This window comes from Kitasatospora sp. NPDC058190, from assembly GCF_042883685.1.
Classification (GTDB): Bacteria; Actinomycetota; Actinomycetes; order Streptomycetales; family Streptomycetaceae; genus Kitasatospora.
Genome location: NZ_JBHVVI010000070.1, coordinates 1 through 49739 on the forward strand (window position 1 = coordinate 1; position 49739 = coordinate 49739).

Annotated in this window: 48 protein-coding genes and 2 pseudogenes; 21 read left to right on the forward strand and 29 right to left on the reverse strand. The window is 74.0% G+C overall.

Annotation, left to right across the window (positions count from 1 at the left end; all coding sequences use genetic code 11):
* Positions 1-90 precede the first annotated feature (90 nt).
* Positions 91-780, reverse strand: coding sequence for a sensor histidine kinase (locus ACFVWU_RS27930; RefSeq protein WP_387626028.1), 690 nt, complete (start codon positions 778-780; stop codon positions 91-93).
* Positions 781-1038: 258 nt separating this feature from the next.
* Between ACFVWU_RS27930 and ACFVWU_RS27935 the strand changes: the two genes are divergently transcribed.
* Positions 1039-1656 (forward strand): ArsR/SmtB family transcription factor, encoded by a 618-nt coding sequence (locus tag ACFVWU_RS27935; RefSeq protein ID WP_387626030.1) that lies wholly within the window; start codon positions 1039-1041, stop codon positions 1654-1656.
* The gene (locus ACFVWU_RS27940) at positions 1653-2981 is read left to right on the forward strand and encodes an MFS transporter (RefSeq protein ID WP_387626032.1); all 1329 of its coding nucleotides are present in this window, start codon (positions 1653-1655) and stop codon (positions 2979-2981) included. The genes ACFVWU_RS27935 and ACFVWU_RS27940 overlap by 4 nt, the downstream gene beginning before the upstream one ends.
* A 186-nt stretch (positions 2982-3167) precedes the next feature.
* On the opposite strand, the gene ACFVWU_RS27945 is transcribed toward ACFVWU_RS27940, so the two are convergent.
* Positions 3168-4193 (reverse strand): DMT family transporter, encoded by a 1026-nt coding sequence (locus ACFVWU_RS27945; RefSeq protein WP_387626034.1) that lies wholly within the window; start codon positions 4191-4193, stop codon positions 3168-3170.
* 356 nt (positions 4194-4549) lie between these two features.
* On the opposite strand from ACFVWU_RS27945, the gene ACFVWU_RS27950 reads away from it, so the two are divergent.
* On the forward strand, positions 4550-4813 hold the full coding sequence (locus ACFVWU_RS27950; RefSeq protein ID WP_387626036.1) for a dsRBD fold-containing protein: 264 nt from the start codon (positions 4550-4552) through the stop codon (positions 4811-4813).
* Between the two features lie 91 nt (positions 4814-4904).
* On the opposite strand, the gene ACFVWU_RS27955 is transcribed toward ACFVWU_RS27950, so the two are convergent.
* Positions 4905-5261 (reverse strand): hypothetical protein, encoded by a 357-nt coding sequence (locus ACFVWU_RS27955; protein ID WP_387626038.1) that lies wholly within the window; start codon positions 5259-5261, stop codon positions 4905-4907.
* Between the two features lie 623 nt (positions 5262-5884).
* Here ACFVWU_RS27955 and ACFVWU_RS27960 point away from each other — a divergent pair.
* Positions 5885-6181 carry a barstar family protein gene (locus ACFVWU_RS27960; protein WP_387626040.1) on the forward strand — a complete coding sequence of 99 codons (297 nt, stop codon included), beginning with the start codon at positions 5885-5887 and terminating at the stop codon, positions 6179-6181.
* A gap of 428 nt (positions 6182-6609) precedes the next feature.
* Here ACFVWU_RS27960 and ACFVWU_RS27965 read toward each other — a convergent pair whose 3' ends face one another.
* The gene (locus ACFVWU_RS27965; RefSeq protein WP_387626042.1) at positions 6610-7488 is read right to left on the reverse strand and encodes an alpha/beta fold hydrolase; all 879 of its coding nucleotides are present in this window, start codon (positions 7486-7488) and stop codon (positions 6610-6612) included.
* A 141-nt stretch (positions 7489-7629) separates the two neighbouring features.
* On the opposite strand from ACFVWU_RS27965, the gene ACFVWU_RS27970 reads away from it, so the two are divergent.
* Positions 7630-8067 (forward strand): MarR family winged helix-turn-helix transcriptional regulator, encoded by a 438-nt coding sequence (locus ACFVWU_RS27970; RefSeq protein WP_387626114.1) that lies wholly within the window; start codon positions 7630-7632, stop codon positions 8065-8067.
* A gap of 10 nt (positions 8068-8077) precedes the next feature.
* Here ACFVWU_RS27970 and ACFVWU_RS27975 read toward each other — a convergent pair whose 3' ends face one another.
* On the reverse strand, positions 8078-9004 hold the full coding sequence (locus tag ACFVWU_RS27975; protein ID WP_387626044.1) for an AEC family transporter: 927 nt from the start codon (positions 9002-9004) through the stop codon (positions 8078-8080).
* Positions 9005-9165: 161 nt separating this feature from the next.
* Here ACFVWU_RS27975 and ACFVWU_RS27980 point away from each other — a divergent pair, with 161 nt between their 5' ends.
* Entirely contained in the window at positions 9166-9624 is a 459-nt protein-coding gene (locus ACFVWU_RS27980) for an HD domain-containing protein (protein WP_387626046.1), read from the forward strand.
* A 198-nt stretch (positions 9625-9822) separates the two neighbouring features.
* On the opposite strand, the gene ACFVWU_RS27985 is transcribed toward ACFVWU_RS27980, so the two are convergent.
* Positions 9823-10194 (reverse strand): transglycosylase SLT domain-containing protein, encoded by a 372-nt coding sequence (locus tag ACFVWU_RS27985; protein ID WP_387626048.1) that lies wholly within the window; start codon positions 10192-10194, stop codon positions 9823-9825.
* Between the two features lie 559 nt (positions 10195-10753).
* Entirely contained in the window at positions 10754-12274 is a 1521-nt protein-coding gene (locus ACFVWU_RS27990) for a carboxyl transferase domain-containing protein (protein WP_387626050.1), read from the reverse strand.
* Positions 12275-12564: 290 nt separating this feature from the next.
* Between ACFVWU_RS27990 and ACFVWU_RS27995 the strand changes: the two genes are divergently transcribed.
* Entirely contained in the window at positions 12565-12957 is a 393-nt protein-coding gene (locus ACFVWU_RS27995; RefSeq protein ID WP_387626052.1) for a ribonuclease, read from the forward strand.
* Positions 12958-13025: 68 nt separating this feature from the next.
* Here ACFVWU_RS27995 and ACFVWU_RS28000 read toward each other — a convergent pair whose 3' ends face one another.
* Entirely contained in the window at positions 13026-13841 is an 816-nt protein-coding gene (locus ACFVWU_RS28000) for an MOSC domain-containing protein (RefSeq protein ID WP_387626054.1), read from the reverse strand.
* A 122-nt stretch (positions 13842-13963) separates the two neighbouring features.
* On the opposite strand from ACFVWU_RS28000, the gene ACFVWU_RS28005 reads away from it, so the two are divergent.
* A complete protein-coding gene (locus tag ACFVWU_RS28005) occupies positions 13964-14644 on the forward strand; it encodes a TetR/AcrR family transcriptional regulator (protein WP_387626056.1) in 681 nt (226 codons plus the stop codon).
* A gap of 226 nt (positions 14645-14870) precedes the next feature.
* Positions 14871-15395: a universal stress protein gene (locus ACFVWU_RS28010; protein WP_387626058.1), complete on the forward strand. Its 525-nt coding sequence runs from the start codon at positions 14871-14873 to the stop codon at positions 15393-15395.
* Between the two features lie 56 nt (positions 15396-15451).
* Here ACFVWU_RS28010 and ACFVWU_RS28015 read toward each other — a convergent pair whose 3' ends face one another.
* The 3 genes from ACFVWU_RS28015 to ACFVWU_RS28025 form a co-directional block, all read right to left on the reverse strand.
* On the reverse strand, positions 15452-16162 hold the full coding sequence (locus tag ACFVWU_RS28015) for an alpha/beta hydrolase family protein (protein WP_387626060.1): 711 nt from the start codon (positions 16160-16162) through the stop codon (positions 15452-15454).
* A gap of 236 nt (positions 16163-16398) precedes the next feature.
* Positions 16399-17157, reverse strand: coding sequence for a VOC family protein (locus ACFVWU_RS28020; protein WP_387626062.1), 759 nt, complete (start codon positions 17155-17157; stop codon positions 16399-16401).
* Positions 17158-17238: 81 nt separating this feature from the next.
* A complete protein-coding gene (locus ACFVWU_RS28025; protein WP_387626064.1) occupies positions 17239-17880 on the reverse strand; it encodes an alpha-ketoglutarate-dependent dioxygenase AlkB in 642 nt (213 codons plus the stop codon).
* A 262-nt stretch (positions 17881-18142) separates the two neighbouring features.
* Here ACFVWU_RS28025 and ACFVWU_RS28030 point away from each other — a divergent pair, with 262 nt between their 5' ends.
* From ACFVWU_RS28030 to ACFVWU_RS28040, 3 genes are all read left to right on the forward strand, one after another.
* Positions 18143-19186, forward strand: a complete 1044-nt coding sequence (locus tag ACFVWU_RS28030; RefSeq protein ID WP_387626066.1) for an NAD(P)-dependent alcohol dehydrogenase — start codon at positions 18143-18145, stop codon at positions 19184-19186.
* A 107-nt stretch (positions 19187-19293) separates the two neighbouring features.
* Positions 19294-19902: a hypothetical protein gene (locus tag ACFVWU_RS28035; protein WP_387626068.1), complete on the forward strand. Its 609-nt coding sequence runs from the start codon at positions 19294-19296 to the stop codon at positions 19900-19902.
* A gap of 105 nt (positions 19903-20007) precedes the next feature.
* Entirely contained in the window at positions 20008-20526 is a 519-nt protein-coding gene (locus ACFVWU_RS28040; protein ID WP_387626070.1) for a universal stress protein, read from the forward strand.
* Between the two features lie 32 nt (positions 20527-20558).
* Here ACFVWU_RS28040 and ACFVWU_RS28045 read toward each other — a convergent pair whose 3' ends face one another.
* The 10 genes and pseudogenes from ACFVWU_RS28045 to ACFVWU_RS28090 form a co-directional block, all read right to left on the reverse strand.
* The gene (locus tag ACFVWU_RS28045; RefSeq protein ID WP_387626072.1) at positions 20559-22202 is read right to left on the reverse strand and encodes an amidohydrolase; all 1644 of its coding nucleotides are present in this window, start codon (positions 22200-22202) and stop codon (positions 20559-20561) included.
* Positions 22160-23041: a PaaX family transcriptional regulator C-terminal domain-containing protein gene (locus ACFVWU_RS28050; RefSeq protein ID WP_387626074.1), complete on the reverse strand. Its 882-nt coding sequence runs from the start codon at positions 23039-23041 to the stop codon at positions 22160-22162. Before ACFVWU_RS28050 ends, ACFVWU_RS28045 begins: the two co-directional genes overlap by 43 nt.
* 110 nt (positions 23042-23151) lie before the next feature.
* Positions 23152-23904 carry an Asp/Glu racemase gene (locus tag ACFVWU_RS28055; RefSeq protein ID WP_387626076.1) on the reverse strand — a complete coding sequence of 251 codons (753 nt, stop codon included), beginning with the start codon at positions 23902-23904 and terminating at the stop codon, positions 23152-23154.
* A gap of 37 nt (positions 23905-23941) precedes the next feature.
* Positions 23942-24835, reverse strand: coding sequence for a fumarylacetoacetate hydrolase family protein (locus ACFVWU_RS28060; protein WP_387626078.1), 894 nt, complete (start codon positions 24833-24835; stop codon positions 23942-23944).
* A 25-nt stretch (positions 24836-24860) separates the two neighbouring features.
* On the reverse strand, positions 24861-25985 hold the full coding sequence (locus ACFVWU_RS28065) for a cupin domain-containing protein (RefSeq protein WP_387626080.1): 1125 nt from the start codon (positions 25983-25985) through the stop codon (positions 24861-24863).
* Positions 25982-26953, reverse strand: a complete 972-nt coding sequence (locus ACFVWU_RS28070; protein ID WP_387626082.1) for a carbon-nitrogen hydrolase family protein — start codon at positions 26951-26953, stop codon at positions 25982-25984. The genes ACFVWU_RS28065 and ACFVWU_RS28070 overlap by 4 nt, the downstream gene beginning before the upstream one ends.
* Before the next feature lie 2 nt (positions 26954-26955).
* The gene (locus tag ACFVWU_RS28075) at positions 26956-29331 is read right to left on the reverse strand and encodes an FAD-dependent monooxygenase (protein WP_387626116.1); all 2376 of its coding nucleotides are present in this window, start codon (positions 29329-29331) and stop codon (positions 26956-26958) included.
* 32 nt (positions 29332-29363) lie between these two features.
* A complete protein-coding gene (locus ACFVWU_RS28080) occupies positions 29364-29780 on the reverse strand; it encodes an acyl-CoA thioesterase (protein WP_387626118.1) in 417 nt (138 codons plus the stop codon).
* Positions 29781-31391: pseudogene (locus ACFVWU_RS28085) on the reverse strand (AMP-binding protein); the annotation flags it as partial.
* A 208-nt stretch (positions 31392-31599) separates the two neighbouring features.
* A complete protein-coding gene (locus ACFVWU_RS28090; RefSeq protein ID WP_387626083.1) occupies positions 31600-32688 on the reverse strand; it encodes a hypothetical protein in 1089 nt (362 codons plus the stop codon).
* Between the two features lie 337 nt (positions 32689-33025).
* On the opposite strand from ACFVWU_RS28090, the gene ACFVWU_RS28095 reads away from it, so the two are divergent.
* The 6 genes and pseudogenes from ACFVWU_RS28095 (at position 33026) to ACFVWU_RS28120 (ending at position 38681) form a co-directional block, all read left to right on the forward strand.
* Positions 33026-34198 carry a peptidoglycan-binding protein gene (locus tag ACFVWU_RS28095; protein ID WP_387626085.1) on the forward strand — a complete coding sequence of 391 codons (1173 nt, stop codon included), beginning with the start codon at positions 33026-33028 and terminating at the stop codon, positions 34196-34198.
* Between the two features lie 106 nt (positions 34199-34304).
* Positions 34305-35310: pseudogene (locus ACFVWU_RS28100) on the forward strand (MsnO8 family LLM class oxidoreductase).
* Positions 35311-35983: 673 nt separating this feature from the next.
* Positions 35984-36367 carry a hypothetical protein gene (locus tag ACFVWU_RS28105; RefSeq protein ID WP_387626087.1) on the forward strand — a complete coding sequence of 128 codons (384 nt, stop codon included), beginning with the start codon at positions 35984-35986 and terminating at the stop codon, positions 36365-36367.
* A gap of 148 nt (positions 36368-36515) precedes the next feature.
* On the forward strand, positions 36516-37709 hold the full coding sequence (locus ACFVWU_RS28110; protein ID WP_387626089.1) for a hypothetical protein: 1194 nt from the start codon (positions 36516-36518) through the stop codon (positions 37707-37709).
* A gap of 82 nt (positions 37710-37791) precedes the next feature.
* The gene (locus ACFVWU_RS28115) at positions 37792-38187 is read left to right on the forward strand and encodes a roadblock/LC7 domain-containing protein (protein WP_387626091.1); all 396 of its coding nucleotides are present in this window, start codon (positions 37792-37794) and stop codon (positions 38185-38187) included.
* A 119-nt stretch (positions 38188-38306) separates the two neighbouring features.
* Entirely contained in the window at positions 38307-38681 is a 375-nt protein-coding gene (locus ACFVWU_RS28120) for a hypothetical protein (RefSeq protein WP_387626093.1), read from the forward strand.
* A gap of 35 nt (positions 38682-38716) precedes the next feature.
* Here the strand turns inward: ACFVWU_RS28120 and ACFVWU_RS28125 are convergent, their stop codons facing one another.
* The 7 genes from ACFVWU_RS28125 to ACFVWU_RS28155 form a co-directional block, all read right to left on the reverse strand.
* Positions 38717-39118, reverse strand: a complete 402-nt coding sequence (locus ACFVWU_RS28125) for a DUF6188 family protein (protein WP_387626095.1) — start codon at positions 39116-39118, stop codon at positions 38717-38719.
* A 10-nt stretch (positions 39119-39128) separates the two neighbouring features.
* Positions 39129-40277, reverse strand: coding sequence for an NUDIX domain-containing protein (locus ACFVWU_RS28130; protein WP_387626097.1), 1149 nt, complete (start codon positions 40275-40277; stop codon positions 39129-39131).
* A 129-nt stretch (positions 40278-40406) separates the two neighbouring features.
* Entirely contained in the window at positions 40407-41291 is an 885-nt protein-coding gene (locus ACFVWU_RS28135) for an SGNH/GDSL hydrolase family protein (RefSeq protein ID WP_387626099.1), read from the reverse strand.
* Positions 41266-42447: a glycosyltransferase gene (locus ACFVWU_RS28140; RefSeq protein WP_387626100.1), complete on the reverse strand. Its 1182-nt coding sequence runs from the start codon at positions 42445-42447 to the stop codon at positions 41266-41268. Before ACFVWU_RS28140 ends, ACFVWU_RS28135 begins: the two co-directional genes overlap by 26 nt.
* Positions 42444-43670, reverse strand: a complete 1227-nt coding sequence (locus ACFVWU_RS28145) for a glycosyltransferase family 4 protein (protein ID WP_387626102.1) — start codon at positions 43668-43670, stop codon at positions 42444-42446. The genes ACFVWU_RS28140 and ACFVWU_RS28145 overlap by 4 nt, the downstream gene beginning before the upstream one ends.
* Before the next feature lie 111 nt (positions 43671-43781).
* Positions 43782-43970, reverse strand: coding sequence for a YegP family protein (locus tag ACFVWU_RS28150; protein ID WP_387626104.1), 189 nt, complete (start codon positions 43968-43970; stop codon positions 43782-43784).
* 89 nt (positions 43971-44059) lie between these two features.
* Entirely contained in the window at positions 44060-45502 is a 1443-nt protein-coding gene (locus tag ACFVWU_RS28155; RefSeq protein WP_387626120.1) for an amino acid permease, read from the reverse strand.
* A gap of 399 nt (positions 45503-45901) precedes the next feature.
* Between ACFVWU_RS28155 and ACFVWU_RS28160 the strand changes: the two genes are divergently transcribed.
* A complete protein-coding gene (locus ACFVWU_RS28160) occupies positions 45902-46126 on the forward strand; it encodes a hypothetical protein (protein ID WP_387626106.1) in 225 nt (74 codons plus the stop codon).
* Between the two features lie 118 nt (positions 46127-46244).
* Here the strand turns inward: ACFVWU_RS28160 and ACFVWU_RS28165 are convergent, their stop codons facing one another.
* Complete coding sequence (locus ACFVWU_RS28165; protein WP_387626108.1) at positions 46245-47186, reverse strand: deoxyribonuclease IV; 942 nt, start codon at positions 47184-47186, stop codon at positions 46245-46247.
* A 295-nt stretch (positions 47187-47481) separates the two neighbouring features.
* Here ACFVWU_RS28165 and ACFVWU_RS28170 point away from each other — a divergent pair, with 295 nt between their 5' ends.
* Both ACFVWU_RS28170 and ACFVWU_RS28175 read left to right on the forward strand, forming a co-directional pair.
* Positions 47482-48561 carry a nitrous oxide reductase family maturation protein NosD gene (locus tag ACFVWU_RS28170; protein ID WP_387626110.1) on the forward strand — a complete coding sequence of 360 codons (1080 nt, stop codon included), beginning with the start codon at positions 47482-47484 and terminating at the stop codon, positions 48559-48561.
* A 57-nt stretch (positions 48562-48618) separates the two neighbouring features.
* Positions 48619-49653, forward strand: coding sequence for a methyltransferase (locus tag ACFVWU_RS28175; protein WP_387626112.1), 1035 nt, complete (start codon positions 48619-48621; stop codon positions 49651-49653).
* Positions 49654-49739 lie beyond the last annotated feature (86 nt).

Sequence of the window (49739 nt, forward strand, 5' to 3'; positions counted from 1 at the left end):
ATCGGCATGCCGGGCTCAACGACCGGCACCCCACCGGGGTACCGGTCGCATCACCAGTTCATCCGAACCAGTCATGTGCGAAGGACGGGGCTAGTCGTACGCGACCGCCAGCAGCAGGACCACGGTGAGGCCGCCGCCGGGGGTGGGCTCGATCGCGAGCCGGCCGCCCGCCGCCAGTACCAGGCTGTGCAGCGCCGGGCCGACCGGTCCGGTGGCGCGCGCGCCCGTCGGCAGCCATTCGCGGGCCTCGGGCGGCTCGTACGAACCGCGGTCGGAGATCCGTATCTCCACCTGCTCCCGCCTGCGCGCCGGGCCGCCCCGCCCGGTCGCGGCCCGGGGCGCCGCCGGGCGGGTGGGGGTGACCTCCGCGCGGACCAGGACCCGGTCGCCCAGCGGGTTGCGCCGGATCGCGTGGTCGACCAGCCCGGCTATCGCGGCCTCCATCCGCCGGGCGTCCCCGGCCACGACCGGCAGCCCGGGCGCCATCCGGACCGTGACCGCCGCGGCCCGCCCGCCGCCGCGCACCACCCGGTGCACCACTTCGGCGACCTGGACGTGCCGCGCCTGCGGCTCGCACCCGGCCTGCCGGCCGGTCCACCTCAGCCGGTCCAGCTCGGAGCGGGACAGTGTCCGGGGCGAGGCCATCGCGACCGGCGGGACCGGGCCGAGGACGTCCGGCGCGCCCTTGCCGACCTTGCGATCACTGCGGCCCGCGCCGCCGAGCGCGCCGAGCGCCCGGGCCCCCGAAGCCACGTAGCCCCAGAGCTTCCCGCGTGCCATCGCCCTGCCCCTCGTGCCTGACCGGTGGCCGTCATCGGTTCCGCGGCCAGCCGGGGCGGACCGCTTCCCGGGCCCTGCTGCCAGGGTGCGCCTCCGCCGTCCGGGTGACAATCCGGCTCCGGGGCGCGAAGCGGGCACCGGCCCCCGCCGAGCGACAGGCCGGACACCCGCCGACCGGCGGGGCCGTCCGTCCATCGCAAAGAACTCTTCGCACAAAAGTCTTTGCAAACATCTCTTTGCGGTCCTACGCTCTTGGCCATGACCGAAGACCGCGGCTGGAAGCACAGCGACGACCCGCACATCGCCATCACCGCCAAGGGCATGCGGGCGATGGCGCACCCCGTGCGCATGCAGCTGGTCGGGCTGCTGCGCAAGCACGGCCCGTCCACGGCGACGAGGCTCGCCGCGCAGCTGGGGCTCAACTCCGGGGCCACCAGCTACCACCTGCGCCAACTCGCCGCCGCAGGCTTCGTCGAGGAGGACCCGGAGCGTGGCAACGCCCGTGAGCGCTGGTGGCGTTCGGCCCACCAGCTCACCGTCTGGACGGGGGACGACATGGCCGACGAGGAGCCCGAGACCGCTGTCGGCTTCCTGCGGTCCGTCCTGGCCGCGCACACCCTGACCGGCCAGCGCACGCTGGACGCCTTCGAGACCATGCCGCGCGAGTGGCGCCGGGTGACAGACCTCAGCGACCTGGTCCTGCAGCTCACGCCCGCCGAGGCCGAGCGGCTGACCGGCGAGCTGTCCGACGTGATCGGGCGCTACCGCCGGATCGACGCGGACGGGCCGGTCCCGGAGGGCAGCGAGCAGGTCTCCGTGATCGTCCACGTCCTGCCGGACCCGAGCACCACCACACCCGAGGGGGAAGCCGTATGACCACTACCGTCGTTGCCCCGCCCGGGCGCAGCTTCCGGCCGCTGGCCGGGGTGCTGACCGCCATGGCCGTCTCCACGACCGGGACACGGGTCTCGGCCATCGCCCTGCCCTGGTTCGTCCTGGCCACCACCGGCAGCGCCACCATGACCGGCCTGGTCGCCTTCGCCGAGATGACGCCGTACGTGCTGGTCAAGGCGCTGACCGGGCCGCTGGTCGACCGGCTCGGGCCGCGGGTGGTGTCGTGGACGACGGACGCGGTGAGCGCCGTCGCGGCCGGGCTGGTCCCGCTGCTGCACGCACGCGGGCTGCTGCCGTTCTGGCTGCTGCTCGCGATGGTCGCGGTGATCGGCGCGATGCGCGGCCCGGGAGACCTGGCCAAGTCGGTCATGGTCCCGGAGGCGGCCGACCAGGCCCGGGTGCCGATGGAGCGCGCCACCGGGCTGTCGGGCGTCACCGAGCGGCTGGCCTCCACGATCGGTCCGGCGGTCGGCGGCGGGCTGGTCGCACTGATGGGCCCGCTGGCCGGGCTCGCGGTCAACGCGGCCACCTTCGCACTCGGATCACTGGTCATCGCGCTCGCGCTGCCGCGCGGCATGGGGCGCCCGGCGGTGCCGGGTGCGGCCGCGTCGTCGTCCGGGTCGGCGGGGGAGGGGGAGCAGGGCGGCTATTGGCGGATGTTCCGCGAGGGCTTCGCCTTCCTGCGGTCCGAGCCGCTGCTGCTCGCCGTGATCGTGATGGTCGGCATCACCAACCTGCTCGACGCGGGCTTCACGACCGTCCTCGTCCCGGTCTGGGCGCGGGAGTCCGGCAACGGCCCGGCCGCCATCGGTCTGACCGCCGGTGTCATGGGCGCCACGGCAGTCGTCGGCAGCCTGATCGCGGCGGCCGTCGCCTCGCGCCTGCCCCGGCGGACGGTCTTCTTCGCCGGCTTCCTGCTGTCCGGTGCGCCCCGCTTCCTGGTGCTCGCCCTCGGTGCGCCGATGTGGGTGGTGGTCACGGTGTTCGCGGTCGGAGGCTTCGGTTCCGGCTTCCTCAACCCGATTCTCGGCGCCGTTCTCTTCGAACGGGTGCCCCGCCACCTCCTCGGCCGCGTCCACGCCCTCGGTGACTCCCTCGCCTGGGCGGGCATCCCGCTGGGAGGCCTCCTCGCCGGCGGCGCGGTCGCCCTGGTCGGTCTGATACCCAGCCTGCTCACGGCCGGGGTCCTGTATTTCGCCACCACGACGCTGACCGGGCTACGGCCGGAGTGGCGGGAGATGGACCGTCTGCGGGGGCACACGAGCACCGCGGTCGTCGAGCGGGAGGTGGAGTCGGCACACGTGTAGGTCATCGACCATCCAGGGCGGGCGACCTGCTCAGAGGAGGAGCAGGAGGCTGACCGGGGCTGCGAGGGCGCACCGGGCAGGTGGAGACGGAGGCGAGACGCCGGAGCAGGGCGCAGAGCCCGGCACCCGCGACCAGCCCGCCGGCCACGGCGTCCGCCTGCGCGCACCAGCACATCGGCCGCCCGCTTACTCGCCCTTCTCGTCCCTGCCCTTCGAGTTCCTGCCCTTCGAGTTCCTGCCCTTCGAGTCCCCGTCCTGTTCGTTCTCCCCGGGTTCGTCGTTGTCCCCGGATCGGTCCTGGCCGCCGGGTTTGTCCCAGGGGGCGTTCTCCGGTGGCACTCCGATGCTCTCCAGGGTCTCCCGGACGCTGCCGGGCATCGCCGGGTGCCGCCCGATCACGATCACCCCGATCACGATGGCCAGCAGTCCGATCGCCTCCCAGGCCAGCGCGTCCGGGGTGACCCGCAGCCGGTCGCCGAGGAAGCCGACCGCGCAGGCGATCCCGGCCAGCGGCTGGGCGGCGGTCAGCGCGGGCAGGGACATCCGTAGCGGGGCGGCCTCGAAGGCGCTCTGCACCAGCAGCAGCCCGACCACGCCCGCCACCACTACCGCGTACGGCTGCCAGGTGCGCAGCACCGCCATCAGCCCGTCGTGGTCCAGGCGCTGGGTGGTGGTGCGGGTGAGCGCGTCCTGCAGGCCGTAGAGCAACCCGGCGGCCAGCGCCAGCAGCGTGGCCTCCTCGAACAGCGGCAGCCGCCGGGCGAGCGAGACCAGCAGAAGGGTCAGCCCGACCACCGTGCCGACCACCAGCCAGTGCCGCAGCTCCCCGGCGGGTGGTCCGCCCCCGGTGGGCCGCCCGGCCACGATGAACGCCGTCACCCCGAGGCCGAGCAGCAGCACCCCGGCCCAGCCGGAACGGCCCAGCGTCTGACGGGTCAGCACCCGGGAGAGTGCCATGGCGAAGAGCAGGTTGGTCGCCAGTAGCGGCTCGACCAGTGACACCTGGCCCTGGTTGAGCGCGAGCGCGGAGAGCAGCAGCCCGCTGACCATGAATCCGGTGCCGAGCAGCCACTCCGGCATCCGCATCAGGTCCAGCAGCAGCCGCCAGCGCAGCATGTCGGCACGAGGGGCCCGCTGCGCCGCGTGCTGCTGGAGGACGAAGCCGAGCCCCAGACAGCAGGCCGCGCCGAGGGCGAGGAGGAAGACCGCCACGGAGGGACCACCAGGTTGTCGCTGCCCCGCGCCGCGCCGGCGGGTCCGGGGTGGGGTCGGCGGTTGCGGCGCGCTTCCGTCAGCCTACCGCCGGGGCGGTGGCCAGGCCGATCAGACGCGGGACGGCCCGCCGATCGGATACGGGAACACCCGTCGATCGGATACGGGAACACCCGTCGATCGGGTGTCCGGGGCAGCGCGGTTCGGGTGCCGGTGGCACGGCGGCCGTGTGCCACCCGGCCGCGCTTGCCGCTTCGGGTGAGGCAGGCGCACGCTGGTGTGAGCGGCCGCCACGGGCCCACCGCCCGTGCCGGTCCGATACAGGCGCGGCGGGGGCAGGCGCCAGGAGGTGTGGCATGCACAACCAGTGGGACGTGGAGCTGAGCTTCGAAGAGGACGGCGTGCACACGACGTGCGACGCCAGGCTGGTGGGCGCGAGGGCGCCGGGCCTGAACGCCCACGGCGAGGCCGAGAAGAGTGCGGAGGACCGTCCGCTCGCCAGGATCGGCGAGGAGGTCGCGGCCTCCCGCGCCCTGGAGGAACTGTCCCGCAAGCTGCGGGCCCAGGCCACCGGGGAGATCGAGGACGAAGGGCACCGCCCGGGCTACCTGATCTACTGACCTCGGCGGCTTTTCCGAACGCCCAGGCCTTTCGAGCGGGAAGGGGCGGCCGCGTCGGCACGGTCGCCCCGACCTTCCCGTGCGCTCCGGCTCAGCTCCAGGGGTTGGCCGGCTGGTCGTTGATGGCCGTCATGAAGCGGGTGTCGGCCGGGAGGGTGCCGGTGGCCCAGAGCGACCACCCCTCACCGTCGTGGAACCCGGCCAGCCGCCGGTCGCCGCCGAAGGAGTCCGCGCACAGCTCGTCGGCGGCCTCGCGGCTCGTCAGCTCGGAGCCCGCCGTCGGCGCGGTCGCCGCCACCTCGCCGCCCGCCCAGCTGGGGAAACCGGTGGTCGGGATCCCGTCCGGGGCCGGTCGGTCGTCCACCCGGATGCAGAGCACCGGCAGTTGGGACTCGGGGCCGGTGTCGCCGAGGTAGGGGTTGCCGAGGCCGTAGGTCCCGACGTGCACCGAGCCGCCGCGCTGCTCCAGGGAAGGGAGAGGCGAGTGGGGCGGCTGCGGGGCCGTAGTCTGCCAGCGTCAAGTGCGGTGTGGGCCAGGACACTTGATGGTTGCGTCGGTTTCCGGCCGCCGCCCGCTCGCCTGGTCCGTGGACTACCGGACCGGCGCCGCGCCGCGCCCCCCAGCCGCTCGGCAGCCAGCCCACCGCCGCCGCCCAGGCCCGGTAGCCCTCGGACGGCCCGGTCGCGAGGCACCGCCGGACCTCGGCCGCCACCACCGGCTCGGCCAGGAACATCCCGATGACGACGTCAACCCAGTTGGTGGGCCCCATCACCGACAACGCCTCCCGCGCCGCGTCCCCACCGTCCAGCGTCCACCGCCCGGCGTCCACGCCAACGTCAACACCGGAGCCGCAAACACCACCGCCGGCGCCGTCAGATGAGCAGCCCCCGCCTGCGATCCACCGCGCGTCGTGGTCCCGGTGATCCGACCACGCCACGGGCGGGGTGAACGTACCCGACGCCGCGACACCTGGCCGGCGGCCGCGCGCTCCCCTCATGGCCTGACGGGTGATCGGCCCGGGCTCCGGTTTCCTTGATCGGCCGATTGGTGGGGCTGGGTAGTCTGCTGCGATGACGGACAGCGAACTGATCGTGGACCTGCGCGGTCGACCGATCGAGACACTCGACGACTTCTGGGACGCGGTGAGCGAGCCGTGCGGGCTGCCACCGTGGTTCGGCCGGAACCTGGACGCCTGGTCGGACACGATCGAGACCCGCGGCATCTCCGAAGTGATCGACTGTCACGACATCCTGACCGTGCACGTCATCCAGCAGGGACTCTTCGCGGGGGACCGGCCGGAGGCCCAGGTCCTGGCCGAGATCTTCGACGGGGTGCAGAACCGGCTCGTCGTCCACCCGTTGGCCTGACGGAGCCGCGCGGCGTCTCAGGCCTGGCGGCGACCGGGTTGACGCCCTGATTCCGGAGCGGACGGTGGTCCCTTCCCCGTGGTCGATTCGACGAGCCACTGGACGAACGGGCATGGGCGTGAGTCAGTCGATCGGCCGAGGGTCGAAGATCCCCCCGCGTGGGAAGTCGGACCCGCCGACTTCCCGTGCGGGCTTCGAGGCGGGGCGCGGGAATCCGTGGTCCGATCGCCGTCATTGGCGGGCCCGACGAGGCGCAGTGGTCGGAGCCCGTCGCTTCATGGCGGCCGAATCCGGTGCAAGCCGGGGAAGCCCGAGCTCCGGCGTGGTTCCGCGGCGGGGGCGTGGGCTGAGGCCGGAGCGGGCGGGAGTGTGGGGTGGGGGCCGCAGCGGCGTCGGCTCGGCTCGGCGTGATGCTGCGTCGGGCCGGGTCAAGGGCGGGTGCGGGTGAGGAAGTCCAGGACGCGGTGGTTGACCTCGGGAGCGGCGGAGGTGGGGAGGGTGTGGTGGGAGGTGTTCGGGATGGTGGCGATGGTGGCGTGGGGGACGGCTCGGCGGGTGGCTTCGGCGGTCTGGTGGGGGTCGTGGGGGCGGGAGTCGGCTGCGTACAGGGCGAGGAGGGGGGTGGTGAGGGTGCGGAGGCGGGCGGGGGTGGGCCGGGAGCCGGTGATGACGGGGGAGGCGGGGAAGTCGGCGTAGCCGAGGGCGTAGAGCTCGCGCCAGGCGGGGTCGAGGCCGTGGCCGCCGGATTCCCAGTCGAGGTAGGAGCGGGCGCGGGCCGGGTTGCGGCGGGGGAGGAAGAGGGGGAGGACGCGGAGGAGGTAGCCGGGGCGGAAGCCGGTGAAGCACTGGGTGGGGTCGAGGAGTGCGAGGCGACCGACGCGGGCGGGGGTGTGCAGGGCGTATTCGAGGGCGATCCAGGCGCCGTAGGAGTGGCCGCAGAAGTCGGCCTCGGCGACGCCGAGTTGGCCGAGTACGGTGTCCAGCCAGCCGAGCAGGCCGGGGACGTCGCCGAGTGGCGCGCCGTCGTGGATGCTGCGGCCCGGGTCGCCGATGAGGTCGACGGCGAGGACACGGTGGCCGGCCTCGGCCCAGGCGCCGGCGTTGGCGAACCACATGGTGGAGGTGGCGCCGCCGCCGTGGAGGAGGACGAGGGGACGGCCGTCGGCGGGGCCGCAGGCGTTGATCCGGGTGGTGCCGTGCGGGGTGCGGACGGTGAGGGGTTCGACCGGGACGGGCCAGCGGGCGAGCAGCGCGTCGTAGGCGGCGAGGAAGGGACCGGTGAGGGAGCGGGCGGTGCGGGTGGACATGGTGGGCCTCCGCGGTGTGGTGTGATCGGCGACCGGATCACACAGTGAATCGCTCGTTGAGCAAGTATCTCGCTGAGCGAGAGAATAATGGCACGTGAGTGCCCGAGGAAGGACGAGAGGGTGTCCGAGGCTGAGGAGCCGATGCGGCTGGTCCACCTGCTGCGCGGTCTGACGGTCGAACTCGACCTGTTCGGGGCGGAGTTCGCGGCTCGCAACGGTCTGCATCCGACCGATCTGCGGGCGCTGATCCACCTGCTGGACGCAGCCCGGGCCGGGGAGGTGGTCACCCCGGGTCGGCTCGGGGAGGCGCTGCGGCTGAACTCGGCGGGGACCACCGGTCTGGTGGACCGGCTGGTGCGGCTCGGGCTGATCCGCCGTGAGCGCGACCCGCGGGACCGGCGGAAGGTCCGGCTGGTGGTGGAGGAGCGGGCGATGGAGCTGGGGCAGGGCTTCTTCGGTGGGCTGATCGGCGATCTGGTCGCGGCGATGGGCCGGTTCGACCCGGCGGAGTTGGCGACGGCCCGGCGCTTCCTGGAGGCGATGACGGCCGTGGTGGCCGCCGCTCGGGAGGAGGGGTGACGGAGGAGCGCTACGCGGGTCCGAGGGTCCAGCTGATCACGGACAGGGTCGCCATCGACACCAGCGTCGACCAGAGCACCGTGTCCCGGGCGAGGTCGCTGCTCTGCCCGTACTCGCGGGCGTAGGTGTAGACGTTCTGCGCCGTCGGCAGGGCGGAGAAGAGCACCACGGTGAGCAGTTGGTGCGGAGGAAGGTGGAGCAGCGGCCCGGCGACGGCGAGGGCGACGAGCGGCTGGACCAGGGTCTTGACCGCGACGGTCAGCCCGACCTCGGCGCGGCGTGAACGGCCGTCGGCGGGAGGGCGGTTGTGCAGGGACATGCCGAGGGCGATCAGGGCGGTCGGCACGCCGGCGCCGCCGAGCAGTTCGCAGGAACGGTTCAGCTCGGCGGGCAGGTGCAGCCCGGCCGCGGAGGCGACGGCGCCGAGCGCGGTGGCGAGCAGGATCGGGTTGCGCAGCGGCAGGGTGAGGAGGGCCCGGCGGCCGACCGCGCCGCTGTCCAGGACGGCGAGGACGGCGGGGGTGACCAGCAGGATCTGGAACAGCACCACCGGCGCGACGAAGGAGGCGTCACCGAGGACCTGCATGGTCACGGGTATGCCGAGGTTCGCGGAGTTGACGTATCCGGAGGCCATCGCGCCGATGGCGAGTTCGCCGGGCTTGCGCCGGAAGAGCAGGTGTCCGGCGAGCAGCCCGAGGCCGGTCGCGACGGCGGTGCCGGCCGCGAAGGCGAGCATCGAGGGGTTGGCGAACCGGTCGAGCGGGGTGCGGGCGATCATCAGGAAGAGCGCGGCCGGCATCGCGACGTGGAAGACGAAACGGTTCAGCACCACCTCGGCCTGCGGCCCGAGCAGTCCCGTGCGGCCGACGAGGTAGCCGATCCCGGTGAGCACCCAGATCGGGGCGAAGCCGGACAGCAACGGATGCAGGGATGGCATGGTTCCTCGGATCGCTCGGACGGGTCTGCCGGGTTCGGCGGGGATCGCCCGCCCGCGGGAGGGCGTCAGCCCCCCGGGGGCGGTGACCCCGGGCGCCGTGGAGCCCTGGGGCAGTAAACCAGCAGGCGCCGACTCGAAGATCACGGGCCTACGATGAGCCGATGGAGCAGCAGTACCTGAGCCTGTCCGAGGTCGAGGCCATCGCGCGCCGCGCCCACCGGGGACAGGTGGACAAGAACGGGCACCCGTACAGCGAGCACATCGCGGCGGTCGCCGCCGGGACGGAGGCGCGCGGCGGGAGCGAGGCGCAGATCGCGGCGGGTTGGCTGCACGACACCGTCGAGGACGACCGGCTGAGCCGGGAGTGGCTGGCGGCGGCCGCATTGCCGGAGACGACCAAGGCGATCGTGGACGCGCTCACCCGCCGCACGGACGAGCCGGTCGAGGAGTACACCGCGCGCATCCTGGCCACGCCCGGCGCGCTGCTGGTCAAGCGGGCCGATCTGGCGCACAACTCCGACCCGGCCCGGCTGGCCTCGCTGGACCGGGCGACCGCCGAGCGGCTGGCCGCCAAGTACGCGCGGATGCGGGAGCTGCTCGGGCTCGCCGGGGAGCTGTGAACCGCGGAGCCGGGGACTGGGGAGCTGTGAATCGGGGAGCCGCGTGAGCAGCAGGAAAACCAGGACAGGGCCCGGGCCACGCGGATCGCGCGGGCCCGGGCCCTGTCGGGTCACCCCGGTGGTCCCTGTCCGACCCCCGGGGTGAGGGGGGAGTGGTCAGGAGGCGGGTGGAAGTCGGTACGCCGGTGGTGGGTCGGCTTAGTACCAGTGGTGCTTCTGCCAGAAGGCCCAGGCGGCGTTCGGGCTGCCGTAGCGGGTGTTCATGTAGTTCAGCGCCCACTTGATCTGGGTGCGCGGGTTGGTCCTCCAGTCCGAACCCGCGGAGGCCATCTTGGAGCCCGGCAGCGCCTGGGCCAGGCCGTACGCGCCCGAGCTCGGGTTGGTCGCGGTCACGTTCCAGCTGGACTCGTGCGAGATGATGTGGCTGAACGAGGCCAGCTGGTTCGCCGGGACGATCTGAGCGGCGATGGTCTTCGGCGACACGGTGGCGGCGCTCGCGGTGGCGGGCAGCACGCCGCCGAGGACGGTCAGACCGGCGGCGCCGGCGAGAATCGCGGCGGAAGTGCGCATACGGAGCTTGAAAGCGGGCATGTAGGCAGGACCTCAATCGGGTTGGGTCGAGTCGCACTCCACCCGGACCACGGCCGGACAGGGGCCGCTGCGGTTGTGGGGTGCGACTCGGCGGTAAGCCGTTCACCGGCGGGACAGGAGGCCGGTGCGGCTGACGACGAGAGCCATTGTTGCCAGATGGGATCGGCCGTCGCCAAGACCCCCTCGTTACGACGCCCGGTCGTACGGGCGGTCGCCGCCGTGGATTCGAAGGGGCGGCGGTGCGCGGTGTGCAGACCTGTGCTGAGCTGGGAAAACGCCGGTCGAGCGGACCTCGCGCAGTGGCCTGTCAAGCACCCCGAGCACCCCACTACCGGCCGTCGTAGGCTCGATTCGACTGTGAGTGCGCTCACCGTTTAGGAGCGGCGGCTGTCACCGGGCGATCCGGTCACACCACTTTGGGTACAGACGATCTGTGCCCGGCGCCACACGATCCCCTCGCAGTCCGGAGGTGCGGGCTCACCGAACGTCGCCGGATCGCCGAACGTCGCCCGAACATCGATCGCCGAACGTCACGCGATCACCGAACGTCGCCCAGCCGCCGGTGCCGAGCCGCCCGGGCCGTGAGTCGCTCCGCCTCGCCGGTGGCCGCCAGGACGTCGAGCGCCGTTCCGAGCGCCGCTCCCATGCGGGCGCAGAAGGCTTCCGGTTCCTCGGCGGCGTCGGGCAGCTCCGGGACCACCTCGTCCACCAGCCCGACCTCCGCCAGGTGGTGGGCGCCGATGCCCTGGGCCCTGGCCAGCTCGGCCGCGTGCGCGCCGTCCCGGTGGACGATCGCCGAGGCGCCCTCCGGCGGCAGCGGCGCCAGCCAGGCGTGCCCGGCGGCGAGCACCCGGTCGGCCGGGAGCAGCGCCAGCGCCCCGCCGCCGGAGCCCTGGCCGAGCAGGACGGCGAGGACGGGCGTGCGCAGCGCGAGCAGGGTGGTCAGGCAGTGCGCGATCTCCACCGCGATCCCGTCCAGCTCGGCCTGGGCGGAGAGCTCGGCCCCGGCCGTGTCCACCACCGTGACCAGCGGCAGCCCCAGCTGCTCGGCGAGCCGGGCGGTGCGGCGGACGGCCCGCAGGTCGGCGGCGGTGAAGGGGCGCTCGTGCTCCGGGCTCTGCCGCTGCTGGCCGACCACCAGGACGGGCCGGCCGCCGAGCACGGCGAGCGCCCGGACCAGCGCGCCGCCGCGACCGCCGGGCGCGTCCAGCAGCACCAGCTCCTCGGCGGTGCGACGCAGCAGCTCACGGGTGCCGGGGCGGTCGGGGCGGCGGCTGCGGCGGACGGAGTCCCAGGCGTCGGGGTGCTCGGCGGGCTCCTCGCCGGCGGGGGCGGTGGCGGTATCGCGAAGGTCGCCCGTACTGGGGGAAGGCGTGGTGCCGAGGACGGCGAGTGTCCGGCGGAGCAGTTCGCGCAGCTCCTGCGGCGGCACCACGGCGTCCACCAGCCCGCGCTCGGCCAGCGTCTCCGCCCGCTGGACGTCCGCGGGCAGCTCCACGCCGCGCAGTTCCTCGTAGACACGCGGCCCGAGGAAGCCGAGCCGGGCGCCGGGCTCGGCGAAGACCAGCTGGCCGAGCGTGCCCCAGGAGGCGAAGACCCCGCCCATGGTGGGGTTGCGCAGATAGGTGAGGTAGGGGAGGCCGGCCGCGCGGTGCGCCTGGACGGCGGCGGTGATGCGGAGCATGCAGAGGAAGGCCGCCGAGCCCTCCTGCATCCTGGTGCCGCCGGAGACCGGCAGGGCGAGCAGCGGCAGTCGCTCGGCGGTGGCGCGTTCGACGGCCCGGGTGATCCGTTCGGCGGTGGCGACGCCGATGGAGCCGCCGAGGAAGCCGAACTCGGAGGCGACCAGGGCGACCGGCCGGCCGTCGATCAGGCCGAGGCCGGTGAGCACGGCCTCGTCCAGGCCGGTGCGCTCGCGGGCGCGGTCGAGCGAGGCGCGGTAGCCGGGGTCGGCGGGCGGTCCGGCCGGCGGCTCGTCCCAGCCCTGGAAACTCCCCGGGTCGACCAGCAGTCCGATCAGCTGGTGCGCCGTCAGCGAAGTGCCCGTTCCCGTACCCATGTCCACCCCGTCAGAGATCGTTCCGGCCCGACACGGTGCGCCACTCTATGCGGCGCCGATGTCGCGTTGTGGAAGGGCTATGAAGATGTGAGCAGGCCGACAGCGGCGCTCGCAGTAGTTCGATGGCGGTCGACCCAAGGATGGTGCGGGCGGTTCGTGGACGGCTTCGGGGAGGGCGGCCCCGGGGTGGGAGTACGGGTGAAGTCCCTGATGGGGCAAGAGAGTTACCCGTTGGTAAAAAGTTGACTCAGGGGTTCCGGAGTTGTCGGTGGACCGCCACACTGGTGGCCATGACCCGCACTCTACGCGCGTGGAAGTCTCGCGCTGCCGCCATCACCGCCGTCGCCATGATGACCCTCGCCCCCGTCGCCGTCGCCACCGACGCGCACGCCGACGTGAGCGGCACGGTGTGCCTGTCCACCCTGCCGCCGGAGGCCACCGACACCCTCAACCTGATCGCCTCCGACGGGCCGTTCCCGTACTCGCAGGACGGCGTGGTGTTCCAGAACAGAGACAGCGTCCTGCCCAGCCAGTCCTACGGGTACTACCACGAGTACACCGTCATCACCCCGGGCGCCCCGACCCGCGGTGCCCGCCGGATCGTGACCGGCCAGCAGTACCAGGAGGACTACTACACCGGCGACCACTACGCCACGTTCTCCCTGATCGACCAGACCTGCTGACACCCCCCGGCACGACCGTGGCCCCGGCGAACTTTCCCGCCGGGGCCACGGGTGTACCGGCCACGGCTCTACAGCTCGGACGGCCCCCAGGCGCTCACCGCCACCTCGTCCCCGACCCGCAGCGTGCCCGGCCGCACCACCGCGAACTTGCTGCCGAACGCCACGCCGCCGGCCGCCGCGCGGCGGTAGCGGGCCAGCGTGCGCAGCGGCTCCGGGCCGGCCTTGGCGCCGGTCGACTGGTCCACCAGCGTCACCGCGCAGCGGATCGCCAGCTTCGTGTAGCCCAACTCCGCGCCGCCGACGGTGAACCGGCGGAGCAGGTCCTCGGTGTGCGGCTCCGGCCAACCGTCCACCACCAGGTTCGGGCGGAACCGGTCCACCGGCAGCGGAGCCCCGTCCGAGCGCGCGTTGAAGTCGTCCAGGGAGGAACGCGACAGCAGGTGCACGGCGGAGCTGTCCGCGAACCCGGACGTCCCCGGGGTCAGTCCGTCGGTCACCCGGTCGTGCTCCGGCGGCACCCGGACCAGCCGGCTGGGCGCGCCCAGCACCTCGGAGAGCCACCCGGCGGCCTCCTCGCCCTGGTCGACGGCCGCGTACGGCGTGTCGAACATCCGCACCTCGCAGCGCGGGCCCTCGGTGTCGACGGCGAACTCCACCGGCTCCACCCCGGGCGCGGCGAGAGCCAGCCGGTCGCCCCCGAGCACGGTCGGACGGACGGTCGCCAGGGGCCGGTCCCGCCGCTGGGAACGGAACACGCCCTTCGCGTCCACCACCATGAACGAGCGGTCGTGGGCCAGTCCGGCCCGGGTCAGCTCCGCCTGTTCCGCCACCACCCCGGCACAGCCCTTCACCGGGTAGTACCGCAACTCCACCACTGTGGCCATCTTTCCCCCCGTACTCTCCAGCCGCCTCGGACGCGGCTTCTCCGTTTCCCCGTAGGGTAGTTGCCGGCGCCGGTGACGAGCCGCCGAGCACCGGGCAGCCGCGCGGTTGCTAGGGTCGGGGCATGGCACCGAGCAGCGCGAACCCCCCGGGACGGCTCCGGCGCGACGCACAGCGCAACCGGGACCTGCTGCTCGCCGCCGCCCGCGAGATGTTCTCCCGACACGGCCTCGACGTCCCCCTGGACCAGATCGCCAAGGAGGCCGGCGTCGGGAACGCCACCCTCTACCGGCACTTCCCGACCCGCGAGGCGCTGATCGCCGAGGTCTTCGCGGACGCCGGGGCCGGCCTGGCCACGGCGGGGGAGGAAGCGCTCGCCGCCGAGGACGCCTGGACCGGCCTGGAACGCTACTTCGGACGGATCTTCGAACTCGTCGCCGCCGACCGGGGCATCAACGACCTGGTCGCCCAGGCCATCCCGACCATCCCCGGAATGATCGAGATCAGCCGCGGACACGCCGCCACCGTCGGCGCCCTGATCACCCGCGCCCAGGAGCAGGGCACCATGCGGCGCGACGTGGTCACCATGGACCTGCTCTTCCTGCTCGGCCCGCTCTGCCGCGCCCTGCCCGCCGCCACCGAGCTGCGCCCCGACCTCTGGCGCCGCTACCTCGCCCTGCTGCTGGACGGCTTCCGCGCGCAGGCCACCCACCCGCTGCCGGTCCCGCCGATCGGCGAGGAGCACCTGGACCGGATGTTCGCCGACCTGTGGGAGGCGCAGGCACCGCAGGCACCGGGGGCCTGAACGGCCCCGGGCGCATCAGGGACGCGTACGGAACGTCGGGCGCGGCGTCAGGGCCGTGTCAACGGGCAGGGCGGGCGGGGCGCGGGCGGCTTTGCTGGGGTGACGCGGCGCGGTCCGGTCGTACGGAGACGGCGGGGTCGGGCTGGTGGAGGCGGCCTGCGTCGGCCGGATGTGGAGGACGGCGCGGGTCGGTTCGGTGACGCGGACGGAGCGGAAGGGGCGGGCCATGGCGGACACGGGAGCGGACGAGGGCCGGATCGTGGTCGGCGTCAGCGGCTCGCTCGGCAGCCTCGCCGCCCTCCACCGCGCGGTCGCCGAGGCCCGGCGCGCGGACGTCGAGGTGCTCGCGGTGCTGTGCTGGACCCCGCCCGGCGACGAACTCGGGTACCGCCGCTCCGTCTGCCCGCCGGTGCTCAACGCCGGTCGCGACGCCGCCGTCGCGCGACTGCGGCAGGCACTCGACGAGGCCTTCGCCGGTCGCCACGCCGGTGCCCGGCTGCGCTGCCAGGCCGTCCGCGGGGACGCCGGCCACACCCTGGTGCGCAGCGCCGACCGGCCCGGGGACGTCCTGGTGCTCGGCGCGGGCCGCGAGCGCGGCCGCCTGTCCCGGCTGATCCGGCCGTCGGTCACCGCCTACTGCGTGCGGCACGCCACCTGCCCGGTGCTGACCGTGCCGCACCCGCCGCTCCAGCGGGACCTGGAGGCGCTGGAACGCGGGCACGGGCTGAGGGAGTTGGTGGCGGGGAACTGAGCCCCTGGGGGGCGACGGCGCCGGCCGGCTGTGACAGGGCGGCTACGGCAGTTCGGCTACGGCAGGCCGGCGGCCCGGGCCAGGACAGCGGCGGTCCGGCGACCGGCGTTCAGGGTGTCCGGGTCCGTGGCGGGCAGGCAGCGCTCGGCCTCGGGGCTGTAGGCGGTCATGATCACACCGGCGTGGTCGGTGGGGAGTTCGAGCAACTCGGCGGTAGGTGCGACGGCGTGCAACTGGCGGGTGAGCTCCGCCGGAACCACCTCGTCCGTCGTGCCGTGCACCAGCAGGATCGGGACCGGGGACGGGCTCGCGGCGAGGAGGTCGAGCGGGCAGTCGCCGGTGGTGGCAGCCGCGCGGCCGTAGGCGGAGGCGATGCCGACGGCGGCGGCGGGACGCAGCTCGGCGGGGGTGTCGGGGTGGGTGGCCACGGCGACCGCCTCCCGGCCGCCGAGCGACCAGCCGGCCAGCACGAAGCGCTCCGGATCCCCGCCGTACGCGGCGGCGTTGCGGCGGGCGAAGGCGAGCGAGGCGAGCAGGTCGGCGCGACCGCGGTCCTCGCGGTCGGAGCGCCAGTCCGGGACGAGCACCAACAGGCCGAGCCCGGCGGCCTCCTGGGCGAGCGTCGCCATCACGTCGCGCTCGTCCGGGCCCGAGCCGTGCCAGAGCAGCACCACCGGGGCGGGCCCGGCGGCGCCGACGGTCGGGCGGTGGACGTCCAGCAGGCGCCCGTCCGCGTACGGAACGACCTCAGGTTGAGTGCTCGTCATGCCGGGTTCCCCTCCGATTCGGTGCCTGATCACGGAACTGGTACTGTACTTCCTGTCGCGAGGGAGACAATCTCTCGTCAGGCGTCAGCGGTGCTACCAGAGCACGTCCTACTTTCAGTAGGGAGAGTCCGTGCAACCCGGGCCTGGCGCTCCACTGTCGGACGGGGTCCGGCACCTGCTCAGGTGCCGGACCCCGTCCGCGTTCCCCCTCGACTTCCAGCAGGTGACCGGTCGTCTCAGGCGGCCTCCGCGGACTCGTCGGACGGGACGGTGATCAGGACGAACTCCGCGCCGGCGTCGTCCCGGACCAGGGCCGAGCGGCCGAAGGGCGTGGGCTCGGGGTCGGTGAGGACGCTGCCGCCGAGGGTGTGGAGTCGGGCGGCGGCGCGGTCGGCGTCGGCGGTGCCGAAGTGGGTGCGCCAGGCGGCGCCGGCCCGCGGCGGGTCGGAGGGGCCGATCCCGCAGGCGGGCAGGCCCGCGACCCGGGCGAGGGTGTGTCCCGCGCGCGGGCGGTCGTAGCCGTAACCGAAGACCTCGCGGTAGAAGGCGCGGGCGGCGTCCGGGTCGGGGGAGAGGTGCTCGTTCCAGGCGAGCGTGCCCGGCTCGTCGACCAGCCCGGCGCCGTCGACGGCGTCTCCCTGCCACAGGCCGAAGGGCGCGCCGAGCGGGTCGACGGCGAGGGCGGCGCGGCCCTGGTCGGGCACCTCGTACGGCTCGCGGGCGATCCGTCCGTCGGCGGCGCGGATCAGCGCGACGGTACGGCTCAGGTCGGCGCAGGCGAGGTACGTGCTCCAGGCGGCGGACGCCGCCCGGGGTGCGGAGGCGATCGCCGCGACCTGCGCGCCGTGGCGGGTGGCGACGGCCTCGCCGGGGTCGGTCGGGACGAACTCCCAGGCGAACAGCGCGCCGTAGAAGCGCTGCGCGCGCGGGACGTCCGGGGTCGTCAGCACGACCCAGCACGGGACGCCCTCGTGGTACCGGCCCGCCTTCGGCATGCCGCCCTCCTGGTGCCATCGGCCCACTCGTCAGCCTCCGTTCAGCCTCCGCGCCCGGCGGGTGGGTGGCAAGCGGGGGCCTCAGGCGACCCCGTGCGGGCGGAACTGGATGCTGATCCGCGGGCCCACCGGGCGGGCCGTCTTCGGGATCGCGTGCTCCCAGGTGCGCTGGCAGGAGCCGCCCATCACCACCAGGTCGCCGTGGCCGAGCGGTCGGCGGACGACGGCTCCGCCGCCGGCGCGTGGCCGCAGCGCCAGCGTGCGCGGCTCGCCGACCGACAGGATCGCCACCATGGTGTCCTCGCGGGCGCCGCGCCCGATCCGGTCGCCGTGCCAGGCCACGCTGTCCCGGCCGTCCCGGTAGTAGCAGAGCCCGAGGGTGCGGAACGGCTCGCCCAGTTCCGGCGCGTAGTGCCTGCTCAGCGCCGTGCGGGCCGCGCCGAGGACGGGGTGCGGCGGCTCGGCCTCCGCCGGGTAGGAGGCGAGCAGCCGTGGGACGTCGACCGTCCGCTCGTACATCTCGCGCCGCTCGGCCCGCCAGGGCACCGTCGCGGCCAGCTGTTCGAACAGCTCGTCCGCTCCGTGCAGCCAGCCGGGCAGCACGTCCAGCCAGGCGCCGTCGCCGAGCACCAGCCGTCGCAGGCCGTCGAGCGGGCCGAGGCGGACGCCCCCGGTGTCGCCGTCGTCGAACAGCGAGGGCTGGAGGTGGACGGTGCTGTGCATGGGGCCAGCCTACGCCTTGAATCGAACACATGCTCGAACAATTGCTCCCGCCGCTCACCCTCTCGTCTCGAACGATCCGGTCTCGGCCCGCGTCGATCGTGGTGCGCGCCACCACCGGCCGGAACGGCTGCCGGCCGCCACCCCGCCCAGGTGGCTCCGGCCCGGGTTGTGGCGCAGGGTGGATGTGTCACCTGTGGGCCGGCGCGAACGCTCGCGATCAACCGGCCATCGGCACGCATCCTCGAAGTACGGGAGAGACGACGTGCTCACCGTTCCCGCCTACGCCGCGACGTCCGCGACCGAACCGCTCACCCCCACGACCGTCGAGAGGCGGGACGTCGGCCCGCACGACGTCCTGATCGAGATCGAGTACGTCGGCATCTGCCACTCGGACATCCACAATGTCCGCAGCGAGTGGGGTCCCGCCTCCTATCCCGTGGTCCCCGGCCATGAGATCGCCGGCGTCGTCGCGCAGGTCGGCTCCGAGGTCACCAGGTACGCCGTCGGCGACCGCGTCGGCGTCGGCTGCATGGTCAACTCCTGTCGAGAGTGCGCGCCCTGCCTGAGGGGCGAGGAGCAGTACTGCCTGAAGGGCAACACCCTCACGTACGGCTCCATCGACAAGGACGGCACACTCACTCAGGGCGGCTACTCCACGCACATCGTGGTCGACGACGACTTCGTCGTCCGCATCCCCGGGGCACTCGCCTTGGACGAGGCCGCCCCGCTGCTGTGCGCGGGCATCACCACGTACTCCCCGCTGCGCCGCTGGGGCGCGGGCCCCGGCAAGAAGGTCGCGGTCGTCGGACTCGGCGGAGTCGGCCACATGGCGGTCAAGATCGCCCACGCCCTGGGTGCCCAGGTCACCGTCCTGTCCCAGTCGCTGAAGAAGAAGGACGACGGTCTGCGCCTCGGCGCGGACCACTACGTCGCCACCAGCGCCCCGGCCACCTTCGAGCAACTGGTCGGCGCCTTCGACCTCATCGTCAACACGGCCAGCGCGAGAGTCGATCTGGACTCCTACCTCAGGCTGCTGAAGCCGGGTGGAGTCCTGATCAATGTCGGCGCTCCCCCCGAATCGTTGTCACTGGACGTCTTCTCCCTCGTCATGCACGGCCACATCTGCGCGGGTTCCCTCATCGGTGGCATCGGCGAGACCCAGGAGATGCTCGATTTCTGCGGCGAACACGGCATCGGTGCCGAGGTCGAGATCATCCCGGCCGCGAAGATCAACGAGGCCTTCGAGCGGATGATCGCCTCGGACGTGCGCTACCGCTTCGTGATCGACACCTCGACGCTCGTCTGACCGGCGCTCGTGCCGGTGGCGTCCAGGCGGAGCGCGTCCTCGCCCCCGCCTGGGATGCCCGGCTGGAGCCGCAGGCGGGCTCTCCACCCGGCCGCTAGCCTGCCGCCATGGCGATCAACGGCTTCGGGGTCACCGAGTTCCAGCTCGTCCTGCTGCGTCGGATGGCCGACTACCACCCCGAACTGGTCGAGGACGCGGTGCGGCGGCTCGGTGCCACGCGTGCCTCGATGCGGGAGGCGAACAAGCGCTGGCAGGCGATGGTCCGCGCGCCCCGGTTCCCGCACGGCGCCGCCCGGTACGCCGCGGTGCTGGGGCCGGCGGAGGTGAGCCTGCCGCGGCGGATCGGGGATCTGGCGTGCGAGGCGCGGCAGTGGGCGCTGCCGCTCTGGCCCGAGCTGCGCTTCGAGACCCTGCTGGGCCCGGCGGGGATCGGCGCGCCGCTGCTGAACGAGTGGCTGGTCCGGGCGGCCGGTGCTCCCGCCCCCGCGCTGCGGACGCGGGCGGACCTGGCGCCGTGGGGCTGCGTGGTGGGCGATGTGGGCGCCGCCTTCCCGGGGGCCGTGCCGCGCGAGGGGAGTGCGCCGACCCGGTTCCAGCTGGACTTCGAGGCGCCGGACGCGGACGGGCGGGTGCGCACGTGGACGGCCGACTTCACCTGGGGGCTGTTGCAGGAGGTCCGACCGGCCGAGGGGGCAGCCGGGCCATCCATCGGTTGATGCAAGGCGATATTCAGTTAATGCCTTCGATTTGCAGGTCGAGGCGAGGTAGTGGCAGCATAATCGAAGACACGGAACAGTCTTGGAATCGGAAAGCGAAGGATCATGTCGCCCGTCGCGCGCGTCATCGTCGGAGTCAGCGGCTCGCTGCACAGTCTCACCGCCCTGCACCGGGCGGCCGAGGAGGCCCGCGCCCGGCAGGCCGTGCTGGTCCCGGTGCTCGCCTGGACCCCGGTCGGCGGCGAGCGCAACTACCGCGCCCGGCCCTGTCCGCCGCTGCTGCGCGCCTGGCAGGACGCCGCCGAGGCCCGGCTGGAGCGCGCGCTGGAGCAGGCCTTCGGCGGCCTGCCGATCGGCGTGCAGGTGCGGCCGCTGGTCATGCGCGGCGAGGCCGGTCAGGTGCTCGCCGAGCTGGCCGACCGGCCGGGCGACCTGTTGGTGATCAGCGCCGGCCGCCACGGCACGACGCGCGGACGACTGCGCCGGCTGCTGCGCGGCTCGGTCAGCCGCTACTGCCTCGACCACGCGCCGTGCGGCGTGCTCGTCGTCCCGCCGTCCACCCTGCACGAGGACCTGCGCGCGCTGCACCGCGGCGTCGACCTGCGGGAGCTCATCGCGGCCTGAGTGCCGACCCGCAGTGGCGGCGTCCGACGCCGTCAACTCCGGTGCACCGTCCGCCCGCCGACCACCGTACGGGCGGGCCGCAGCTCGCGCAGCGCGTCCACCGGACAGCTCAGCGGATCCAGTGGCCACAGCGTGAGGTCGGCGAGCGCGCCCGGCCGCAGGCAGCCGCGCTCGGCGCTCTCGCCGGTCAGCCGGGCGGCGTTCACGGTGTGCAGCGCGATCGCCTCGGCCCGCTCGATCGCGTGCTCCGGGCCGACCACCCCGGCCGTGGTGTCGCGGGTGGTCATCCCCCACACGGACACCATGGCCCCGTACGGGCCGACCGGGAAGTCCGAGCCCGCCGAGAGCTGCGCTCCCTCGTCCAGCCACTCGCGCAGCGGGAACAGCGCCGCGGTGCGCTCCTCGCCCCAGGTCCGCTGCTGGGCGAGCGCGCCGTCGTGCAGCAGCGGGTGCTGCACGGTCACCGGCACGCCGAGCGCGATCGCCCGGGCCCGCTGGTCGGCCCGGGCCAGCCCGCCGTGCTCGACCACCAGGGTGCCGGGCGGCAGGCCCGGGCGGCGCTTCACCACCTGCTCGAAGACGTCCAGCAGCACCCGCAGGCCGCGATCGCCCCAGGCGTGCACGCCGACCCTCCAGCCGCGCCCGACCGCCCGGTCCACCGCCGCGAGCAGGTCCCCGGGCTCCCAGAGCAGCCGCCCGTGGTAGCAGGGCCGGCCCTGGTACGGCTCCTCCAGCGCGCCCGCCTCGAAGCCGCCGTCGATGCCGAACTTGACCCCCCACAAGCGGAGTCGGTCGTCGTCCCGGCCTTGCGCCCGCCAGTCATCCATCTGATCCAGCAGCGCGTCCACCTGCTCCGGCGTGCGGGCGGCGAAGCCGGAGACCAGCGCCCGGACCCGCACGGCGAGCGCGCCCTCGGCGCGGGCCGCGTGCAGCACGTCGAGGTCCTCCACCGGCACCAGGCAGTCCCGTACGGTGCCGATCCCGGTGGCGGCGTAGTCGGCGGAGGCCGCGCGCAGGCCCTCGATCCGTTCGGCGAGGGTCGGGCGCGGCAGCACCCGTTCGACCGGCTCGATCGCCCGGTTGATCAGCCGGCCGGTCAGCCGCCCCCGGTCGTCGCGCTCGATCACCCCGCCGGGCGGCGCCTCGGTGGCATCGGTGATCCCGGCCAGTCGCAGCGCGGGCGAGTTGAGCACCATGTTGTACGCGCCACGGCGCACCAGCACCGGGTGGTCGGCGGTGGCGCCGTCCAACTCCTCGGTGGTGGGCAGCCGTTGCTCGGCCAGCAGCACTTCCTGCCAGTTGACCGTGGTACGGATCCACTCCCCGGCGGGGGTGCGGGCGGCGCGCTCGCGGATCAGGTCGAGGAACTCGGCGAGGTCGTGGGTGCGGTGGACGGGGACGCCGTGGACGCTGTGGCCCGCCATGATCAGGTGGGTGTGGGTGTCGTCGAAGGCGGGCAGCACCGTCGCGTCCGGGGCGTCCACCACCTCGGTGCCGGGGCCGATCAGGTCGTCCAGACCGGCGGGCTCGGGGGAGAGGGCGGTGATCCGGCCGCCGGTGACGGCGATCGCCCGCTGCGGCGGCTCGCCGGGGGCCCGGCCGGGGTCGAGGGTGTGGACGGCGGCGGCGCGGATCAGCAGGTCGGCGGGGGAGTGGTCGGTCTTTCCGTCGGACATGGCGGCTCCTGGGAGTGGGACAGCCCGGTGACCTTCTCGACGTATCGCAGACTGGGCTCGGCGAGCCGTCCGTGCAACTCGGTGAACACGGCGCGGGCCGGGACGGCGTTCCAGTCGGCGGGCAGCAGCGGCGCGGGCAGGCCGGGGTCGAGATAGGGCAGCCGGCGCCATTCGGTCAGCATCGGCACGTAGTCCCGGAACGCCTGGACCGGGTCGGTCCGCTCCTGCCCGCGCAGCTCCTCGGCGACCGGGCGCCAGGCGTCGGTGAAGGCCGCGTACTGCGCCTCGATCGCCGGGAGGTCCCACCAACTCGCCACCGCCGTCCGGAGTTCGGCGAAGCCGGCGTACTCGGCGGAGAGGAAGAGGTGGACGTAGGCGCTCAGCCCGAGGCGCTCCAGCAGGCGGCGGGCGTCGGGCAGAAGTCGGGCGGGCGCCAGCCAGACGCCGGGGGCGGCGTTGCCGAAGCCGAGCCAGCTGAGCCGGGATCGCAGCTGGTGACGGTGGGCGCGTTCGGACTCGGGCACCGAGAAGACCGCCACCACCCAGCCGTCGGCGAGTTCGGCAGGCTCCAGGCTGTGGAAGATCCTCCGGTCGCCCTCCTCGAACACCGGGTCCATCGCGGGGTCGAGCCGGTAGCCGGTGCCCGTGCGGCGTTCCTGGAGCAGGGTGCCGGCCTTCTTCAGCCGGGAGATCGCCGAGCGGACGGCCGGGCCGTCGACGTCCAGTTCGGCCATCAGCGCGATCAGGTCGGCGATCGATATCCAGCCGCCGAGGCGGCGGACGTACTCGCCGTAGATGGTGTGGATCAGGGAGCTGGGCCGGGGCGCGCTCTCCGACATGCCTGGGCCCTCCTCCCCGACGGCTGGTGGTGATCATAGCGGCGGTGTCGCGTTCCAGGCGCGGGTGTCCGCGCGCAGGAGCCTGTGCGCAGGTGACCGCGCACGGGCAGCTATTCGTAAGCGCCGGACAGCAGGTGCCCGGCGCCGGGGGCGAAGGCGGGCAGGCCGAGGGCGCGCAGGAGTTGGTGGGTGGTGCAGATCGAGGCCGAGACCACCGGCTTGCCGAGCTGCTGCTCGGCCTCCTCGACGGCCGACAGCGAGGGCATCTGCACGCAGGCGGACAGCACCACGGCGTCGGCCTCGGCGTGCGCGAGGCCCTTGGCGATCGCGGGCAGCCGGGCCGGGTCGTGGGCGGCCACGTCGAGGTTGTCGGCGATCTCCAGGGCGGCGTGGTCGAGCACCTCGATGCCCTCCTGGGCGAGGTAGTCGACCACCGTACGGGCCAGTGGCCGCAGGTACGGGGTGACCATGGCGACCTTCTTGGCGCCGAGCGTGTGCAGGCCGGTGACCAGGGCGCCGGCGCTGGTGACCACGGGCGCGGGCGCGCCGTTCTCGGCCGTGCGCCGGTGCAGCCGCTGCTCGGCCTCGCGGTGGTAGCCGGGGCCGGTGGCCATCACCGCGACCAGGCAGGCGTACCCGATCACATCGACCCGGGCGTCCGAGAGTTCGGCGGCGCAGCGGTCGGACTCGGCGTCCATGGCGCGCAGTTGCTCGGGGGTGACCCTGGTCATCCGCATCCGACTGGAGTGGAAGGTGAACCGTTCGGGGGCGACCGCCTCGCGGGCCCGCAGCAGGGCGGGGACCTCGGTCTCCATGGTGACGTTGGAGCTCGGGACGATCTGGCCGATCCGGTACGTCGGCATCAGCGGGTGCTCCTTTCTGCGGGCGCTCTGCGGGCGCTCAGCGGGCGTCGATCACGGGGTTGGCGAGCGTGCCGATCCGCTCGATGGTGGCCTCGACCAGGTCGCCGGGCTGCAGGAACTGTGGCGGGACCATCCCCGCGCCGACCCCCGAGGGGGAGCCGGTGGAGATCACGTCGCCCGGTTCCAGGGTCATGCCGGAGGAGATGTCGGCGATCAGCCGGGCGATGCCGAACAGCATGTACCGGGTGTTGGAGTTCTGTCGCGGCTCGCCGTTGACCCGCAGCGAGAGGTCGAGCCGCTGGGGGTCGGGGATCTCGTCGGCGGTGACCACGCCCGGGCCGAACGGCGCGTAGCTGTCCTGGCCCTTGGAGAAGAACCACTGCCCGGAGCGGCGCTGGTCGCGGGCGCTGATGTCGTTGACGATGCTGTAGCCGAACACGTGCCGCAGGGCGTCCTGTTCGGCCACCCGGTAGGCGGGTTCGCCGATCACCACCGCGAGTTCGCACTCCCAGTCGAGCTGCTTGGTGAGGTCGGCGTTGTGCAGGATCGGCTGGCCCGGCCCGGTGACGGCGGTGGCGGGTTTGCCGAACAGGACCGGGCGGTCCGGGAGTTCGCGCTCGGTGTCCAGGCTGCGGTGCGATTCGGCCACGTGCTCCACGTAGTTGAGGCCGATGCCGATGATCTTGCCCGGACGTAGCGGGGCGCGCAGCGAGACCTCGGCGAGCGGCCGGGTGTCCGGCGTTCCGGCGAGCAGCTCGCGGGCGGTGGCCAGCGCGGGCGCCCCGGCCCGGATCAACCCGAGCAGGTCGCTGGGGAGTCGGGCCCCGGCGGCGGTGGCGAGGGCGGTCAGGTCGGCGACCCGGTCGGTGCCGATCCGGGCGCCGAGGCGCGGGGTGTCGTCGCCGTCGGCGCAGTAGGTCAGCAGGTGCATGGTGGCGGGGCTCCCGTGTCGGGTGTTACGAGGCGGTGGTGGGCTGGTGTCCGTCGTGGTCCGGGTAGGCCTCCTCGCGGTAGAGGCCGAGCGAGTGCATCACCGGGAAGTCGTTGAAGGAGAACAGGCAGGCGTCCTCGCCCTGGTCGAGGTTCGCGTGCTCGTGCCAGGCCCAGGACGGGACGACGAAGATGTCGCCCTGCTGCCACTCGAAGCGCTGCCCCGCGATCACCGAGACGCCGCGTCCCTTGGCCGCGGTGTAGACCACCGAGCCGGTGTGCCGGTGGGCGCGGGTGGCCTGGCCGGGGCGCAGGAGTTGCAGGTGGGCGGCCATGGTGGGCATCACCGAGCCGCCGGTGACCGGGTTGGTGTACTCCATCACCACGCCGTCGTAGGGCGATCCCTCGGTGGCGCGGGCGAGTTGGCACAGCGCGTGGTAGCTGGGCTCCCAGGGCCAGCCGAGCAGCGGGGAGTACGGCCGGGTCCACTTCTCGACGCCGTACGGGAGCAGGTTGCCGCCGTAGCTGAGCAGCGAGGAGTTCACCACCGGGCCGGGCCGCTGGTAGAGCTCGGGGTGGACCTCGTAGAAGTTGGCGTCGAGAGTGTTGACCAGCGGGATGTCCAGGCCGTCCTGCCAGATCACCGGGTTGTCCTCGGCCTCGTTGCCGTGTTCGTGCCAGGTGTTGTTGGGGGTGATCGCGAAGTCGCGCGGGCCGACCTCGAGCTTCTGTCCGTCGACGACGGTCCAGGCGCCGGCGCCCTCGTGGACGAAGCGCAGGGCGGAGGCCTGGTGGCGGTGCGCGGTCATCGCCTCGCCGGGGCCCATGATCTGTAGGCCGGTGTACAACAGGCCGACGGCGGCGCTGAGTTCGCGGCGGCCCGGGTTGACCAGCATCACCACCCGGCGGCCGGCGTCGTCGGCCTTCACCAGGGGGAGCGCCTTGCGGACCAGGGGGCGCAGGTCGGCGTAGCGCCAGAGCACCGGGACGGAGCGGGGCTGCGGGTACCAGGGCTCGATCTCGTTCGCCACCGTCCACAGGGCGCCGGCCTCGTGCTTGGCCAACTCCTCGTAGTAGGCGAGCAGTTCGGGACTGTCGTTGACCCGTGCGCGGCCGATCCGGTCGTCGTCGTAGCTGTTGTCGCCGGTCATGTCTCCTCCTCGGGGAGTACCAGGGGCCGCAGCGGGCGGTTGTCCACGTGCAGCCGGAACACGTCGAAGCGGTTGTAGTGGCCGACGATGTCGTGCATCTGCTTGGGCTGGATGCAGCGGCCGAGGTCGATCTCGGCGTAGACGATGCCCTCCTCGTCCACCAGCGGCTCGGTGACCGCCCGGCCGTCCGGGCCGAAGATGCCGGAGAGCGCGTTGCGCGGGCGGGCGAGCTGCTTGCGGACCTGCTGGTCCTCGCCGGCGATCAGTTCCACCATCTCGGGTGAGATCGTGGAGCAGGAGACCACGGTGAACAGCTTGCCCTCGAAGCAGTGGGCGGCGGCGCGCAGCGCGATCGCCTCGGCCATGTCGTAGTCCTCGGGGGCCACCGGCAGGGCGATGTAGCTTGCCGCGTGGACCAGTTCGCCCTGGGCCAGCAGGGTGAAGCGGGCCAGGGTGTTGGTGTTCTCCCCGCAGGCCAGCGCGCCGAGCGGGCCGACGGCCGTGCGGTGGACCTTCAGCGAGCTGCCGTCGCCCTGGGTCCAGGTCAGCTTCTCGGCCCAGGTGGGTACCAGTTTGCGGTGCACGCCGAGGAGTTCGCCGTTCGAGCCGATGATCAGCAGGGTGTTGTACAGCACCCCGAGGCTGTGCCGGCCGCGCTCGTTGACGCCGATCACCAGCACCACCCCGGTCTGCCGGGCGGCGGCCCGCAGGGTGTCCACGTACGGGCCGGGGACGTCCACGGCGGCGCGATAGAGCCGCTCGTACCAGGGCGAGCCCTGCACCGGGGTCATCGTCCAGTTCCAGTAGGGGTAGCCGGGGACGAAGACCTCGGGGAAGACCACCAGTTCGGCGCCGTGGCCGGCGGCCTCGTGGATCAGGGCGACGGCCTTGTCCACGGTGGCGGCCGGGTCCAGGTAGACCGGGGCGGCCTGCACGGCGGCGGCCGTGAAGTGGGGCAGGTCCGGCATGCTCACTCCTCGGCTCGAACGGGCAGCCAGCGGCGGTGGACGGGCGGGGCGGGCTCGCGCAGCAGGTGCAGCCGCGGGGCGACCCGGTCGGCGCCGGGGCCCGGCGGTTTGCGGCTGCCTGCCCGCCAGGGTTCGGGCCAGCGGGCGCCCGGTCCGGTGTAGCCCTGGTCGGCGGCGGCGTGCAGGGTCCAGAGCGGGTCGTGGAGGTGGGCCCGGCCGATCGCGACCAGGTCGGCGCGGCCGGCCAGCAGCACGGAGTCGGCGTCGTCGTGCCCGGAGATCGCGCCGACCGCGACGGTGGGCAGCCCGGTGGCGGCGCGGATCAGTTCGGCGAACGGCGTCTGGTAGCCGCGTCCGTACGGCGGCCGCTGGTGCGAGACGACCTCGCCGGTGGACACGTCCAGGGCGTCCGCGCCGGCGTCGGCCAGCGCGCGGCAGATCGCCACCGCCTCGGCCTCGGTGGTGCCGCCGGGGGCCCAGTCGGCGGCCGAGATCCGCACCAGCAGCGGCCGGCCGGCGGGCCAGACGGCGCGGACGGCGGCCAGCACCTCGAGCGGCAGCCGCAGCCGGTGGGCGAGCGGGCCGCCGTAGTGGTCGGTGCGGTGGTTGGTGAGCGGGGAGAGGAAGGAGGAGAGCAGGTGCCCGTGGCCGAACTGCAGCTCCAGCACGTCGAATCCGGCCCGGGCGGCCCGCTCGGCGGAGGCGGCGAAGTCGGCGGTGACGGCCGCGAGTTGGATCTCATTGGCCTCGTGCGGGGTCGGGCTCTCGGCGTCCCAGGGCAGTGGCGAGGCGGCGAGCAGCGGCCAGCCCTCGGCGAGCGGGCGGCCGATGCCGTCCGGTCCCGGCACGGTCGTCGCGGCCCGGCGGCCGGCGTGGGTGAGCTGGAGGCCGACCGGGGTGTCGCTCACCGCCCGTACGGCGTCGCGGAGTTCGCTCCAGGCCGCTTCCTGGCGGTCGCTCCACAGTCCGGGGCAGCGGTCGGTGGCCCGGCCCTCGGGGCTGACGGCCGTCATCCCGGCGAGCACCAGTCCGGCGCCGCCGAGCGCGTGGGCGGTCAGCTGGGCCCGGTCGAAGGCGCTGGGCAGCGCGTCGGGGGAGGTGAAGGTGGCGAGTGGGGGCACCACGACGCGGTTGCGCAGCTCCAGCGCGGCGAGCTTCAGCGGCCGGAACGTCGGCGGCACCCCGGGCGAGCCGCCGACGGCGGCGTCCACCGCGTCCACGAAGGCGGGGTCGCGGGCGCGCAGATTGCTGTAGGTGACCCGGCGGCTGCGGGTGAGCAGGTTGAAGGCGAACTGGTCGATGCCCTGCCCGGTGCGCCGCCCGACGGTCTCGAACCACTCCAGGCTGGCCTGCGCGGCCCGCTGGGTGGACTCGACCACCGGCCGGCGCTCGTCCTCGTAGGCGGCCAGGGCGCCGTCCAGGGTGGGCTGTTCGCTCAGCGCGGCGGCCAGGGCGAGGGCGTCCTCCAGGGCCAGCTTGGTGCCCGAGCCGATCGAGAAGTGCGCGGAGTGCGCGGCGTCACCGAGCAGCACCACGTTGCGGTGGCGCCAACTGGCGTTCCGTACCGTGGTGAAGCGGATCCAGCGGGAGGCGTTGGGGATCAGCCGGTGGCCGTCCAGGTGGCCGGCGAGCAACTCGGCGCAGCGGTTCACGCTCTCCTCGTCGCTCTCGCCGCGTGCCGACTCCCGGGCGGCGAAGGCCTCGAAACCCGCGCGGCGCCAGGCGTCCTCGGCGATCTCGACGATGAAGGTGGAGCGGGTCGGGCTGTACGGGTAGGCGTGCACCTGCAGGACGCCGAAGTCGAACTCCTCGACGATGAAGGTGAAGGCCTCGAAGACCTGGTCGGTGGCGAGCCAGATGTAGCGGCAGTCCCGCTCGTCCAGCTCGGTGCGGAAGGCGTCCGGGTGGGCCGCCCGGGTGGCCGAGTGGATGCCGTCGGCGGCCACCACCAGGTCGTATTCGGCTGACAGCTGCTCGACCGGTGGGGCGGGCGTGCGGTAGCGCACGTCCACCGCCAGCTCCGCGCAGCGCTGTTGCAGGATGGCGCGCAGGCGGTTGCGGTCCAGGGCGGCGAAGCCGTGGCCGCCGCTGGTGCGGACCTGCCCGGCGTAGCGGATGTCGATGTCGCTCCAGCGGGCGAACTCGGCGCTGATCGCGGCGAAGACCGCCGGGTCGGCCTGGGCGATGCCGTCCAGGGTCTCGTCGGAGAAGACCACGCCGAAGCCGAACTCGTCCTCCCGGGCGTCCCGTTCGAACACGGTGATCTCCCGGTGCGGTGCCAACTGCTTGGCCAGGGCGGCGAAGTAGAGCCCGCCCGGGCCGGCGCCGATCACCGCGATCCGGCGGGCCGGGGCCGTCATGTCGGCCCCGGCCGTCATGCCTGCTCCGGTGGTCACGCCTGCTCCGGTGGTCACGCCAGCACCTCCGCCTGCTGAGGTCCGGCCTCGGTCAGCGCCCGGCGCACCGGTGCGGGCCAGGGCTCGGCGCCCTTGGAGTGCGGGGCGGCGTGCACCACCGACATCCGGCCGCTGGCGGCCAGCCCCTGCGGGCCGTGCACCTCGAAGGCGTAGTGCAGCGAGGAGCCGCCGACCCGGAGCACCCGCAGCTCGGTGCGGACCACGTCCCCGAACCAGAGTCGCTCGCGGTAGTCCGCCTCGAAGTGCACCCGGGGGATCCGCCCGAACAGCTCGGCCAGCCCGAGCCGGCGCAGCAGCGTCGCCTCCGCGGCCTCGGCCCAGCGCTGGACGGCCGAGAAGTGGTAGTGCCCGGCCGCGTCGGTGTCGGACCACTCGACCCGGCGCTCGATGGTGACGCTGGCGGGTTTCAGGGCGGACCTCCTACGGAGTTCGACGCGCAGCAGCTTGCCGGTCGGGGTGCGCGGCAGCTCGGTGACGAACTCCACGGCGCGCGGGTACTTGTACGGTGCGATGGTGCGCTTGACGTGGTCCTGGAGCTCCTTGACCGTCTCCGGCCCGGCGGACACGCCCTCGCGCAGCACCACGTACGCCTTGACCACCGTGCCGCGCCGTTCGTCCGGCGCACCCACGACGGCGCTGTCGGCCACCGCGGGGTGGCCGGCTAGCGCCTGCTCCACCTCGGGCCCGGCGATGTTGTAGCCGGCCGAGACGATCATGTCGTCGTGGCGCGCCTGGTACCAGAAGTAGCCGTCCCGGTCGCGGACGTAGGTGTCTCCGGTGAGGTTCCAGCCGTTGCGGACGTAGCCGCGCTGGCGCTCGTCGTCCAGGTAGCGGCAGCCGGTCGGGCCCTTGACCGCGAGCAGGCCGGGCCGGCCGTCCGGCACCGGGTCGCCGTGCTCGTCCAGGATCGTCGCCCGGTAGCCGGGCACGGGGCGGCCGGTGGAGCCCGGGCGGATGTCCTGGTCGGCGGCCGAGATGAACACGTGCAACAGCTCGGTCGCGCCGATGCCGTCGATCAGCCGCTTCCCGGTGGCCTCGTGGAAGGCCTCCCAGACGGCGGCGGGCAGCGGCTCGCCGGCCGACACGCAGCGCCGCACGCCGGCGAGCCGGTCGGCCAGCCCGGCGGCCAGGATCGTCCGGTAGGCGGTCGGCGCGGTGAACAGCACGCTCACGCCGTGGCGGGCCACCTGCTCGGCGAGTTGGTCGGGCGTGGCCTGCTCCAGCAGCAGGCTGGCGGCGCCGGCCCGCAGCGGGAACACCAGCAGGCCGCCGAGGCCGAAGGTGAAGCCGAGCGGCGGGGTGCCGGCGAACAGGTCGTCGGGGGTGGGGCGGAGCAGGTGGCGGGAGAAGGTGTCGGCGTTGGCCAGCACGTCGCGGTGGAAGTGCAGGGTGGCCTTGGGGCGGCCGGTGGTTCCGGAGGTGAAGGCGATCAGCGCGACGTCGTCGGCGGCGGTCGGTACGGCGGTGAAGCCGCTCGGCTGGGTCGCGGAGCGTACGGTGAGGTCCTCGGGGCCGGTGCCGCCGAAGGGGAGTACGCGCAGGTCGGGGGCGTTCGCCCGGTGGAGTTCGGCGAGGAAGCGGTGGTCGCACAGGGCGACGGTGGGCCGGGCCACTCGGATCAGCTCGGTGAGCTCGGTGGCGCGCAGCAGCGGCATGGTGGTGACGACCACCCCGCCGGCCTTCAGGACGCCGAGCCAACAGGCCGACAACCAGGGGGTGTTGGGGCCGCGCAGTAACACCCGGTTGCCGGGGACGAGGCCCAGGTCATCGGTCAGCAGCCGGGCGATCCGGTCGGCGTGGTCGCGCAGCTCGCCGTAGCTCCACCGGTCGGTGGGGGTGAGCAGGCAGCGGCGGTCGGGGCCGAGACGGGCGATCGTGTCGTCGAGCAGGGCGGCCGCGCAGTTCAGGCGGTCGGGGTAGGCCAACTCCGGTAGTTCGAAGAGGAGTTCGGGCCACTGGTCGAAGGGTGGGAGATGGTCGCGGCTGAACGTGTCCACATGTGCTGAGGGGGAGAGCTCCATGGGCGGGCACCTCATCGTGCGAGCGGGAGTAGAGCCAGTATGGCGCGCTCGTGACGCCAGTCAAGAGAGCGATACATGCATTCGGGGGACGGGGGCGGTCGGGCGTCGGGTGGCGGGCGCGGCGGCAGACGGAACGCCCCGCAGGCCGGGTGGGGCCTGCGGGGCGTGTGGGGCGTGTGGTGCCGCCGTGCTGCGGTCTCCTCGTCGGTCAGGTGGCGTCGGCGTGGAAGTCCGCATTCGGGGTGTGGCCGTCCTGGGCCTGCTGGGCGCGCTCGGCGAGCAGCCGGGCGAACAGGGTCAGGGCGGGCGTCGCGACGGCCGCACCCGGGCCCTGGTCGCGTACGTACAGCAACGTCGAGCCGACCCGGACCAGCGCCTCCGCCATGGACGAACCGCGCTCCCGGGCGGCGCTCTGGTCGCCGATCGACGGGATGGTCACCGCAGTCGCGTCGCCCTCGCCCTCGCCCTCGCCCTCGCCCTCGCCGTCGACGAGGGCGAGCCCGCCGGCGAAGGCCCGGCCGGCCGTCTCGGGGGAGGCGAAGGTGACCACGGTGAACTGCACAGACTGGACGGGTGCGGCACGGAAGGTCACGGTGGCGTAGGCGAGTTGCTGGTCGCAGGCGTCCGGGAGCAGACAGGGCACGTCGGCCCCGGAACCGGTCCCGGACCGCGGCCCGCTCTCCACCTGCCAGCCGCCCGGCATGGCCGCTACGTCCGGCAGCACCCCCTGCACCCGCGCGGGGTCGCGGATGGTCCGCGCGGCGTGGGCGAAGTCGGGGCCGTTGGGGCGCAGCAGCGGGCGCGAACCGAGGTGGATCCCGAGCGCGACCACGGCGGCGATCAGGACCAGCGCCAGCGCGATGATGATCGCGGTGTTGCCGCGCCGGGCGGCCAGGGCCTGGGCATGGGCGACCGCCGGATCGACCCGGAGCTGGACGGTGCTCGGGCCCGAGGAGTCCGTTCGCAGCTGGACGGTCGCCGGATCCGCCTCCGGACCCACCCGTAGCTGGACGGTCGTCGGGTCGGCGGGTCTTCCGAGGTCGGTGGTCGCCACGTACTGGGCGAACGCCACGTCGGTGGCCAGCAGTCGGGTGACGGCGGAGGTCAGCCCCTCCCGAGCCCGCGGATCGTGGGGGCTCGCCTCAAGCGCAGCCACGGCCCGCGCCCCCTCCGGCATCAGCCGCAACCGGGCCCGCACCACCTCGGCCACCGCCTGCCCCGGCCCGCCGGCCGTCCCCTGAGCGAGCCGGACCAGCGCCCCCACCACGCCCGCTACCAAGTCCCGGTCGTCCCCCATGGCAACTCCCCCCGCCGCACGAGTCGTTGCCCCTACGATCCCGGACCGGCGGCCGCTCCACACCCCCGTCGAGCTGAACGGAGACGCAACTGCAACCGCCCCCGGACGTCGGGGACGAACGGCGGGTTCGGTTCGACCGGGCGGTCGCCGTGGGCGGTGTGGAACGCACCCCCGAGCGCGAGCGGCTCGCACGCGGTGGCGAATTGCTGTCGATGATCCGAATGTCAGAGCGAGACCCGGCGGTTCGCCGTCGCGCATCTCGCCGCCGGGGTCAATCCCGAACGCGGACGTGCCGATACTTCCGAGTGACGTCCTTACGCCGTTCGGAGGAGTCCGCATGCCCGAGCTGTGGCTGCCCGGTGCCGAGATCCACGACCTCGGCGACCACGCGCCGACCGACCAGCAGTACCCGCCGAAGGCCATCGCGCACATCACCTGGGACCGCAACGCGACCGCCGCCGCACCGCAGGACTGGTGCAGCTACGAGGACCTCGTCGGGTACTTCACCGGCAGCGGCGCCGGTGACGCGCCGCACCTGGTCTGGGACCCGTTCAGCGGTCGTGCGACGCAGCTGTTCCCGGCCGACTCCCGCTCGAAGAGCCTGCTCAGCCCGGCCCAGAGCCCGACCCGCACCAACCGCGCCGGGCGGGTGGTGATCCAGATCGAGGCGGTGTTCTTCCCGTACTGCCGCTACCAGGGCGCCGTCTACCCGCGACTGGTCGACACCCCGTGCGCGGGCTGGGACCGGATCCACGCCTGGATCTCCTCCTGGGGCGTGCCCGACGTGTGGCCGATGGGCCGTCCGACCGACTTCTCATCCCACCGTGACGAGGGCGTCTGGGAGACCCGCGGCGGCTGGTACGCGCACGCCCACGTGCCCTTCAACGACCACACCGACCCCGGCTCCTGGCCCGCGTTCACCGCCGGCTCCGGCTCCCCGCCCCCGCCGGGGGACTCCACCCCGGCCCGGTACCAGGTCGGCATCAACGGCCTGGCGTACGGCTACGGCGCCCACGGCTACCAGGTGACCACCGTCGGGCGGGCGCTGGTCGGGCACGGCTTCGGCGTCCACTACCACTCCGGGCCCGGGCCGGACTGGACGGACGCGGACACCGAGAACTACGCGGACTACCAGCGGAGCCTGGGCTACACGGGGCAGGCGGCGGACGGCGTCCCCGGCGAGGCCTCGCTGCGGCGGCTGCTCGGCTACCTGCCCGGGCCGCGCACCGTCTCGCTGGCACACGTGGTGGCGGCGGCGCGCAGCGATCCGGGGGGCGAGCAGGGGCACCTGACGTACGGGGCCGAGGTGGCGATCGTCGAACAGGCGCTGGCGGACGAGGGACTGCTCGAACAGCGCTGGGTGGACGGCTCCTACGGCAGTAGTACGGTCACCGCGTACGCGGGCTGGCAGCGGCGGTGCGGCTACACGGCGGGGGCCGCGGACGGGATCCCCGGTCGGGACTCGCTCCACCGGCTGGGCGCGGCGTGGGACTTCGCGGTGACGGACTGAGGCTCGCGGCCGGTCCCGGGGGCCCGAGGCGGCGGGCCGGGGTCGTGCGAGGCGGCCTCGGCCCGGCGGGGAATGCCCGCGCGGCGGGTGGGTGTTGTCCACCGACGTGACCAGCGCTACGCCCCCGACCAGGCTCTCCGTCCTCGACCGCTCCCGCACCAGACGGGGCGAGGAGCCGGCGCAGGCGCTGCGGGACACGGTGGCCTTCGCCCGGGAGATCGACCGGCTGGGGTACCACCGGTCTGGGTCTCCGAGCACCACGGCGTGCCCGGGGTGGCCGGTTCGGCGCCGACGGTGCTCGCCGCGGCGGTGGCGGCCGCCACCACACGGATCCGGGTCGGCACCGGCGGGGTGATGCTGCCGAACCACCAACCCATGGTGGTGGCCGAGCAGTTCGGGGTGCTGGCGGCACTGTTCCAGGGCGGATCGACATGGGGCTCGGCCGTTCGGTGGGCTTCACCGACGGTGTCCGGCGGGCGCTCGGGCGGGAGAAGGACGCCGCGGACGACTTCGGCGCCCAGCTGGCCGAACTGCTCGGCTACTTCGACGGCTCGCAGCGGGTGCACCGCGACGTCCACGCCCGGCCGGCCGAGGGCCTGCACGTCCCGGCCTTCGTCCTGGCCACCGGTGCGGGCGCCGACCTGGCCGCCGACGCCGGGCTGCCGCTGGTCATCGCCGCCGCCCGCGGGGAGGACCGGATGCTCGGGGCGATCGACCGCTACCGCACCCGGTTCCGCCCCTCCGCGCAGGCCGCCGAGCCGTACGTGGTGGTGTCGGGCACGGTCGCGGTCGCCGAGACCGAGGAGCGGGCGCGCGACCTGCTCGTCCCGGAGGCCTGGGCCGGTGCGTACTCCCGCACCCACGGGGAGTTCCCGCCGCTGGCCCCGGCCGCCGAGATCCTGGCGCGGGCGATGAGCGCGCGCGAGCGGGCCGCGTTCGAGCAGTCACTGAAGGGCCACATCGCGGGCACCCCGGAGCAGGCCGCCGCCGAGCTCGCCGCCCTGGTGGCGCGCACGGGCGCGGACGAGTTCCTGGTCGTGACCAGCACCTACGACCGCGCCGAGCTGCTCGACTCCTACCGACTGCTTGCCGAGGCCGTCGGCCAGGTGTGAGTGGGCCCGCACCCCTGACCGCCGGCTACCGGGCGCCGCTGGGCCGAGCGTGAGCCGGGTCCGGCGGAGCGGTGACGTTCGACCGGCGGCGATTTCTGATCAGGGGTGATGAGCTGCTACTGTTCTTCCCGTCGAGAGGAAATGATCTTCCGAAGCGGGGATCTCTCGAACAGGCGTCAGCGGTGCTACCAGAGCACGTCCTACTTTCAGTAGGAAGAGTCCGTGCGACCCGGGCCTGGCGCTCCACCCGAAGGGGCTCGTTCCGTCCAGCGGAACGAGCCCCTTCGTCGTGTCCGCCCGGACTCGACCCGTCCGCCCTGGTCTCGACCGACACGACTGCCCGGCGTCGACGCTCCATCGCTCGCGTCCTCTTATCGCACTTTCGCCTCCGAAACCCTGTCGCTCAGTCCGGTATCAGCCAAGGTCCCGTGCCAGGTGGCTGACGGGCGGCGTTCGACGACGGCCGACTGGCCAGCGACTCTGCCGATCAGGCAAGGCTGACGCATCGTCACACCTTGGCTGGAATTTGCTGCTTCCGGTGTGAATATGCCATTGGAATGTTCGTCATATGGAAACCGGCAGTAGCCTTCCGTGTCGAACCTGCCACTGCTGGTGGCGATCCGGCCGGAACCGCGCTGCGGCCGGCCACCCCAGACCCCGCGAAGGAGCCGGTGTGCCGGGTATCGACGAATGTCTCTCCGGAGCGATGGCGATCGCCGGCGCCCGCGCCGCGAGCCTGGTCGACTGGGGTAGCGGACTCGCCCTCGGCAGCCTCGGAGACAGCCCGACCGGCGAGCACGAGACCTCGGCTGCCGAGGCAACCGACCTGGTACGCGCGGCCGTTGAGAGTCAGACGTTCACCGTGGCGGAGGACCGGCGGTCGCCGCTGGAGGACATCATCGTCACCGCGGGCCGCAGTTATCACCTGATCCGCTTCATTGACACCGTCTTCGACAGCCGTCTGGTATTGCACCTCTGGCTGGACCGTGTGGAGGGCAACCTCGCCGTCGCCCGCTTCCGCCTCCAGGCGCTCGCCGAAGAGCTGGTGCTGGGGTGAGCGTGACGCCCGTACGGACCACCCCATTCCGGCCAGCCCGCCGGACGGGCACCCCCCGCTGGCGGCTCGCGTGACCGCCGCGCCCTCCGCCGCCCCGCCCCCCATGACCAAGCCCCCCGTGACCAAGCCTCCCGTGACCAAGCCCCCGATGACCGATCCCCCCACCGCCAATCCGCTCACGGCCAAGTGCGCCACCGCCTCGACCCCCTCGGCCAAGCCCGCCACCGCCCCAACCGCGACGGAACGAACGGAATCGACGATGCCGACCGGACCCGTCGCACCGACCGGACCCGTCGCACCGACCGGACCCGTCGCACCGACCGGACCCGTCGCGCCGGCCGGACCCGTCCGGCCGAGGACCCCGGGCGAGGCGGTCGCCCTGCTCGCCGCCCGCCGCGCCACCGGTGCCCTGTACGGCCCGCTCGGCAGCCTCCACCTGGTCGACGGCCAGGTGACCGCCGCCGAGTCCCCGCTCGCACCCGGCCTGGCCGACCTGCTCACCGGCTGCGGGCGGATCACCCCCGAGGGCTGGGCGGACCTCCTCCGCCTCCACGGCCCCCGGGGCCGGGTCGGCGAGGCGCTGGTCGAACGCGGGCTGCTCACCCGGGGCGAGCTCGAACTCGGCCACCTGGGAACGCTGTTCGACGCCGCCTACTTCACCCTGGCGGACCGGGCGGGCGGCACCTGGCGGTTCGAGCCCGAGGTCCGGCACTGGCTCGGACCGGTGGCGGCGGTCGACCCGGCGCGGCTGCACCGTGAGGTCGAACGGCGGAGTCGACTCCTCGACCGGATCTGGCCGTGGCCGCAGCTCGACACCGCTCCCGTCCGCCCGGTCGAGCACACTCGGCGGCCCTCCCACCGTCCGCCCGGCCGCCGCCGGCGCGAACTGCTGGACCACGCCGACGGCCGAAGAACCCCGGCGGACTTGGCCCGGCTGCTCGGCCGCTCCGGCTTCGGCGTGACGGCGGACGTCCGCCGCCTGGCCGCCGCCGGACTGCTCGACGCCCCGCGGCCCGAGGCCCCCAGGCCCGATTCCCCGCGACCTGAGGCTCCCCGGCCCGACGCGCCCCGCCCCGACGCCCCGCGGCACGCCGCGCCGACGGCCGCGAAGCCCGAAGTCCCCCCGCAGGGAGGGCGCGGAGCGGCCGGGGGCCTGCACCGCCGGGTCCCCGGGGCGACCCTCCGTGGTGCCGCGGCAGCTGTCCACCGGGAAGCCGCAGCCGCCGCGCCCACCCGTCCCGCCCGCCCGCCCGCCACGGCAGCGGCCCACCCGCTGACCGTCCCCGACCCGGACATCGCGCTGCTGACCCGGGTCCGAGACCTTCTGGAGGCCCGACTTTGAGCAACCCTCCGCCCGCGACCCCGCCGTACCGGCCATGAGGCGGGCGCTCAAGCAGCGTGTCGGAAGGAGACAACTGATCGCCTTGGAGACCGAGCTGCTCGCCGAAATCCGCGCCGTCAAGCGGCGCGTCCCGCACCTCGCGGGCGGCCTGGTGGCCAGCGTGGACGGCCTGCTGGTCGCCCACGACACCCACGGGACCGAACCCTCCGGGCTCGCCGCGATGACGGCGGCCTCGCTCTCGCTGGCCCAACGGCTTGCCGACACCACCGGCCAGGGCGAGTTCCGCGAATCGCTGGTACGCGGAGAGCACGGCTACGTCGCGACCTACGCCGCCGGCGGCAGCTGCGTGCTGACCCTGCTGGCGCACCCGGACGTCAACGTCGGCCGGCTCCACCTGGAGGCCCGCCGCTGCGCGCGGCGCATCGCCGGACTGCTCAACGACGCCCTGGTGCCCAAGGACCCGCGCGACGTGGGCTGACCCCGACCACCGGACCGACCGACCACCCGAAACCGCGGTCGGGTCAACCGGCCCGACCGATCCAAACGACCTCACCCAGCTGAACCCACCACCCCACCAACCAACAGGAGTTGAAAGAAATGACCGACGCAGCCGGCGCGCTCAAGCAGGCCATGACCACGATCGAAGGCGCCATCGGCGCCGCCCTCGTCGACTACAACAGCGGCATGGCGCTCGCCACCCTGGACGGCCCCGGCGGCCTGGACCTCAACGTCGCCGCGGCGGGGAACACCGACGTGGTGCGCGCCAAGATGCGCACCATGGACATGCTCGGTCTCCAGGACGGCATCGAGGACATCCTGATCACCCTGTCCAGCCAGTACCACCTGATCCGCCCGCTCACCGGCCGCACCGGCAAGGGCCTGTTCCTCTACCTCGCGCTGGACAAGGGGCGCGCCAACCTGGCGATGGCGCGCCACCAGCTCACCAAGGTCGAGGCCGACCTGGAGGTCTGAGTCCGGACCGCGCAGGACGAGACCCCGGCGGCGGCTCAGGCCCCGCCGGGCTCCGTCCACCGCACCTCGCCGCCCGGCAGGCCCGCGCACACCGCGCCCTCGGCGGTCCGCACGCTCCACGGCGCGAGCAGGGCGTGCGGCGGAACGGACAGCGCACCGCCCTCGGCGAAGCCCAGCTCCAGGCCGCCGGCCAGGGTGATCCGGGCGGTGTCGACGGTCCGGCCGACCAGCGCCAGCAGGGTGGGGGTCGGACGGAAGGCGAGCGCCGGGAAGTAGTGTTCGACCTCCGCCGGCGCGGTGAAGGACGGCACCGCGAAGCGGAACTCGTGTGTCACCCGGACGGTCACCGGTCCGTCGAGCCGCAGGTCGAGCCGGTCGCCGCCGCTCACCGTCGTCACCCGCCGACCGGCCAGCACCTCACCGATCCCGTTCCGCACGCCCCCAGTGTCAGCCACCGGCCACGTCCTGACCCACCGCCCGCCCGCGTACCAGCTCGACCGGTCCGCCCACCCGCTCCCGGGCGGCCAGCGCGGCGGCCGTACGGTCCCAGGACGGCCCGTTCAGCAGCGCCCGCGCCTCGGCCGGGTCGCAGAGCCGCCACTCCACCAACTCCTGCTCCTGCAGGGTGATCGAGCCGAGCAGCTCCTGCGTCACCGTGCCGCCGTCGTACACGTACACCAGCACGGCGGTGTCCCGGCCGGTCGCCGGATCGGCACCGGGGTCCGCCGCCGTCCCCGGCAGCCAGTCCAGCGCCAGCAGCCGCCCGGGCTCGACCTCCCACCCCAGCTCCTCGCGGATCTCCCGCCGGGCAGCCGCCCGCGGCCCCTCCCGGTCCGCCTCGACCCCGCCGCCCGGCAGCGTCCAGTACGGCACCTTCCCGCGCGGCCCGTCCCACGGCCGCAACCGCACCAGCAGCACCCGCCCGTCACCGTCGGTGAACAGTGCCCGCGCCTTCGCCCGGATCCGCGGCCGGGTGGCGTAGTAGGTGTCCCGGTCCATCGGCGGCGCCGGCTGGAAGGGGGACACGCCGTCCGGCGTCGGCACGGCGGCCAGCCCGATGTACTCGGGTACGGGCCCGTCCGTCGTCACGTGGTCGAGCGTGTGCCCGACGGGCCGACTGTCCTCCAGCTCCAGCGGGCCGGCCGCGCGCGGCGCCCGCAGACAGGCCGTCACTCGCCGGGACAGCCGGGGCGCGAGCGCGTGCCCCACCTCCTCCGTCGTGGCCCAGGCGCACGCCCCGATCTCCGCGGCGTCCGGCCGGATGGCCGCCACCTGCTCGGCGGTCAGCGGCTCCGCCCAGTACAGGTACGCGACGATCGGTGGCCGGCGGCTCGACACCGCCCAGTCGACACAGGCCAGTGGCCCCAACCTGGGGGTGAACCCCAGCTCCTCCTCGACCTCCCGTACGGCGGTCTCCCTCGGCGACCGGTCCTGCGGTTCCCACCCGCCACCCGGGATCGCCACCGGATGCCGCCGATCGTACGGAAGCTGTACGACCAGCAGCCGCCCCCGCTCATCGGGGAACAGCACCCCGGCCGCCGCCAGGACCTCCCGCCCCCGCGCCTTCGACGCTTCCACCCCGGCTCCCTCCGTCACGCACTCCTCCACCGAGCACTCCTCCGCGACTCTGCCGCACGACAATGGTCCATCCCGGGGACGACATCCCCGGCCGCAGTGATGGTTCCCCCGGGGCGCCACGTCGATCAACCCGCCAGGGCCGTCGCCTCACCCCAGCGACGCCAGCGCCTGCGCCGCCGCCCGGGCCATCTGCTCGTCGTGCCGCCCGCTCGCCCCGCGGAGGCGGGCGAGGCCCTCGGCCGCCGCCAGGGCGAGCAGGCCCGGCAGGAGGTCGGTGCTGCGGGCGATGACCCAGCGGGTGCCCTTGGTGGCCATCCACCACAGGTCGGCGGCCAGGCCCGGCGGGGGTTCGGCGGCTTCGGTGGCGGGTGGCGGGCCGAGTGGATGGCCGGCTTCGGTGAGCAGGTCGTGGAAGCGGCGGGCGATCAGGTGGTGTCCCTCGGCGCTGGGGTGGAGGCGGTCGACGCTCAGGAGTCCGCGCTGCGCGCACCAGGGCAGGTCGGCGATGTGCAGGTGTACCGCCCGGTGCCGCGCGGTGAGCGCGTGCACCACGGTGTTGACCGCCCGCATCCGGCGTGCCAGGGGGCGGGCGAGCGGCGCCGGGAGCCGGAGCAGGGTGCCGGGGTCGGGCAGGCAGGCGGTCAGCAACACGGCTCCGTGGGCGGAGAGTTCACCCAGGGTGTCGTCCAGTTCCAGGGTGGTGCGCCGGATGTCGAAGCCCGCCCGCAGGGTGTCGTTGCCGCCGACCACCACGGCCGCGAGCCGGGGCCGCGCGGCCAGCGCCGCCGGGAGCTGACGTGTCGTCAGGTCGGCGGTCAGTGCCCCGCTGTACGCCAGGTTGGTGAACTCGACCTCCCGACCGCCGGGTGCCAGCGTGTGCGCCAGCACGGCGGCCCAGCCGCGCCACTCCTCGCCGACCTGGTCCCCGATCCCCTCCGTGAGCGAGTCCCCGAGCGCGACGAAGCGCAGCAGTTCGCCCGACGCCGGTCGTTCCTCCGCCTCCCGGTCAGGCCCGGTGTCCAGCACGCTCATCCCAACCCCCCTCGGCCGCTTCGGAGTTCCGTACACCATGCGCTGCCAGGAAGGCCGCCACCGCGGTCGACCAGCCGTACCGCTCGGCCTGCGCCCGAGCGGCCGCGCGCCGGGTCCCCTCCGGCCGCCTCAGCAACTCGCGGACGGCGCAGGCGAATCCGGCCCCGGTGTCGACGGCGGCCACCCCGGCGAGCCCGATCAGCCCGGGGAGCGCGGAGGAACGGCTGACCGCGACGGGCGTGCCGCAGGCCAGCGCCTCCATCGCGGCCAGGCCGAAGGTCTCCACGGGCCCGGGCGCGAGCACGACGTCCGCGCAGCCCAGCAGCCGGGCCAGCGCCTCGCGCCGGTTCAGGTGCCCGAGGAAGCGCACCGGCAGCCGCAGCCGGGCGGCCCGGGCGGCCAGCCGCTCCCGCAGCGGCCCGGTCCCGGCCACCACCAGGACGGCGGGCAGCCCGCGCGCCCGCAGTCGGGCCAGCGCCTCGAGTGCCCGCTCGGGCCGTTTCTCCGCCGACAGTCGTGAGCAGAGCACCAGCAAGGCGTCGTCCGGCGCCGCGTACCGGGCCCGCTCCGCCGCCCGTTCGGCCGGCGGCAGCGGCCGCATCGCGTCCAGGTCGACCCCGAGCGGGGCCCGGACCAGGTTGGGCACGCCGATCCGGCGGAACTCCGCCGCCGCCCAGTCGGTGGTGCAGAGCACCGAGTCGTAGGCGCGGGCCGTCGCGGCGTTGAGCCGGTCGGCGGCCACCGAGGCCAGGGGGCCGGGCATGCCCCAGGTGCGCAGCACCCCGGTGGCGCTCTCGTGCGAGACCATCACCGAGCGGACGCCGTGCCGCCGCGCCCAGGCGCCGGTCCAGCGCAGGGTCGTCCGGTCGGAGACCTCCAGCCGGTCGGGGCTGAGCCGGGTCAGTTCGGCGGCCACCGCCCGCCGGTCGGCGAGCAGCCGGTAGCCGCCGCTGGCCGGCAGCACCGGGCCGGGCAGGGTGACCACCAGTCCCTGCGCGGCCTCCTCCACCGTGCGGCGTTCGCCGGGCACGATCAGCACCGGTCGGTGCCCGGCCGCACGGTACCCGGTGCCGAGGTGGCGCAGCGCGGTGCGCAGGCCGCCGGAGACCGGGGTGACGAAGTTGGCGAGCCGGACGATGGTCAGCGGGTCGGTCATGCCGACAGCTCCTCCGGGAGGACCGGTACCACCGGGGCGACCGAGGTCGAGGACGGGGGAGCGGGCGGCAGCGGCAGCCCCCGGTGCTCGGCGAGCACCTCGTCGTAGTGGCGGAGCAGCAGGTCCCCGACCGCCTCCCAGGTCCGGGCGGCCACCTCGGCCCGCCCGGCCGTCCCGTACGCGGCCCGCCGGGCCGGGTCGGCGGCCAGTTCGGCCACCGCCCGGGCCACCGCCGCGCCGTCCCGGGGCGGCACCAGCAGACCGGTGCGGCGGTGGGCGACCAGGTCCAGCGGGCCGCCGGCGGCCGGGCCGATCACCGGCACGCCGCTGGCCATCGCCTCCTGGATGGTCTGGCAGAAGGTCTCCAGCGGGCCGGTGTGCACGAACACGTCCAGCGTCGCGAAGCAGCGCGCGAGTTCCTCGCCGGTGCGGCGGCCGAGGAACACCGCGCCGGGCATCGAGGCCTTGAGTCCGGGCGCCGACGGCCCGTCCCCGACCACCACGACCCGCACCCCGGGCAGGGCGGAGGCCGCCGCCAGCAGGTCGACCCGCTTCTCGGGCGCCAGCCGCCCGACGTACCCGACCAGCACCTCCCCGCCGGGCGCGAGCGCCCGGCGCAGCCCCTCGTCGCGGTGCCGCGGGTGGAAGCGCACCGAGTCCACCCCGCGCGGCCACAGCCGCACCCGGGGCACCCCGTGCGCGGTGAGGTCCTGCGCGGCCGGGGTGGACGGCGCCAGGGTGCGGGCGGCCGCCCGGTGCACGGCCCGGATCCGCCGCCAGGCGGCGGCCTCCCCGAGCCCCCGTCCGGCCCGGTAGGCGTGCGCGTACCCGGCCAGGTCGGTCTGGTACACGGCGACGGCGGGCACCCCGAGCCGCGCCGCGACCGGCACTGCGCGCGCGCCCAGCACGAACGGGCTGGCCAGGTGCACGATGTCCGGCCGGTGCCCGGCGACGGCGGCGGTCAGCTGCCGGCTCGGCAGCGCGATCCGCACCTGCGGGTACCCCGGCAGCGGCATCGAGGGGATCCGCACCACGGGGATCCGCTCCGCCTCGGTGCCGGAACCGAAGGTCTGCGGCGGGCACTGGGCGCCCCGCGCCGGCGCGGGGGTGACGACGAGGGGTCGGTGGCCCCGGCGGACCAGGTGCTCGGCCGTCCGCAGCACGCTGTGGGCGACTCCGTTGACCTCGGGCGGGAAGGATTCGGTGACGATGACGACGCGCATGTCAGTGTTCTGTCCGCGCCCGGCATGCTTCCGGCCAAAGGGATCTGTCGTACAAGCGAACGCGGGTCGGCGATTTGCACCACCGACCCGCGTGTTCAACGTGGTGTCACCTCAGGCCGACCCGGCCGCCTCCTTGAGCTCCGCGTACGGCGCGAGCTTGCGGATCGACTCGATGCTCTTGAGGCAGTCGTCCTTGCTCTCGTACGGGTCGCCGGTCACCACGACCGACCCGTTGCTCGCCTTGAGTCGGAACCGGTGCATCCCGCTCTCGTCCGTGTACAACTCGAATTTTCCGGCCATGCCAGTAGACACCTTTCGCTCGAGTGACCCCCTGGCTCCGGACTGTAGGCGCCGCCCCGGTGCCCCGCCGCCCGGCCGGGCCGTTCGGGTCAGGAAGCGACAGCGGTGTCGGTGGTGTCGCAGGCGTCGGCGGCGTCGCCCGTCGAGCCGTCGCCCCGGCGGCGGCCGGCGAGCCAGACGTAGACCAGGATGCCGGCGAAGAGGAAGAGGACGCCCTGGTAGACGGCGGCGTAGCCGGCGCCGGCGAGGAGCCAGATGGAGAACGCGAAGGCGCCGAGGCCGAGGACGGCGTCGCGGACCAGGTGGGGCGTGCTGACCTTGTCGGTCGCGCCGCGGACCAGCCAGTAGAGCTGGGCGGCGGTGGAGAGCAGGTACGGGACGGTGGCGGTGAAGGTGGTGACCAGGACCAGCATGTCGAACGCGCCCTTGGCGCCGCTGGCGAAGTTGAGGACGGTCAGCACCGAGGCCAGGGCGACGCTGACGATCACACCGAAGGTCGGTACGCCGCGCTTCTCCTTGCCGAAGGCGGCCGGGAACAGGCCGTCCTTGGCGGCCGCGTACGGCGCCTGGGCGGCCAGCAGGGTCCAGCCGTTGAGCGCGCCGGTCATCGAGACGAGCGCGGCGACGGCGATCACCGTGCCGCCCCAGGAGCCGCCGAACATGGCGTTCACGGCGTCCGAGAAGGGCGCGGCGGAGTGGATCAGCTGCTCGTGGGCGACGGTGCCGAACACGGCGACGGTGCCCAGCAGGTAGACCACGGCCGCGCCGGCGGTGCCGAGCACGCTGGCCCGGCCGACGTTGCGCTCCGGGTCACGGACCTGACCGGCGCTCATCGCGGCCGACTCCACGCCCAGGTAGCTGAACAGCAGGATCGCCGCGGCGGCGGTCATGCCGCCCATCCAGCCCTGGCCGTTGCCGTCGAAGGGCCCGAGGTTCTTCGGGTCGAAGAAGAACAGGCCGCCCACCGCGACCAGTGCCAGCGGGATGAACTTCAGGACGGTGGAGACGAGTTGGACCGCCCCCACGTACTTCGTGCCGGCCAGGTTGGCCAGCGCGGGCAGCCACTGGAAGGCCAGCGCGGCGGTGATGCTCAGCGCGGTCGAGTGGCCGAGCGGCAGCAGCACGTCCAGGTAGCCGACGGCGGCGACGGCGAGCGCGGCGTTGCTGACCCAGGTGGTGATCCAGTACGACCAGGCCGACAGGAAGCCGGCGAAGTCCCCGAAGGCCTCGCGGGCGTAGACGTACGGCCCGCCGGTGCGCGGGTTGCGGCGGGCCAGCTGCCCGAAGACCAGGGCCAGCGCGATCGCGCCCACGGTGAGGACGACGAAGGCGAGCAGGCTGACCGTCCCGTAGGGCGCCACGGCGGCCGGGATCATGAAGATGCCGCCGCCGATGATGTTGCCCATCACCAGGGCGGTGGCGGTCGGCAGCCCGAAGCGGCCGTTCTTCGAGGGTCTCGCATCGACCGGGGCCGGGGTTCGCGGGTCGCTCGGTCGGGTCGCCTGCCGGGGTTCGGCGGGGCTGGTCTGCATGAGGGTGGTGCGCCTTTCGTGGTCCTGCTCGCGCTCGGTGGAGCGACCGTTCATGCTCGGACCGGGCGGTACCTTGCACCAAATCGATGGGATTTGTTCGTCCAGCCCGCCGGATCACCGCAAGACTTACGGCCGTACGCCGGTCGGACGGGCACTCGTCCGGTGCCCCTCGTGAGGCCGTTCGACCCGGAATGGGGCGGTTCGGCCGGGCGGGGGAGATGTGTCACCCGGATGCCCCAGCGCGGTTGCGGCGCGCGCTCGCCGGTGCGGGTTCGTGTGCCAACGTTGGCGCGGCGCCTCCCCGTGGGGCGCGGCCCGGTCCGCCTGGCGGTCGAACTGGCCGTTCGGAGACGCGGGTTGAGGGACAGAGACGAACCAGACGAACCAAAAGGACATCAGATGTCGCTTCGTGGGAAGATCCGCAAGCTCGCCGTGATCACCGTCGTGACGGGTGCCGCCATCGCGGCCGCGCCGACCTCGGCGATGGCGGGGGGCCACACGTCGGAGCAGTCGTCCTCGCAGAGCCTGGAGGCCGGCTCCGCGGGCGTCGGTCTGTTCGGCCCGCACGCCCACTGGTTCAACTTCCACGAGCACAGCGACAGCGAGAGCGACTGCGGCTGCTGATCCCGCTGAACTCCGAGCCCGGAGGCCGCCCGTCGGCCCCCGGGCTCACGGCTGTCCGCTCAACAGCGGATCGGGGACAGCGGCCGAACGGGACACTCACCCCGGCCACCGGGCGGCTTCAGGCCCGGACCGCCGCCCGTGCGCGCAGCTCCTTCAGTACCGCGATGTCCAGCGCGTGCCCGGTGCCGTCCCCGCCGTGCTTGCGGTCCGGGGTCTCCACCAGCAGCGGCACCCCGGCGGTCTCCGGGTGCTCGAACAGCTCCCGGAACGGCTCCGCGCCGATCATCCCCGCACCGATGTTGGCGTGCCGGTCCTTGCGCGCGCCGACCACGTCCTCCGAGTCGTTGGCGTGGATCAGCCGCAGCCGGCCGGGACCGGCCGCCGAGGCCAGCGCGTCCAGCGCGGCCGTCACCCCGCCGGGGACGGCCAGGTCGTGCCCGGCGGCGAAGGCGTGGCAGGTGTCCAGGCAGACGCCCACCTTGGGGTGCCCGTCCAGCGCCTCCACGTACTCGGCCAGCTCCTCCAGCCGGGAGCAGAGCGAGCTGCCCTGACCGGCGGTGGGCTCCAGCAGCAGCCGGGGCGCGTCCTCGCCGAGCGCGTCCAGTTCGTCCAGCAGCGGCCGGACGTCCGCCCGGACCTGGGCCATCGCCTCGGCCCGGCGGGAGCCGCCGCCGGGCGCCGTACCGACCGCCGAGCCGGTGTGCAGGACGACGCCGAGCGCGCCGATCGCGTGGCCGCGGCGCAGCGAGTGCCGCAGCGAATCCGCCGAGCGCTCACGGGTGGTCGGATTGTCCGATCCGAAGTTGATCAGGTACGGCGCGTGCACCCACGCCGGGATGCCCTGCTCGGCACAGGCGGTCCGGAACTCCTCGTCCTGCGCCGGACTGCCCGGGGGAGTGGCCCAGCCGCGCGGGTTGGCCACGAACACCTGCACCGTCTCCGCGCCGACCTTCCGCGCGTACGCCAGTCCCGTCCCGGCCAGGCCGCGGGCGGCCACCGGGACGTGGGCGCCGATCGGGTTGCGGACGGTGGCGGCGGACGGTACGGACGCGGTGCTCATGACCCCGAGGATGTCACGGGCCCGACCGGGCCGGTTCGCGGCCCGACCTCCCGGCGGTCATGCACGCCACGCCGGAGCGTCCCACCGGCGGCCGACGCCCCGTCAGCCCCGCAGCCCAGCCCTGGTGGCGGGCCCACCCGGGCGCCCATACCGTCGACACGGCCGTACCCACCGGCCGTCACCACCCGCACACACCGCGTCAGACGCACCACGTCGGACCAGCTCGCCGAGGTCCCCCGAGCACCCGCACCCGCACCCCGCCCCACCACGCGCGCCGAAAGACAGGTCACCACTCATGCCCACGCGTCGGGTCCACCACCTCGCCGCGGCCACCGCCGCCGCCACCGCCCTGACCACTGCCCTCGCCACCCTGGCCGCCGCCCCCGCGGCCCACGCCGCCGACGGCGTCCTGCACCTCGTCCAGCCGGGCGAATCGATTCAGCGGGCCGTCGACGCCGCGAAGCCCGGCGACACCGTCCAGCTGCTCCCGGGCACCTACCGCGGCAGCGTCCGCATCGCCACCCGCGGCCTGACCCTGCGCGGCGCCGGCGCCGGCAGCGTGATCACCCCCGGGGACGGTACGGAGAACGCCTGCGCCACCGCCGGGCACGGCGTCTGCGTGGTCGGCACCGAGCAGGCTCCGCTGTCCGGCGTCACCATCGAGTCCCTCGCCGTCACCGGCTTCCGCAAGAACGGCATCGACGCCAGTGGCACCACCCGCCTGACCGTCCGCGCCACCTACGTCCACGACAACGCCCAGCAGGGCATCAGCCAGGAGATCTCCACCAAGGCCACCATCATCGGCAACCGCTCGATCGACAACGGCCAGTCCGGCGTCTTCCTCGCCAACTACGCCTACCGCGAGGGCGGCGCGCCCGACACCGGGGGCACCGTCGTCCAGGGCAACGAGCTCACCGGGAACCGGGTCGGCGTCACCGTCCGCCGGCTGCGCGTGCTGACCGTCGAGGGCAACGAGATCAGCGGCAACTGCGCCGGCGTCTTCGTGGTCGGCGACGAGGGCGTGCCCCGCGCCGGAGACCTGGACGTCCGGCACAACCGGGTGGTCGCCAACAACAAGTTCTGCCCGGCCAACCCGCGGCTGGGTGTCGTCCAGGGCGCCGGCATCGTGCTCACCGGCACCGAGGACGCCCGGGTGACCGACAACGAGGTCCACGACAACGTCGGCACCTCGGACTTCTCCGGCGGCATCGTCCTGTTCAAGAGCGTCGTCGGCATCCCCAACACCCGGGCGACCATCGCCGACAACCACCTGAGCGGCAACGGCCCGGCCGACCTCGCAGACCGCGACACCGGCACCGACAACTCCTACAGCCGCAACACCTGCTCGCTCTCCCAGCCGTCCGGCCGCTGCTGAGCCCCGCACACCCGAGCGCCCGCCGACCCGAGCCCCACACACCCACAGGGACCGCCCATGACCACCGCACCCACCAACGCCACCCCACAGGCCGCGATGCGCCTGCGCGAGCTCGTCTTCGGCGCCGCCTGCGCCGCCGCCGTCCGCGCGGCCGCCCGGCTCGGCCTTGCCGACGCGCTCGGCGACACCCCGGCCGGCGTCACCGAACTCGCGGACAGGCTCGACACCGAACCCCGCCAGCTGCGCCGCCTGCTGCGCGCGCTCACCTGCTACGGGATCTTCGCCGAGACCTCCGAGGACCGCTTCGAGCACACCGAGATGTCCCGCCTGCTGCGCGAGGACGCCCCCAACTCGCTGCGCTACATCTCCCTCTGGTGCACCGAGCCGTGGACCTGGGAGGCCTGGCCGAAGCTGGACGAGGCGGTCCGCTCCGGCCGCAACGTCTTCCCCGACCTGTTCGGCAAGGAGTTCTTCGACTACCTGCACAGCGACGCGGGCGACTCGGCCAAGGTCTTCGACAAGGCGATGACCACCTCCAGCCGGCAGTCCGCCCAGGACTTCGCCGACTACCTGGACCTCGCCGGTATCGACTCGGTCGCGGACATCGGCGGCGGCCAGGGCCACGTGCTGGTCAGCCTGCTGGAGAAGCACCCTGCCCTGCACGGCACCCTGCTCGACCTGCCCAAGGTGGTGGCCGGCGCCGACCCCCGACTGCGGGACGGCGGGGCCCTCTCCACCCGCGCCCGCCTGGTGCCGGGCGACTGCCGGGTGGAGATCCCGGTCCGTGCCGACCTCTACATCATCAAGAACATCCTGGAGTGGGACGACGAGAGCACCCGCCGCACCCTCGCCAACGTCGTCGCCGTGGCCCGCCCCGGCGCCCGGGTCGTCGTGGTGGAGAACCTGGTCGACAACAGCCCGTCGATGCGCTTCACCACCGCGATGGACCTGATGCTGATGCTCAACGTCGGCGGCGCCAAGCACTCCGAGGAGAGCATGGTCGGCCTGATGGCGGAGGCCGGCCTGGACGTCACCGCCGTCCGCCCGGTCAACCCCTACCTGCACGCCTTCGAGTCCGTCGTCCGCAGCTGACCCGAAACCCCGACGGCCGCAGGTCCCCCCCACTCCGGGGCGCACCGGCCCGCGGGGCGGCCCGCCGGGCCCCGGCGCGCGGGGCC

What these genes read in the sequence shown, in the direction of transcription:
- ACFVWU_RS27930 (WP_387626028.1), bottom strand. Translation starts at nt 780, where the DNA reads ATGGCACGCGGGAAGCTCTGGGGCTACGTGGCTTCGGGGGCCCGGGCG.
- ACFVWU_RS27935 (WP_387626030.1), top strand. Translation starts at nt 1,039, where the DNA reads ATGACCGAAGACCGCGGCTGGAAGCACAGCGACGACCCGCACATCGCC.
- ACFVWU_RS27940 (WP_387626032.1), top strand. Translation starts at nt 1,653, where the DNA reads ATGACCACTACCGTCGTTGCCCCGCCCGGGCGCAGCTTCCGGCCGCTG.
- ACFVWU_RS27950 (WP_387626036.1), top strand. Translation starts at nt 4,550, where the DNA reads ATGCACAACCAGTGGGACGTGGAGCTGAGCTTCGAAGAGGACGGCGTG.
- ACFVWU_RS27960 (WP_387626040.1), top strand. Translation starts at nt 5,885, where the DNA reads ATGACGGACAGCGAACTGATCGTGGACCTGCGCGGTCGACCGATCGAG.
- ACFVWU_RS27965 (WP_387626042.1), bottom strand. Translation starts at nt 7,488, where the DNA reads ATGTCCACCCGCACCGCCCGCTCCCTCACCGGTCCCTTCCTCGCCGCC.
- ACFVWU_RS27970 (WP_387626114.1), top strand. Translation starts at nt 7,630, where the DNA reads ATGCGGCTGGTCCACCTGCTGCGCGGTCTGACGGTCGAACTCGACCTG.
- ACFVWU_RS27975 (WP_387626044.1), bottom strand. Translation starts at nt 9,004, where the DNA reads ATGCCATCCCTGCATCCGTTGCTGTCCGGCTTCGCCCCGATCTGGGTG.
- ACFVWU_RS27980 (WP_387626046.1), top strand. Translation starts at nt 9,166, where the DNA reads ATGGAGCAGCAGTACCTGAGCCTGTCCGAGGTCGAGGCCATCGCGCGC.
- ACFVWU_RS27985 (WP_387626048.1), bottom strand. Translation starts at nt 10,194, where the DNA reads ATGCGCACTTCCGCCGCGATTCTCGCCGGCGCCGCCGGTCTGACCGTC.
- ACFVWU_RS27990 (WP_387626050.1), bottom strand. Translation starts at nt 12,274, where the DNA reads ATGGGTACGGGAACGGGCACTTCGCTGACGGCGCACCAGCTGATCGGA.
- ACFVWU_RS27995 (WP_387626052.1), top strand. Translation starts at nt 12,565, where the DNA reads ATGACCCGCACTCTACGCGCGTGGAAGTCTCGCGCTGCCGCCATCACC.
- ACFVWU_RS28000 (WP_387626054.1), bottom strand. Translation starts at nt 13,841, where the DNA reads ATGGCCACAGTGGTGGAGTTGCGGTACTACCCGGTGAAGGGCTGTGCC.
- ACFVWU_RS28005 (WP_387626056.1), top strand. Translation starts at nt 13,964, where the DNA reads ATGGCACCGAGCAGCGCGAACCCCCCGGGACGGCTCCGGCGCGACGCA.
- ACFVWU_RS28010 (WP_387626058.1), top strand. Translation starts at nt 14,871, where the DNA reads ATGGCGGACACGGGAGCGGACGAGGGCCGGATCGTGGTCGGCGTCAGC.
- ACFVWU_RS28015 (WP_387626060.1), bottom strand. Translation starts at nt 16,162, where the DNA reads ATGACGAGCACTCAACCTGAGGTCGTTCCGTACGCGGACGGGCGCCTG.
- ACFVWU_RS28020 (WP_387626062.1), bottom strand. Translation starts at nt 17,157, where the DNA reads ATGCCGAAGGCGGGCCGGTACCACGAGGGCGTCCCGTGCTGGGTCGTG.
- ACFVWU_RS28025 (WP_387626064.1), bottom strand. Translation starts at nt 17,880, where the DNA reads ATGCACAGCACCGTCCACCTCCAGCCCTCGCTGTTCGACGACGGCGAC.
- ACFVWU_RS28035 (WP_387626068.1), top strand. Translation starts at nt 19,294, where the DNA reads ATGGCGATCAACGGCTTCGGGGTCACCGAGTTCCAGCTCGTCCTGCTG.
- ACFVWU_RS28040 (WP_387626070.1), top strand. Translation starts at nt 20,008, where the DNA reads ATGTCGCCCGTCGCGCGCGTCATCGTCGGAGTCAGCGGCTCGCTGCAC.
- ACFVWU_RS28045 (WP_387626072.1), bottom strand. Translation starts at nt 22,202, where the DNA reads ATGTCCGACGGAAAGACCGACCACTCCCCCGCCGACCTGCTGATCCGC.
- ACFVWU_RS28050 (WP_387626074.1), bottom strand. Translation starts at nt 23,041, where the DNA reads ATGTCGGAGAGCGCGCCCCGGCCCAGCTCCCTGATCCACACCATCTAC.
- ACFVWU_RS28055 (WP_387626076.1), bottom strand. Translation starts at nt 23,904, where the DNA reads ATGCCGACGTACCGGATCGGCCAGATCGTCCCGAGCTCCAACGTCACC.
- ACFVWU_RS28060 (WP_387626078.1), bottom strand. Translation starts at nt 24,835, where the DNA reads ATGCACCTGCTGACCTACTGCGCCGACGGCGACGACACCCCGCGCCTC.
- ACFVWU_RS28065 (WP_387626080.1), bottom strand. Translation starts at nt 25,985, where the DNA reads ATGACCGGCGACAACAGCTACGACGACGACCGGATCGGCCGCGCACGG.
- ACFVWU_RS28070 (WP_387626082.1), bottom strand. Translation starts at nt 26,953, where the DNA reads ATGCCGGACCTGCCCCACTTCACGGCCGCCGCCGTGCAGGCCGCCCCG.
- ACFVWU_RS28075 (WP_387626116.1), bottom strand. Translation starts at nt 29,331, where the DNA reads ATGACGGCCGGGGCCGACATGACGGCCCCGGCCCGCCGGATCGCGGTG.
- ACFVWU_RS28090 (WP_387626083.1), bottom strand. Translation starts at nt 32,688, where the DNA reads ATGGGGGACGACCGGGACTTGGTAGCGGGCGTGGTGGGGGCGCTGGTC.
- ACFVWU_RS28095 (WP_387626085.1), top strand. Translation starts at nt 33,026, where the DNA reads ATGCCCGAGCTGTGGCTGCCCGGTGCCGAGATCCACGACCTCGGCGAC.
- ACFVWU_RS28110 (WP_387626089.1), top strand. Translation starts at nt 36,516, where the DNA reads ATGACCGATCCCCCCACCGCCAATCCGCTCACGGCCAAGTGCGCCACC.
- ACFVWU_RS28120 (WP_387626093.1), top strand. Translation starts at nt 38,307, where the DNA reads ATGACCGACGCAGCCGGCGCGCTCAAGCAGGCCATGACCACGATCGAA.
- ACFVWU_RS28135 (WP_387626099.1), bottom strand. Translation starts at nt 41,291, where the DNA reads ATGAGCGTGCTGGACACCGGGCCTGACCGGGAGGCGGAGGAACGACCG.
- ACFVWU_RS28140 (WP_387626100.1), bottom strand. Translation starts at nt 42,447, where the DNA reads ATGACCGACCCGCTGACCATCGTCCGGCTCGCCAACTTCGTCACCCCG.
- ACFVWU_RS28145 (WP_387626102.1), bottom strand. Translation starts at nt 43,670, where the DNA reads ATGCGCGTCGTCATCGTCACCGAATCCTTCCCGCCCGAGGTCAACGGA.
- ACFVWU_RS28150 (WP_387626104.1), bottom strand. Translation starts at nt 43,970, where the DNA reads ATGGCCGGAAAATTCGAGTTGTACACGGACGAGAGCGGGATGCACCGG.
- ACFVWU_RS28155 (WP_387626120.1), bottom strand. Translation starts at nt 45,502, where the DNA reads ATGCAGACCAGCCCCGCCGAACCCCGGCAGGCGACCCGACCGAGCGAC.
- ACFVWU_RS28160 (WP_387626106.1), top strand. Translation starts at nt 45,902, where the DNA reads ATGTCGCTTCGTGGGAAGATCCGCAAGCTCGCCGTGATCACCGTCGTG.
- ACFVWU_RS28165 (WP_387626108.1), bottom strand. Translation starts at nt 47,186, where the DNA reads ATGAGCACCGCGTCCGTACCGTCCGCCGCCACCGTCCGCAACCCGATC.
- ACFVWU_RS28170 (WP_387626110.1), top strand. Translation starts at nt 47,482, where the DNA reads ATGCCCACGCGTCGGGTCCACCACCTCGCCGCGGCCACCGCCGCCGCC.
- ACFVWU_RS28175 (WP_387626112.1), top strand. Translation starts at nt 48,619, where the DNA reads ATGACCACCGCACCCACCAACGCCACCCCACAGGCCGCGATGCGCCTG.